The following is a 53768-nucleotide window of genomic DNA, read 5'->3' as shown; positions in this document are numbered from 1 at the left end:
TGCCGGCACTCAGCCTCCAGCTGCTGCCGCTCGGCTTCCAGCGCCTGACGGGACTCAGCGGCCTGCAGTGCCGTCTCGTCGCGGGTAATGGCGGCGTCGAGTTCGTTCAGCCGCGCCTGGATCGCCTCCGGGTCGCTGAGGCCGGCCAGATCCGCCTCGGGCAACGCCTCCAGGTGAACGCTCAGGGCCTCATCCCGGAACACCCCCTGTTCGTCGATGTTGGCCAGCAGGCCATCCAGGCGCTGGTGCAGGGCGGCACGATCGTGGACGGTGATTCCGCTCTCGCCCAGCACCTGCCCGAGCAGCGCCGGATTGACCAGGCGGAACAGCAGCCCCAACTGCTCGTCGCTATACACCTCCCGCAGATCGGCGGCCAGCAACTGGCGGGCGTTCTCCAGCCGGTGGGCCAGCTCAAGGCGGGCGGCACGGTTGTGCTCCAGCCGCCGCTGCACCGCCTCCGGGGCATCGGCGGACTCCGCCGCGTACAGGCGCCGGCGGCACGCTTCCAGGCTGGCCTGCTGGGTGGACAGGGCCTGCCGCTCGAAGGCTTCATCGAAACCGCTGAACTCGCTGGCGCGTTGTTCCAGCGTCTTGAACTGGGACATCACCTCGCCGAGCTGCCGATCCACGGCCTGCTTTTCCTCGCCCAGGGCGCTGATCCGCTCCGCCACTTCGGTCTGCCGCTGCTCCAGCGCCGCCTGCCGGTTGCGGACCCGTGCCTGCTGGTCATCCAGCGCCTGGGACTCCGCCTCGAACAGCGCCTTGTAGCGCTGCCAGGCGGGCAGAAGCTGACCCCGCTGGCGGGAGCGCTCGCCATCCGCGGCGATAGCTTCCTCGATGCTGACGCGGACGTGTTCGAACGCCTTCTGGGTGTTGGTATCGCGGCGGACGGCGTCGAACATGGAGCCGTAACGCTCCGCCAGATTGATCTCCGTGGCGGGGATGTGATCGCGGGCGATCTCGATGAAGAGGTTCTTCAGGTCGTGCTGGCGCACGCGATCCAGATGAATCAGGTTGCGGAACACGCGCAGGAAACGACCGTAGTTCTCCGGCTGGCGGACCGGCACGATGCCCAGCAGCGGCACGCCTGTGCGCCGCCCCTGACCGGTCAGCGCCTGGCGCAACTCGCCCGGCTGCACGCGGCGGGCGCCACACTCCTGCTCCAGCGTGGCGATGATCTCGGCGGCCGGGCGTACGGTGGTGCCGTCGACATAGTGGTCGCGCCGGAACGGGCCGTCATAGATCCAGCGCTGGTAGCCGTGCATCTGCGCCGGGCCCAGCCCCTGGATGAGCACGCACTTCACGCCGTCCGGTGCATTGGCCTCGAAGACGATGAAACTGCGGTCGCTGCCGAAGTAGAACTGTCGGGTGGTTTCCTGATCTTCGGCGAAGTGCATGTCTTTCTGTTCGGAGACGTAGAGAAACTGCAGCACCGCGATCAGACTCGTCTTGCCGACGTTGTTCTCGCCCACCAGGTGGCCGCTGCGATCCAGGGCCACTTCGCCGTAGTCATACGGGCCGGAGTTGATCAGCACCAGGCGCGTCGGTCCGAGCCGCTTCATGCCTGCACCTCCCGGGCCGGCGCCTCGTCGGCGGCCTCGGCGCGGAGCCCGTCGGCGACTTCCCGGGCGATGTCCAGAAACCGTAGCGCCGGTGCGCGGAAGCGGAACCGTTCGTCGTCGTTCCAGGCGGCGAAGCCGAAGCGCACCAGCCGCTTCACCTCGTCGCGCAGCAGGTCTTCGTCCGGTGTGCGGTCGAGCTGTTCCATGATCTCCACATAGCGTTCGCGCCCCAGGTGCGGCAGGTCGGGAATACTCCAGCTGCGCTCCATGACCAGATCCTCCAGCGGCTCGGGGCCGCCCTCGTCCGCCCACAGGGCCTCCACCAGAATGAGGAAGAACACGGCGGAGCGCCGCGTCTGCCCGCTCACGGACTGCGCCTCCTGGGCCTGGAAGTAGTAGAAGCCGCGTTCATCCGCCTGAAGCCGGTAGCCCAGCCGGTCGAACAGCTCCTCGAAGGCCGCTTCGTGTTCCTGCAGCTCGTGGTAAGGCCGGCCGTCCTCGGCGCAGATGTGGCGGCCGCGGGAGAGTTCACCGAAGATCTCGGCAAGACCGGGCAGATCGAAGCGGCCCTCGTCTTCAGTCGCGCTCATGATCGGTTTCCATGGTCTCGTTGGTCAGGCTGCGCGGGTAGGTGCGCAGCGTGTAGTCACCAAACTGATAGTCACGGGGCTCGCTGCCGGGCTGCGTCTCCAGGCGACGCACGGCACGCCCGAAGACGGTCAGCAGATCGCGCACGGAGCCGCCACGGTCCGCCAGGGAGTCCACCAGCCACTCCAGGGCGTCATCCGGCTGCTCCGATTCCAGTTCGCCGAACAGAGTGGTGAGGTCCACCCGGTTGATGGGCTCGCCGCCGTCTTCCAGCGCGGCGTCCAGCTCCACCCGCCCGCGGGGCTGGAAATCGGCGAGACGGTACAGATAGGCCTTGGCGGCAAGATCACCGAACAGGCCCTCGTGACGGCTCACCGGCGCCCCCACGCGCTCCTCCAGCGCCAGGCTGCCGGCGCCGTGGCGCCGGACATGATCCAGCACGTGGCTGACATCCCGCGCCGTCTCGCTCTCGCGCATGGCCCGCTGATACAGGGGTTGCAGCTCGAGCATGGACTCGCGGAAGTCGTCCACGATCTGCCGGCGCATGCGGTAGAGACGCAGCCGGTTCTCGCGCACGCCGCCGGCCAGGTCCGGGCGCTCCGCGGCCAGGGCACCTTCGGCGTCGAGCATGCTGCGATCGAGGCTGTTGAGGTGCTCTTCCATGACCCGCTCGGTGTCGATCAGTTCCTGCACCGGCACCAGATAGCGCTCCCAGAGCCAGATCACCCGCGCATAGCGTGCCTGCAGGGAGAGGGCGTCGGGGTTGGCCTGGAAGCGGATCACGGCGTCGGTGATCGCTTCCTTGTTGCCGGCGATGTCGTGACGGATCTCCTCGATGCGGGCGGCGAGCTCCTCGAGCACGAACGGCAGGTCGGTGGACTGCGGCGCGGCCACGGCGGTGTTGAGTTCCGACTCCAGGCGCGCGATGTCCTCGACGTAACTCTCCAGCTGGGAGGCAGAGGTAAGGTGATGCTCACGGTGCAGGTAGCGCAGGAAGCGCTCCAGCGGCTGCGGAAACTCCAGTACGTCGGATTCCGGCCGGCGCTCCAGGAACCCCATGGCGAGCAGGTTCTCGCGGATGGTGGAGGGTTCCGGGTCCGCCGGGCGCCGGTGCCTGCCAATGCTGGCCATGAGCTCGGGCTCGGTCACGGCACCCGTGTCCAGAAGCTCCCTGAGCAGGGGGTACTGCTCCGCCGCAAACCTGAGAAAGCGTTGGGGGGTGATGAGTGCCATGCGTGATCGGGTCCTTTCTCTCGGTCGCTCCGCTGCCCTGACCGTGGAGGCGTGATGACATCATCCGGCAATGATCGAACATCTTAGCCGCAACCACGCCGCCAACAATGTCGACAGGTTCACTCAAAGGGGAATCAGCACGGCGCCGCGGCCCGTGACCGGGGAACGACGCCCGACACCACCGGCTATGCACCACCGCCGGTTCGGCGGATGAACTCCTTCTCCGTGGACTCCCAGATGATCCACGCCCAGACCACCCCGCCCATGGGGAACATGATCAACGCCAGCAGCAGGTTCGGCAGTGGTTCAAAATCCGGGGCAATCAGCCACATGACCAGCGTCCAGACCACCGCCGTGGACACTCCCCAGCCCAGGGCACCGTTGATCAGGAGAAACCGCCGCCTGCCCTTCTGTCGCGTCTCGCCCCAGTGGGCCAGCCGCTGTCGCCGGGATGTAATCATCCTCTGTCTCCAACGGATTGCAACGCCTCCGCAGGGCAGTCTAAAGGAAACCATACCCAACGCGCACGGGGCTGCCGCCCGGGCTGCTCCCGGCGCTTCGGCCACAGTGCCGGTGCGGGTACACTGCGGGCCGCAGCCACGGAGAGAACCACCATGCACGCCGACAGTTCGCCGCCGGTTCCGACCCTGCCCGACGGGGTCCGCTCCCGCTACGTCACCAATGGCAACGATCTGACCATGCACGTGCTGGAGGCCGGCTGCGCCGGGCAGCCACTGATCGTGCTGCTGCACGGCTTTCCGGAGCTCGCCTACACCTGGCGCCACGTGTTGCCGGCACTGGCGGCGGCGGGCTATTACGTGGTGGCGCCGGACCAGCGCGGCTACGGCCACACGACCGGCTGGGACGGCGACTACGACGGCGACCTGGCCAGCTACCGGTCTCTCAACCTGGTGCGCGACGTGCTGGGCCTGACCGCGGCACTGGGCTACCGCTCCGTTGCGGCGGTGGTGGGTCACGACATGGGCTCGACCGTGGCCGGCTGGTGCGCCATCGCAAGGCCGGACGTGTTCCGCTCCGTGGTGTTCATGAGTGCCCCCTTTGCCGGCGCCCCCGCGTTTCCGTTCAACACCGCCGCCATGGCGCCGCGGGCCGACAGCCCCGCTGCACCGGACCTGGACGCGGAACTGGCGGCCCTGGACCCACCGCGGAAGCACTACCAGCACTACTTCCGCGGCCGCGACGCCGACACGGACATGCGCCACTGCCCCCAGGGCATCCACGCCTTTCTGCGGGCGTACTTCCACATGAAAAGCGGCGACTGGAGCGGCAACGCGCCACAGCCGCTGGCGGCGATGACCGCGGCGGAACTCGCCCGCATGCCCGGCTACTACATCATGGAACGCGACCGCACCATGGCGGAGACGGTGGCACTGGCCATGCCCGCAGAGGACGCCATCGCCCGCTGCGAATGGCTGCCGGACGACGCCCTGGCCGCCTACACCGAGGCGTTCGAGCGCACCGGCTTCCAGGGCGGTCTGCAGTGGTATCGCGCATTTGCGCTGCCCGCGCACCAGGCGGAGCTGTACACGTTCTCGGGCCGGGTGGTGACGCAGCCCGCCTGCTTCATTGCGGGGGATCGTGACTGGGGTGTTTACCAGGCACCGGGTCGGTTCGAGCGGATGCAGTCCCGGGGCTGTGCAGACATGCGGGGCTGCCATCTCCTCCCTGGTGCCGGCCACTGGGTGCAGCAGGAGGCGCCACAGGCCGTCAATTCGCGCCTGCTCGCGTTTCTCGATGACGCCGTGCCGGTGGGGCCATGAGCGGGCGCAGCGGCCCGGACGCTGCTACTGCCGTTCCTGACGCGCCCGGCGACGACGCACCAGGTACTCAAGGGTCGGACCGCCGATCATCCACAGCGGGATACCGAACAGAAAGGCGCCCATGAAGGCGCTGCCGATGCTCTGGTGCCCCCAGAAGAAGCCGATGACGGCGCCGATGAAGAAAGGGTTCACGAACAGCCGCATGCTGTCCTCCGTGGGTCGTTCAGTCCGCCGTCAGCGTGACCCGGCAGGTCTGGGCAAGCGCCTCGCGGTCGGCTGCCGAGAGCGCCGTGCGGCCCGCGTTGTCGGCCCCCAGATGGGGCGCCATGATGGCGTCGGCCTCCGGGACATGCCCGATACCGAGAGCATGGCCCAGTTCGTGGGCGAGCACCAACCGCAGCTCGTCCTGGTCATCCGCCTTGAACACGCGGATCCAGCGCCGGTTGCCGCGCCGCTCGTACTGCCCCATCTCGAAGCCGGTGGCCGCATGGGCCTCGCGGTTGTGGGCATCCACCTGGTGATTGAACGCCTCGATCTCGCGTACCAGAACCTGCTGCTCGCGGTTGAGCGCCTCACCGCGCCGCTCCAACTCACGGCGTTCGTCGTTCAGGGCGTCCTGGGCGACCGTGAGCGCGCGTGACGCCTCTTCCAGCCGCTCGCGGTTCTCGCGCGTGCGCTCCATCCGGCCTTCGTTCCACGCGGTCACTTCACGCTCGTAGGCCTCCACCCGCTCGTTGAGCCGGCGCTGTCTTGTCTCGAAATCGCGGCTTTCCGCGCTCAGCGCCTCGTGCCGCCTCTCCAGCCGCTGCCGGTCCGCCTGCAGCTGCTCCTCCACGCGGATCAGATCCTCCCGGCGCCGCTGGCGGGCCTGGGCGCCGGCCTGCCGCTCGTCAAAGACCAGGCTCACGGCCACGCCTTCACCGTCACGCTTGCGGAACAGGGGGTCTTCGCTGGCGTCCTGCCACATGGCCACGGCGTCGTGCAGGGCGGCGCGGACATCGGCACGATCCAGCTCGAAGCGGTCATCCACCGCGTCCAGGTGGACGGTGACGGGCGCCTCGCAGGTGCGCGCCCAGAGCCGCTGCAGGCCGTCGGACGCAGCAGCAGACGGCGCCGCGATCAACGCCACCACGAGACCGGCCAGGGCGAGCGGACGCAACCGTGCACGCATCCTAGAACCTCACCACCAGAAAGATCGCCACCATCGCCACACCCAGAGCGACCTTGGTCGCCATGCCCAGCAACAGGCCCAGGGTCGCGCTCCAGCCGGCGCGACCAGCCGCCGGGAGACCGCGCCGGGCCCACAGCTCGCCCAGTACGGCACCCACGAACGGCCCCAGGAGCGGGCCCACGGGACCGAAGAACACGCCCACCACGGCACCCAGCGTGGCACCGGCCACGGAGCTGGCGGAGGCGCCACGGCGCCGTGCAAACAGCGCACCGGCGAGAAAGTCGGTCAGCGACGCCACCGCCGCGAGCGCACCGATGAACACCAGCGGCGCCGCGCCCACATGGGCGAACCCTTCCAGCCACGCCGCCATCCACAGCCCCGCGAACAGCAGCAGCGGGCCCGGCAGCACCGGGAGAACGAGCCCGGCCACGCCGACAGCGATCAGCGCCGCAGCTACAATCCAGAGAACAACCGTCATCGTCGCGTCCGCGCCCGGCGGCGCGGTTCGGCAAACCGTTGCAGGGCCTACTCCTCCTGGATCACCTCGAAGCACTCCAGGACCGGGGCCTCCATGTAGATGTGGCGGTGATCGCCGGCGTTACGGTGGGCTTCCTTGAACGCGTCGGAGCGTGTCCACGCGTCGAAGGCGTCACGGGACTCCCAGGTACTGTGGGAGGCGTAGAGCGTATGGTCCTCGTGCGCCGGCCCGCGGAGCAGGTTGAAGGAGATGAAACCCGGCACGGATTTCAGGTGGGAATCGCGCCTGGCCCAGATGCTTTCGAACTCGGCTTCGTACCCCTTGTGGATGCGGAAGCGGTTCATGGCGATGAACATGCAGCGTACCTCGTCCGTTCGGCGTTGGGTGTCGGTTGGGCGCCATGATGACGCAGCCAGCGGCGGAACGCCACGACACCCCGGCAGGGAGACACCCTGATGACACGTGCAACGACGATGCGGTTCCGACTGTCTCTGTTCGCCGGTGCGCTCATGGCGCTGGCACTGACCTGGCCCGCTTCCGCGGTCCCGGAGCCGCGGGCACTGGTGATTCTGGATTTCGGCATCATTGACACGTCACTGGGCGATACCAGCTACCACCCCCAGGACCCCGCGGACGAACGCCGTCTCGCCCTGACCGCCGAGGTCCTGCGAGCGGCTCTGGCGGACCACCCCGACTACCACCTCGTCGACCACGCCGCCCTGGATGACGCCGTTGCCGAGGCCGCCGCCGGGCGCCACCTGCACCGCTGCCCGTCCTGCCAGATCGCGGTGGCCAAAGCGCTGGGGGCGGAGGTCATCCTGGCCGGCAGCGTGCGCAAGATCAGCAACCTCATCCTGCACATGAGCCTGGAACTCCACGACGTCGCCCGCGACCAGCGCATCGCCGGGGGGCACGTGAACATCCGTGGCAACACCGATGTGTCATGGGAGCGCGGGGCGCGGTCACTGCTGAAAAACCAGCTGCACCTGCTGGAGGATTAGCGCGCCCTGCACGAACGCGGAGCGCGGGCCCACGGCGCTCAGGCGTTGTACTGGACGGCGCCGAGCCCGGTGATGTCGTAACCGCCCATGGCGGCCGCCCGCCGGGCCAGGCGCTCCGTGCGGGCGAACGCCATCAGCCGCTGTATCGGTGGCTGGAAGTAGCTGCGCCGCCGCATGGCCAGGTCGAAATCCTCTTCATGCAGGGGTATGAAATCCAGGCCGTGCCGCCGCGCCGCTGCCTCCACCGCCAAGCCGGTCTCCGCCTCGCCCTCCCGCACCGCCAGGGCAAGATCGTCCTCGCTCAGGGATGCGTGGGGCGTGAAGTCCAGCCGCGCCGCGTCGATGGCCGACCGCTCCAGCAGCGAGCGAAACAGGGCATCGGCCCCCGCTTCCCGCTGCCGGTGCGCGACCCGGACGGGCTGCTCCGCCAGATCGGCGAGCGTTCGGATGCCGCGCGGGTTACCCGGCTGAACCAGCAGACCCTGCCGACGCCGCCCCCAGTGAATGATCACCAGATCGCGCATGCCGCCCAGGCCGAGGGTCACCGGATCGTTGTACCGCCCCGTGCCATGATCGATCACGTGCAGCCCGGCGACCATGGCCTCGTCACGCAGCAGGCGCCGGGCGCCGTCGCCGCTGCCGTGGCACAGCAGGGCGAGGTCCGACCCGGCCTCGCGCACGGCCCATTCCAGCAGCGGATCCTGGCTGCCGGCCAGCACCGGCGGGATGTCCCGCGACGGCGCCTGGTCGCCTTCAAGGTGACTCATGACCCACAGGTCGATGCTCTCCCGCGGAAACAGCAGCTTGCCGGTCGCGCGCGAACAGGGGATCACCCCCTGCTTCACGAGATCGTAGACCTTGCGTTCCTTGAGCCGCAGGTAGGCCGCCACCTCCGCCGTGGTGAGGTAACGCTCCGGGGCGTTCTCGCCGTTTCTTGTCATTTGACTGCATATTTTCCGGAAACAGGTGCATTGAGTGTACGCCGTGCAGACAATGCCGGAAAGATAACAACGCGCGGAACACCATGGACAACGCCTTTCAGGCCGCCTTCCGGTTGATCGCCGAACGGGATCCGGTGCTGGTGGAAATCGTCACGCTGTCGCTGCAGGTCTCCCTGACGGCGGTGCTCATTGCCAGTGCCATTGCCCTGCCGCTGGGCGCCGCCATCGCCCTGTGGCAGTTCCCCGGCCGCGGGCTGCTGATCGTCATCCTCAATGCCTTCATGGGGCTGCCGCCGGTGGTTGCGGGGCTGATGGTCTACCTGATGCTCTCGCGGGCCGGCCCGCTCGGGGAACTGGGGTTGCTGTTCACGCCCACGGCCATGGTGATTGCCCAGGTCGTGCTCATACTCCCGATCGTTGCCGCCCTGTCCCGCCAGGTGATCGAGGAGCTCTGGGGCGAGTACCGGGAGCAGCTCCAGTCCCTCGGCGTATCCAGGCTGGGCGCCATTCCAACGCTGCTGTGGGACGCCCGCTTCAGCCTGACCACCGTCGTTCTGGCCGGGTTCGGGCGGGCCAGCGCCGAGGTGGGCGCCGTACTCATCGTCGGCGGCAACATCTCCGGCGTGACCCGCGTCATGACCACCTCCATCGCCCTGGAGACCAACCGTGGCAACCTGCCGCTGGCCCTCGGGCTTGGCATCATTCTGCTGGTGCTGGTGGCCACAGTGAATGCGGTGGCGTACATGGTCGGTGAGTCGGCCAGGAGGCGGTTGGGATGAACCGGGCCGAGCCGTTGTCGCTGCTGCCGCTGGAACTGGAAGGGGTGGCGTTCCGCCATCGCGGACAGACGCTGCTGCACCCCCTGGACCTGCGCCTGGAGCGCAACGGCAAGACGTTGATCATGGGTCCGAACGGAGCCGGCAAGAGCCTGTTGATGCGGATCTGTCACGGCCTCTTGGCGCCAACGGCGGGCACCGTGCGCTGGTGCGGCGGCGCCACACCGGACACCATCCGCCGCCGGCAGGCCATGGTGTTCCAGCGGCCGGTGCTGCTGCGCCGTTCGGCGCTTGCGAACGTGCGCCACGCCCTTGGCGCCCAGGGCGTGCCGCGGCGGGAGCGCGCCCGGCGCGCCGACGAGGCCATCGAGCAGTTCGGCCTGCAGGCGATCGCACACCGACCCGCACGTGTGCTCTCCGGCGGCGAGCAGCAACGTCTGGCTCTGGCCCGGGCCTGGGCGCTGCGCCCGGAGATCCTGTTCATGGATGAGCCCACCGCCGCGCTCGACCCCGCGGCGATCCGGGCGGTGGAAGAGGCAGTGGACACCTTCCACCACAACGGCACCTGCATCGTCATGAGCACGCACGACCTTGGTCAGGCCCGGCGTCTGGCGGACGACGTGATATTTCTGGTGAACGGAACACTGGTGGAGCGCTCACCGGTACAGCAGTTCTTCGAGGCCCCGCGCTCGGCGCAGGCGGCAGCATTCGTGCGGGGCGATCTGGTCTGGTGACGGGAGGCTGGCAATGAGGCGATCGGGACCACGGGCGCTGTTTGCGGCGATCGCCCTCGCCATCACCGGCGCGGTGCAGGCCGGCGATTCCATCACCCTCGCCTCTACCACCTCCACCGAGGCCTCCGGTCTGTTCGACCACATCGTGCCGAAATTCCGGGAGGCGACGGGAATCCATGTCCGGGTGGTCGCGGTCGGTACCGGCCAGGCATTCGAGATCGGTCGCCGCGGCGATGCAGACGTCCTGCTGGTGCATGACACGGCCGCCGAGGAGGCATTCGTCAGCGACGGCTACGCCGCGGAGCGGCGCCATGTCATGTCCAACGACTTCGTGCTCGTCGGCCCGGCCGATGACCCGGCGGACGTCGCCGGCGCCGACAGCGCCCTGGACGCATTCCGCCGCATCGCCGACGGGGAGCATCCGTTCACGTCCCGGGGTGACGACAGCGGCACCCACCGCGCCGAACGCAACCTCTGGCACGATGCCGGCATCCAGCCGCGCGGCCGCTGGTACCGGGAACTGGGCAGCGGCATGGGCGGGACGCTCAATACGGCCGCGGCAATGGACGCCTACACCTATGCCGACCGCGCGACATGGACCGCCTTCGGCAATCGCCAGAATCTGACCCTGCTCTTCGACGGCGACGACGTGATGTTCAACCAGTACGGCAGCCTGCTGCTCGATGGCGACCGCCACCCCCACGTGAAGCACGACAAGGCCCGCCAATGGCACGAGTGGCTGCTCTCCGACCAGGGGCAGGAGGCGATCGCCAGCTTCAGGTTGCGCGGGCAACAGCTGTTCTTCCCGAATGACGCCACGCCTCCGGAGCCTTGACGCCCCGGCCCGCGGCACCTGAGTCTTGCACCAGCCGACACCATCCACCGGACGTACAAGGCCATGGACATGCACCGCTCCGCTGTCACCCTGTTCCGTTGCCTCGCCTTCGCCCTGGCGGGTTTCGCCCCCGCGATCAGTCAGGCGGACCGCCCCATCATCGCCGCCGCGTCCGACCTCCAGTTCGCGCTGGAGGAGGTTGCGGAGCGCTTCCACGACGAGACCGGGCGCTCGGTGCGCCTCAATTTCGGCTCCAGCGGCAACTTCCGGCGCCAGATCGCCCAGGGCGCCCCCTTCGAGCTTTACCTGTCGGCCGACGAAGAGTACGTCTTTGCCCTCGAGCGTGACGGGCATACCGAGGACGAAGGCACGCTCTACGCCATCGGCCGCATCGTGGTGATCGCCCCCGCCGGTGACCCGGCCGATATCGTCGACGGGTCACTGGACAAGCTCCGCCAGCGCCTGGAGGCGGGCGAGATCACGCGATTCGCCATTGCCAACCCCGACCACGCGCCCTACGGGGTCGCCGCCATGGAGGCGCTGCAGTCGAAGGGGCTGTGGCAGACGATCCGCCCGCGTCTGATCCAGGGCGAGAACGTGTCCCAGGCCGCCCGCCTGGCGCTGTCGGGCGAGGCCCAGGGAGGCATTGTCGCCTACTCTCTCGCCCGCGCCCCGAGCATTGCGGCACGCAGCGACCATGCGCTGATCCCCGAGGAGGCGCACACACCGCTCCGGCAACGGATGGCGCTGGTGGACGGTGCCGGCGAGACCGCCCGCATGTTCTACGCCTACCTGCAGGAGGAGCCTGCCCGGAGCATTCTGGAAGACTTCGGTTTCGCCCTGCCGGATGACTAGCGCCGCCGGCTTCGCGAACCGCCTCGGTGACCTGCTCCTCCAGGCGGTGTCCGAAGGCGAAGACCATAGTCAGGAACAACCAGGTTTCCCCGCCCTCGATGCGGATCGATCCTTGCCGACGCCGCACGCTACCCATGACCGGCTTCAGCGTCGTGGATTTGCCGGCAGCGCCGATCAGCGCTTGGTTGGTGCGCGGAAAGGGGTAACAATGCGCAACCTCACTCCGTTTTCGGTAATTTTGGTCTCAACCCTACAGGCGTGGAACGGGCTTTCTAATCGGGATGGAGGCGACCCACGGTATCGACCAGCCGGGCACAGAGCTGATCCAGTCGCTGCCGGGTGCCGTCATCGGTGAAACGGCCGTTCTCGTCGAACGCCTGATGCGCCCGGGGCACCGCCAACTGATCCGGGAGGACCGTCACACCGAGGTTCACCAGTAGCTGCCGCGCCAGGGTAAGGCTGCGCATCCCGCCGAAGCCCCCGGGGGAAGCGGACACCACGCAGGCCACGCGCCCCTGGAAAAGGGCCAGCCCGTTCTCCTCACCGTCCGGCCGGGAGAGCCAGTCCAGAGTGTTCTTCAGCAGCGGCGTAATGAACCCGTTGTACTCGGGCGAGGCCACGATCAGCCCCTGGTGCTCTGCAAGCAGCGCCTTCATGCGCCGTGCGTGCTCGGGCACCCCCGACGCCTGTTCCAGGTCGCCGTCGTAGAACGGCATGGGGTAGTCACGCAGGTCCACGAACGTGGCCTCGCCCCCCTGCTGCTCCACGCTCTCCGCGGCCAGTCGCGCCAGACGTTTGTTGAAGGACTCGGTGCGGGCGCTGCCCGAGAAGACGAGAATGCGGCTCATGGGGGTCTCCGGCTCGTTGAATAGATGGTTAATCGGTGATTGTGGTGGACCTGAAGGACCACCCTACGCCAAGCCTGTGCCTTTTGTACCGAACAGCTTACTCCGGGGCCCGGGTCCGCTTTCGCGGCATCACCCGGCCGGCCCAGGCCGGTGACTCCTCGACCTCCACGTCCTGGGGGCGGAGCTCCTGGCCGCACTCGCTGCAGGTGAGAACCGCGCGGGTATAGCAGCCGCAGTTGCGGTGCCGGTGGCGGACCGGCGGGCCGTTCTCATCCACCATGTGCCGGTCACCCCAGTGCACCAGGGAAAGAATGACCGGGTAAAGATCCCGTCCCTTGGCGGTGAGCCGGTATTCCTCGCGCCGCGGGCGCTCCTGGTAGGGCCGCTTCTCGAGGACGCCCGCATCGTGGAGCTTCTTCAGCCGGTCGGACAGGATGTGACGGGTGATCCCCAGACGCGCCTCGAAATCGTCGAAACGGCGCACGCCGAGAAAACAGTCGCGCAGGATGACGAGCGTCCACCGATCGCCAATCACGGAGAGCGTGCGGGCCAGGGAGCAGGGCTGTTGATCCAGTTCTTCCCAGCGCATGGCGGCTCCTGTTGAGTCACTGGCATACAGATTGACAGGTTCCATAAAAGAACTATACCTTTCAAACTCAAGTTCCAAAAAGGAACCCTAGAGGAGAACCCCGTGAACAAGGCGGCACTGGTGGTTGGGGCGGGCGACGCGACCGGCGGCGCCATCGCAAGGCGATTTGCCCGCGAGGGCTACGTGGCCTGTGTCGCTCGCCGGAACGAGGACAAGCTGGCGCCGTTGGTGGACGCCATTCACTCCGAGGGCGGCCAGGCTCGCGCCTTCGGCTGCGACGCCCGCAACGAGGAGCAGGTCACGGCGATGGTCGACGTCATCGAGGCCCAGGTCGGACCAGTCGAGGTGGCCGTGTTCAACATCGGCGCCAACGTCCACTACCCGATTCTGGAGACCACGGCGCGGGTCTACTGCAAGGTGTGGGAAATGGCGGCGTTCGCCGGCTTTCTAACGGGGCGCGAGGCGGCCCGGGTCATGGTGCCGCGCGAGCGGGGCACCATCATCTTCACCGGCGCGAGCGCCAGTGTCCGCGGCCGGGCCGGGTTCTCGGCATTCTCCGGCGCCAAGCACGCGCTGCGCTCACTGGCCGAGAGCATGGCGCGGGAGCTGGCACCGCAGGGCATTCACGTGGCCCACCCGATCATCGATGGCGCCATCGACACGGCGTTCATCCGCGACAACTTCCCGGAGCGCTACGCGACAAAGGCTCACGACGGCATTCTCGACCCCGAGCATATCGCCGACGCCTACTGGCACCTCCACACACAGCCCCGGGACTGCTGGACATTCGAGCTGGATCTGCGCCCCTGGAGCGAGAGCGTGTTCGGCATTCGGTAACGGAACAAGGAGCAGACAACGATGACCAGACACGTCGATTTCTACTTCGATGTGGGCAGCCCGGCCAGTTACCTGGCCTGGGCACAACTACCGGACATCGCCGCCGCGGCAGGCGCCGAAATCATCTGGAAGCCCATGCTTCTGGGCGGCGTCTTCAAGGCCACGGGCAACCGTTCGCCGGTGGAGGTGCCGGCAAAGGGGGAGTACACCCACAGGGATCTGGCGCGCCACGCCGAGCGTTATCAGGTCGCCTTCCGGCACAACCCGCACTTCCCGATCAATACCCTGCTGCTGATGCGCGGCGCGGAAGCAATGCGCGACACGCCGGATTTTCAGCCCTATCTGCAGGCCGTGTTTCACGCCATGTGGGTGGAGCCGCGCAACCTAAACGAGCCGAATGAAGTCGCCCACGCCCTGGAGGCCGGCGGTTTCGACCCGGCGGCAGTGCTGGAGCGCGCCCAGTTGGCACCAGCGAAGGATGGGCTGAAGACCACCACTCAGGAGGCCGTGGACCGGGGCGTCTTCGGTGCCCCGACCTTCTTTGTCGGCGATACGATGTGGTTCGGGCAGGATCGGCTCGACTGGGTCGCCGACGCACTGAACGGACCGGTTCAACCAGAAAGGGAGCATGCATGATGGCGTCCGCCCCGGAGGCTCACCCATTCGACGAAGCCGTCGCACTCGCGCCCCATGGCGACGGGATTCACACCGGCCACACCACGGCCGCCTACGCCAACATGGTGGGGCCGTTCGGCGGAGTGATCGGGGCAAGCCTGCTGAACGCGGTGATGACGGACCCGCAGCGCCTGGGCGACCCCGTCTCGCTGACCGTCCATTACGCGGCGCCGATCGCGGACGGCGCGTTTTCGGTGACCGCCCGGGCCATGCGTACCAACCGAAGCACCCAGCACTGGCTCGTGGAGATGGCGCAGGACGAGCAGATCGTCGCCTTCGCCACCGCCGTCACGGCGCTGCGGCGGGAGACCTGGGGCGCCACCGACGCACGCTTCCCCGATGTGCCCCCGGCGGAGTCTCTGGAACAGGCGGCACCCGTCGAGCGGGCGCCCTGGACCCGCTGCTACGAGATGCGCTTCGTGGACGGCGCCATCGGCGGCAGGCCCAACGACGACATCCCGTCCCAGAGCCGCCTGTGGCTGCGCGACAATCCGCCCCGCCCGCTGGATTTCGTATCGCTGGCCGCCCTGTGTGACGCGTTCTTCCCGCGCATCTTCGTGCGCCGCGGCGCGTGGACACCCATCGGCACGGTCACCCTGACCACCTACTTCCACGCCGACGCCGAGCAGGTGCGCAACCAGGGCACCGGTTACCTCCTCGGCAGCGCCCGCGGACTCAACTTCGGCAAGGGGTTCTTCGACCAGAGCGCGGAGGTCTGGAGCACCGACGGCAGCCTGCTCGCCTCCAGCCATCAGGTTGTGTACTACAAGGAATAGGGAGACCGCACAACGGCTGGGTCGTCCAATACTCTTTTCACTCCAAAACAACAATCTACAGAGCGAATTGCTAACCTACCCTGGCAAAGGCACGTGTTCGTCCCGGTCCTTGGGCGGGAGATCGAACAGGCCCGCGCCCCATTGCTCGGCCTGCCACTGGCGCTTGGCCTCCTCGATGCGCTCCTTCGAGGAGGCCACGAAATTCCACCAGATGTACCGCGGCCCGCCCAGCGTGGCGCCGCCGAGAATCATCAAGCGGGCACCCTGCTCACCGGCCGCCACGGTAATGCGATCGCCGGGCCGGAAGACCATCATCTGCGCGCGATCGAACCGCTGGCCGGCGATCGTAACGGCGCCGTCGATTACATAGAGGCCACGGTCCTGGTGGTTGTCCGGGAGCGGGAAGAGTGCCCCCGGTGCGAGCTGCACGTCCGCATAGAAGGCGTCGGAGTAGAGCGTGGCCGGCGCCCGCTCGCCGTAGGCATCGCCGAGCAGGAGCTGAACCCTGACACCCTCATCCTCAATGACCGGGAGCCGATCCTGGCCATGGTGCTCGAAGGCCGGGGCGATCTCTTCCTTGTCGTCCGGGAGGGCAACCCAGGTCTGAATCCCGAACAGCCTGCTGGCCTGCTCACGGCTCACGACGGAGGTGCGCTCCGAATGGGTAACACCCCGACCGGCCACCATCCAGTTCAGCGCGCCGGGCCGGATAACCTGGTCCGTGCCCAGGCTGTCACGGTGGTGGAGATCACCGTCGTACAGGTACGTGACCGTGCCAAGGCCGATATGCGGATGCGGACGCACGTCGATGCCATTGCCGGTGAGAAACTCCGCAGGGCCCATCTGATCGAAGAAGATGAACGGGCCGACCATCTGCCGTTTCGGTGCCGGCAGGGCGCGCCGCACCTCGAAGCCGCCGATGTCCCGCGCCCGGGGGACAATCAGCGTCTCGATGGCATCGACGCCAATCTCGTCCGGGCAGCCGGGGGTCAGTGCGGGATTCCAGCTCATGGCACTCTCCTTCCAACGGCACGACAGCGCATGCCTCTGTTGTGTGGCTGAACCACGTCTCGTGAAGTCTAGCCCCCTGCAGCCATCCCGATCGGCGAATGGCCGGCCGGGATGGTCAGGCTAGGACGCTTCCCGGCTCAAAAACCGGTTGTGGCGGAAATCCGCCCGCGTCCGCTCGATCTCGTGCTCGTGATTCATCACGAACGGCCCACGGGCCGCCACCGGATCACCGATCGGCTCGCCGCTGAGCACCAGCAACCGTGCCTCGTTGTTGGCCTCCAGGGCCAAGGCGCTGCCCTCGGTGCCCAGGATCGCAAGATCGGCATCACGGAGCACCGCGTCGTCGTTGACCATCACCGTGCCGTCGATGACGGCCACCGTCGCGGGCCAGCCCTCGGGCACGTGCAGCCTCGCACGGCCCTCCCGCCGCAGGCGCACATCCCAGACCTGCATCGGGGTCTGCGTCTGCGCCGGCCCGGTACGACCCGCCAGGTCGCCCGCGATGACGCGCACGGCACCCGCGCCGTCCGCCAGCGATACCTCCGGGATGTCGCCAGCGCGGATGACCTGGTAGCCCGGCTCCATCCCTTTGGCCCGGGCCGGCAGGTTGACCCACAGCTGCACCATCTGCAGCGCGCCGCCTGCCTCGGTGAAGGCATCGGAGTGAAACTCCTCGTGCAGAATGCCGGCACCGGCGGTCATCCACTGGACGTCTCCCGGGCCGATCACGCCACCGTGACCGGTGGAGTCCCGATGCGCCACCTCGCCCTGGTAGACGATGGTCACGGTCTCGAAGCCCTTGTGCGGATGCTCACTGACACCACGGGGCTTGCTGGCGGGTTGAAACGTCACGGGGCCGGCGTAATCCATCAGCAGGAACGGATCCAGATCCCTCCCGTGATCGTGGTGGGAGAACAGCGACCGCACCGGGAATCCGTTTCCGACCCAGTGGTGGCGGGGTGCCGCGTGCACGCTGCGAATGGCCTTCATGGTGACCTCCTGCGCTTCCGGTTGAACATGGCAACCAGGATATGGGCAGGACAATGGAATCAGTAGCCCCTGAAATCATACCAGAGCGTTCACCAGGAGGAACGATGACGCGGACCATGAACTGAACGTGGGGCTTTCAATCGGCCGGCCCGGACACTCCATCAGGCTGCCAATTGGGCGGGACCATATCGTACCGGCGCATACGTCGGTATACCGTCGGGCGGGACACACCAAACTCTCTGGCCACGGCGCTGACGTTCCAGCGCGTGCGCGTCAGCGCCTCGTGCAGCGCCGCAGCGTCGCCGGTGTAATGATCGGCCTGCTGCAGACGCGCGCCAGACCTCTCGGGCGCCAGCGCGACCGTGGCGTGTTCGTCCGGCAGGTCGCCGGCGGTGATTTCGTCACCCGGTGCGGTGGCAAGGGCGAAAGCCAGGGCATTGATCAGCTGACGAATGTTGCCGGGCCAGGGGTTCGCCAACAGGGCACTGACCGCATCCGCGCGCAAGCGCGGCGCATGCGGCCGGTTGCGGCTGAGATCCGCATACACGCTGTCGATGACGTGCTGCCGGTCGGCCCTCTCCCGTAACGGTGGCAGCCACAGCGTCGCTCCGTTCAGGCGGTAGTAGAGGTCTTCCCGGAACGTCCCCGTGGCGATGAGCCGCCGCAGATCCTGATGGGTGGCGGCCACCACCCGGAGATCCACCGGCACGGGCCGGTCGGTGCCGAGGGGCTGGATCTCCCGCTCGGCAAGCACGCGCAGCAGACGCGTCTGCAGGTGCAGCGGCATGTCGCCGATCTCGTCCAGAAAGAGCGTACCGCCATGGGCCTGCTGCACCAACCCCGAACGCCCCTTCCGGTGGGCACCGGTGAACGTGCCGCCCTGGTAGCCGAACAGTTCGCTCTCGATCAACGACTCCGGGATGGCCGCGCAATTCAGAGCCACGAACGCGCCACCCGCGCGATCACTGGATTCATGCAGGGCCCGGGCGAGCCGCTCCTTGCCAGTCCCCGTCTCGCCCGTGATCAGCACGTTGATGGGTTCGTTGCGCAACCGCTTGGCCGTCGCCAGCGTCTTGCGCATGGCCGGATCGTCCGCCGCCAGCCGGTCGAGGGCGGGCACCTGCTCTTCCGACTCCGTCTGGGCCTCCGCGTGGCTGCGCGGCAGGGAGCGGCTGGGCTGAATCAGGGTTGCGAAGTACACCTCGCTGCCCTCGCGCGTGCGGAAGGCGCGAATCTGGTCCTCACTGCGATAAGGGAGATCCCAGAGATCGCGCAGCTCACAGTCCAGCACCGAGGTAATCGATACCGCGTCCGGGCTGCCCCGACCCCGGGCGGCAATGAGCTCCCGCCCGGCCGTATTGGCGGCCAGTATGGTGCCATCCTCTTCCAGGGCGACCAGGTAACGGCCGCTGACGCGCACGAACTCCCGGGAGGTATCACAACGCAGCAGATAGCTGTTGCGGTAGCGGCGCAGGAAATGGGCGTCCTCGATCATGCGCGCATAGAGCGTCACCAGATGCTGGCCGAAGGTCTGGCTTTCCGGCCCGACAGGCGAGTCCAGCGCGGAGATGTTGAGAACGGCCAGCGGTTGTCCATATGGATCGCGAATGGGGGCGGCCGTACAGGTCAATCCGATATGGGTGGCGTCGAAGTGATCAGTGCGGTGACAGCTCAGGGCGACGTTGCCCTGCAGGCAGGTGCCCACGGCGCAGGTGCCTGCGTAGTCCTCACTCCAGTCGGAGCCCAGATAAAGCCCGGCCTTGCGTAGCCTGGCATCCCGGTGCCGGTCGCCCAGATACTGCACGGCGATGCCGCGATCATCGGTGAGCAGCAGCACGTAATCCAGCTGCGCCGCCTGCTGGTAGAGCTGATCGACGCCCGCACGCGCAACACCGAGCAGTTCGTCGGAACGGTCCTGGTGCTCGCGCAGCACCTGATTGGTGACGATGCGGGCCGGGCGCGGGCGGGTCGGGTCGAGGCCGTACTCGGTGATACAGCGCTGCCACGACTGACCGATCACCGGCGTGTTCGGCGCCTGCGTCACCGGCCTGCCCCTGCCTTCCGCGTACTTGAGAACCGCGTCGATGTGCTCGCGCTGTTCGCGGCGAAGACCCATGTTCTCCTCCCGGCGGCCGTTGCGACCACCGCTGTCATGACCGGCCGGAACGGCCGTGTTATCGGGTCAACTCAGCACACCCGACGGGGGGTGTCAATACAGTGTAACGGCCGGCGGATCAGTGCGTTACACCTGTAACGCCGGCATGTTCCAGATGTAACGGCAGCCGCGCCCCGAATGCGCATCCAGCCGGCGGAAGGCACCGCGCCCGTCAGAAATATCCAACGCCCGGTCAATCACTTGCGGACAAGACCCGGACCGCGTCCGCAACTGGCACGCGATCTGCTCTCCATTTGGCGAAGGCCCGATTCACAGGGCCGTTCAGCTAAACGGAGGAGAAACAATGTCTGCACAAAAGAACACCCCCGGCCAGAAGGTCTCCGACTGGCTCGTGGACTTCGGCGCGGCACTTCAGAACCGTGACTTCGATACCGCCACGACCCTGTTCCACGACGAGTGCTACTGGCGCGACCTGGTCACGTTCACCTGGAACATCAAGACGGCCGAGGGGCATGACGCCATCCGTGCCATGCTGGCGAACACCGCACCGGAGGCGCGCCCCGAGGCGTGGACGCCGACCGGCGAGGCGACCGAGACGGACGGGGTCGTGGAGAGCTGGTTCAGCTTCCGCACCGGTGTCGCCGAAGGGCACGGCATACTGCGTCTCAAGGACGGCAAATGCTGGACCCTGCTCACCGCCATGGCCGGCCTGCGCGACCACCCCGAACCACGCCGGCACCGGCGCCCGAAGGGCGCCGAACACGGCGCGTCAAAGGAGCGCGAGACCTGGCAGGAGGCACGTGGGCGCGAGCAGGAGGAGCTCGGCTACACTCGCCAGCCCTACTGCGTCATCGTTGGAGGCGGCCAGGGCGGTATCGGGCTGGCCGCCCGGCTGCGGCAGATGGACGTGCCCACCATCGTGGTTGAGAAGAACCCGCGCCCGGGGGACTCCTGGCGCAACCGCTACAAATCCCTGTGCCTGCACGACCCGGTCTGGTACGACCATCTTCCGTATCTCCCCTTTCCCGACAACTGGCCGGTGTTTTCGCCCAAGGACAAGATCGGCGACTGGCTGGAAATGTACACCCGGGTAATGGAGCTCAATTACTGGAGCTCCACCGAGTGCGAGAGCGCCAGCTACGACGAGACCACCGGCGAGTGGATGGTGAACGTCAACCGCAACGGCGAACGGGTCACGCTGCGCCCGAAACAGCTGGTCCTCGCCACCGGCATGTCCGGCGTGCCCAACATGCCGCACTACCCGGGCGCCGAAACCTTCCGGGGCGAACAGCAGCACTCCAGCCAGCACCCCGGGCCGGACGCCTACCGCGGCAAGAGAGTGGTCGTGGTGGGTTCCAACAACTCCGCTCACGACATCTGTGCCGCGCTGTGGGAGAACGACGCCGACGTCACCATGCTGCAGCGCTCTTCCACCCACATCGTGAAATCGGACTCGCTCATGGACGTGGTACTGGGGCCGCTGTATTCCGAGGACGCGCTGGAGAACGGGATCACCCACGACATGGCGGACATGATCTTCGCCTCGATCCCTTACCGGGTGCTCCCGCAGATGCAGAAGCCGGCATTCGACACCATCCGTGAGCGGGATGCGGACTTCTACAGGCGGCTGGAGGACGCCGGATTCCTGCTGGACTTCGGAGCCGACGACTCGGGGCTGTTCCTGAAGTATCTGCGCCGGGGCTCCGGCTACTACATCGATGTAGGCGCCTGCGACCTGGTGGCCAACGGCGACGTCAAGCTGCACAGCGGGGTCAGCATCGAGCGGATCAACCCGGAATCGGTCACGCTCACGGACGGCACGGAGCTACCGGCGGACCTGATCGTCTACGCCACCGGCTACGGCTCCATGAACGGCTGGGCAGCCCGCATCATCTCCCAGGACGTGGCCGACAAGGTCGGCAAGTGCTGGGGCATGGGTTCGGATACGCCGAAAGACCCCGGCCCGTGGGAAGGCGAACTGCGCAACATGTGGAAACCCACTCGGCAGGAGGGGCTGTGGTTCCACGGCGGCAACCTGCACCAGTCGCGGCACTACTCCCATTATCTGGCGCTGCAGCTCAAGGCGCGCAAGGAGGAGATTCCCACCCCGGTCTACGGCATGCAGGAGGTCCACCACCTGGCGTAATGGGAACGCACCGGCGGCCCGGCGTCACCCGGTGACGCCGGGCTGTATCAACGCCCGGGTCTGTGCCATCCTGCGCGTCATGCGAATCCTGATACGAACCTTCTTTCGCGGCGTTCGCCTAGTGCTGACGCCGATCATGATCATCGGCAACCGGCTGACCATGCCCGGCGGCATCGAACGCGAACCTGATGAACAGGCTCGGGTGGACGAACGCACCCGCGCGCTGGCGCTCTACCATTTCCCCGCCTGCCCGTTCTGCATCAAGACTCGCCGGGCCATGCAGCGCCTGTCGCTGAACATCGAGCTGCGCAATGCCCAGCACCCGGGGGAGCACCGCGAGGCGCTGGAGCGCGAGGGCGGCAGGGTGAAAGTCCCCTGCCTGCGTATCCGTGAGGCCGACGGCTCCGAGCGCTGGCTCTACGAGTCCGACGCGATCATCGCGTATCTGCAGGAGCAGTTCGCACCCGCCCCCGAACAGTCCCCGCAGTAAGCGAGCACCGGCTCCCGAACGATGCCCGATGGCTGCCTTCCTGCTGGTGGACCAGGTCCTCAGACTCGGGCATCCACCGGAAAGGCTCCGGTGACAGGCCGCTCAGGGCCTGTACATGCGGAAACGCCGGGACGCGTCGACGCCGAAGTAGTCCGCCGGGCCACCGGCACGCAGGATCGGCTCGGCAGCGGCGGTGTCGTAGATGCCGTCCTTGAGCAGATCCTCGCGGATGTGGACCCCGACCACTTCGCCGAACACCATCCAGCTGTCCACCCGGGCACCACCGGCGCTCTGGAGCTGCAGTACCTGGGTCACGACACACTCGAACGACACCGGCGTCTCCGCCACCCGCGGCGCACTGATCACCCGGGACGGCGCCGGGGTCAGCCCGGCCAGCTCGAACTCGTCCACCTCGGGTGCAACCGCCGCACAGCTGGCATTCATGGCCTCGGCCAGGGGCCGAGTGGCCAGATTCCAGCCGAACTCGCCGGTGTCGACGATATTCCGTACCGAGTCCTTGTAGCCGATGCTGGCAAAGCCGACGATGGGCGGCCGGTAGTTGAAGGCATTGAAGAAGCTGTATGGCGCCAGATTGAGCCGGCCTTCCGGGTCGCGGGAGGAGATCCATCCGATCGGGCGCGGCGCCACCATGGCGTTGAACGGATCATGTGGCAGGCCGTGGCCCTGGGCAGGCTCATAGAAGTACATGCTGTCAGCCATGGGACACCCTCTGTTGATCTGCCCGGCGAGCTTACGCAGGTTTACGCGCGGAATGCCAGCACTTCCGGGAAGTTTTTATGTCGAAACAGCCCAATGAACAACGGCTTATCGATCCGAAAATTCTAAAAAGACCGTAGCCAACCCGCCCTCGTGAACCACACTTCGGGTAAGGGACACGCTGATCACCTTTGCACAACGGAGGAGGGGTGGTCATGAAACTGAACCGGTATTTTTTCATCAGCGACGATCTGGACGATCTGGAACGCCTTGAAGAGGACCTGGAGGCGGCCGGCGTGGTCACGCCCCAGATCCATGTGCTGAGCCTCAAGGACAGTGCGGTGGAACGCCACCACCACCTCAACGCCGTCACCGACCTGATGAAGACCGACCTGGTGCACTCGACGCTGATCGGTGCGGCACTGGGTGTGTGCGCCGCCGCCCTCGCACTGCTCGTACCCTGGGCCATGGGCTGGACGGGCACGGAAGCGGGCTGGCTGCCTTTCGTCTTCCTCGCCATCGTGCTGCTCGGGTTCCTGACCTGGGAAGGCGGGCTGCGGGGCATTGAGACCCCGAATGTCCACTTCCGGCGCTTCGAATCCGCGCTGAAAATGGGTCAGCACGTCTTCTTTGTTGATCTGGAACCCGGTCAGGAAGACATCCTCAATCGCGTGCTGCAGCGCCACCCCACCGTGAAGGAGGCGGGCACGCAGACCGGCGCACCCCACTGGCTGATCGCCATGCAGTTCCGCATGAAGCGGTTCTTCACGGAGACGTTTCCGTAATGGACTGCCGGCGGACGGTTACTGGCCGGGCTCTGGCGCCGTTGTTGCCTGCGCGCTGACCCGGCCCGGTTTCAACGGGGCGGCATGACGCCAGCCCGGCATACCAGGGTGAGTGGCCATGGGTGTGGTCATCGTTCTGATCGTGGTGGTCGTGGCCTCGGTCGTGTTCCACCTGGTGAGCCCCTGGGGGCTGACCGAGCTCGCATCCAACTGGTACTCCATGGATGTGATGCTCCACCTGTCGTTCGCCGTCACCGGCGTCGTCTTTGTCGCGGTGATGGCGTTCATGATCTATGCGCTGGTGAAATACCGTCACCGGCAGGGACAGCGGGCGGCCTACACACCCGACAACCGGCGCCTGGAGTGGTGGCTTCTGGGGCTGACCACGGTCGGCATCGTCGCGCTGCTGGCCCCCGGCCTGGCCGTCTACAACAACTTCGTCAACCCGCCCGACGACGCCATGGCCGTGGAAGCCTTCGGCGAGCAGTGGCGCTTCCACTACCGCTACCCGGGAGAGGACGGCGAATTCGGCCGTACCGACACCCGCCTGATCAGCTCCGACAACCCGCTCGGACTGGACCCGGACGACCCGGCCTCCCGGGACGACATCGTCATCGCGGACGGCGCGCTACGCCTGCCCGTCGACCGCCCGGTGCAGATGCACCTGCGCTCCCAGGACGTCATCCACGGCTTCTTCGTGCCGCAGTTCCGGGCAAAGATGGACATGGTGCCCGGCATGGTCACCCACTTCTGGTTTACTCCCACCCGCACGGGCGAGTTCGAGGTGCTGTGCACCCAGCACTGCGGCATCGCCCACTACCGCATGCGCGACGACGTCCTCGTCATGGAGCAGGACGACTTCGACGCCTGGCTGGCCGAACGCCGCACCTTCGGCGACCAGATGGCGGCCCTGGAAGAACGTGAGGAAGACGAGGACGTGCGCTGGGGCCGGGAGCTGGCCGACTCGGAAGGCTGCATGGCCTGCCACACCGCCGACGGCAGCCGCAGCATCGGCCCCACCTGGCTGAACCTCTACGGCAGCGAGGTCACCCTGGACGACGGCTCCACCGTTACCGCCGACGCCGATTACATCCGCCGCTCGATCACCGACCCGCGGGCGCAGATCACCGAGGGGTACCCGCCGGCAATGCCCGCCTACGATTTCGAGGACGACGAGCTGGACGCGCTGTTGGCGTATATTCGCAGCCTCACGGACGACGACACGCCACCCACCGAAAACGGCACCGGAGACTGACCGGGAGACTCGCCATGGCCTATTCCGCTTCCGCCGACAGCCATGCCCATCACGAGCCCCAGAGCTTCGTGCGGAAGTACATCTGGAGCCAGGATCACAAAGTCATCGCCATCCAGTACGCGGTCACCGCCATCGGCGTGGGGCTGGTGGCGCTGGTGCTCTCCGGGCTGATGCGCATCCAACTCGGTTTTCCCGACTCGGGGCTCATCGACGCCGAAGCGTACTACCAGTTCATGACCATGCACGGCATGATCATGGTGGTCTACCTGCTCACCGCCCTGTTCCTGGGCGGGTTCGGCAACTACCTGATCCCGCTGATGGTCGGCGCACGGGACATGGTCTTCCCCTACCTCAACATGTTGAGCTACTGGTTCTACCTGCTGTCGGTGCTCGTACTGATGGCGAGCTTCTTCGTGCCGGACGGCCCCACCGGCGCGGGCTGGACCCTCTACCCGCCCCAGGCCATCACCGGCGGCACGCCGGGTGCGGACTGGGGCATTCTCACCATGCTGGTCTCCCTGGCGATCTTCATCGTCGCCGCCACCATGGGCGGGCTGAACTACGTGGTCACCGTGCTGCAGGCGCGCGCACCGGGCATGACGCTCATGCGCATGCCGCTGACCGTCTGGGGAATCTTCGTCGCCGCCATCATGGCGCTGCTGGCCTTCCCCGCCCTGTTCGTGGCAGCGGTGATGATGATCCTGGACAGCACCCTGGGCACCAGCTTCTTCATGCCGGCGATCATCGCCATGGGTCAGCAGATGGATCACGAAGGCGGCAGCCCGCTGCTGTTCCAGCACCTGTTCTGGTTCTTCGGCCACCCGGAGGTCTACATCGTGGCGCTGCCCGCCTTCGGCCTGGTGTCGGACCTCATCAGCACCCACGCCCGGAAGAACATCTTCGGCTACCACATGATGGTATGGGCCATCGTCATCATCGGCTTTCTCAGCTTCTTCGTCTGGGCCCACCACATGTACGTGAGCGGCATGAACCTGTCGTTCGGCTACTTCTTTGCCATCTCCACGCTCATCATCGCCGTGCCCACGGCCATCAAGGTCTATAACTGGGTGCTGACCCTGTGGAAGGGCGACATCCATTTCACCGTGCCCATGCTGTTCGCCATCGGTTTCATCGTCACCTTCATCGTCGGCGGGCTCACGGGGCTGTTTCTGGGCAACGTGGTGGTGGACATTCCGCTGGCGGACACCTACTTCGTGGTGGCGCACTTCCACATGGTCATGGGTGTGGCGCCGATTCTCGTTGTATTCGGCGCCATCTATCACTGGTATCCCAAGGTCACCGGCCGGATGATGGATGAGCGCCTGGGACACATCCATTTCTGGATCACGTTCCTGGGCACCTACGCCATCTACTTCCCCATGCACTATCTCGGCGTGCTGGGAATGCCGCGGCGGTACTACGACTACGATTACGACTTCATCCCGCAGTCCGCCCACGACCTGAACACGTTCATTACCGTGGTGGCGCTGGCAGTGGGCGTGGCCCAGGTGCTGTTTCTGTGGAACATGGCCTGGAGCGCCGTCCGCGGCAGGTCGTCCGGCGGCAATCCGTGGAATGCCACCAGCCTGGAGTGGCAGACCCCGGAGACCCCGCCGGGGCACGGTAACTGGGGCCCGGAACTGCCCGAAGTCCACCGCTGGGCGTACGACTACAACGTGCCCGGGGCGCCGCAGGACTTTATCCCGCAGACCGAACCGCGGCCGACCAGCGCCCCAGGTCACGGCCACAGGGAGGACGCAACATGAGCTTCTGGGTCCGGCGAGAGCCCGAGCGCGGCAGCCTGGAGCCGAGCTCCGGCATTGGTCACTGGCAGGGACCGGTGAGCCGGGGTCCGGCCCTGCGACGGGGCCTGTACACCTTTCTGCTGCCCCTGGCGTCACTGTTCGGGCTGGTCATCATGGCCTACATCATGCGCCGCCACATGCCGGACTGGCAGCCCGTGGCACTGCCATGGCAGGTGTGGCTGAGCACGTTGCTGCTGCTGGCCAGCAGTCTCGCCTTCGAGCAGGCCCGGAAGGCCGCACGCCTGGCGCATCTGCCCGCGCTCCGGCGGGCGGTGCTGGCGGCCGGCGCGCTGGCGCTGGCCTTCCTCGGCAGCCAGATCTGGGCATGGGCGGACCTCCAACAGCAGGGGGGGTACCTGGCAGCGAACCCCTCCTACAGCTTCTTCTACCTGATGACGGGCCTGCACGCCCTGCACCTGCTGGGCGGCCTGGTCGCCTGGTCGCGGCTGCGCATGGCGTCCCGCCTCGGTGCGGACCGCGCGGCGCTGCAGCTCTCGATTCAGCTGTGTGCCATCTACTGGCATTTCCTGCTGACGGTGTGGCTGGTGCTGCTGGGGGTACTGGTTATCATGGCATGAGGACCGGGTAATGGCGGTGGAATCCGGACAGCGACACGAATCCACACGTCCCGGCCGGGGCGAGTCCGGCTGGCAGAGCCTGGTCAGCGACTGGGCGGCGGACCGGGCGACGTTCCGCAACGTCTCCTGGGGCAAGGCCATGATGTGGATCTTCCTGCTCAGCGACACCTTCGTGTTCACGCTGCTGCTGGTGGGCTACATGGCCGTGCGGCTGACCACGCCACTGGCCTGGCCGGATACCAGCGAGGTCTTCGCCCTGACCGTCCTCGGTCACGAGTTCCCGCTGCTGCTGATCGCCATCATGACGTTCATTCTCATCACCAGCAGCGGCACCATGGCCATGGCGGTGAATTTCGGTTACCGGAAGAATCGGCGCATGGCCGCGCTCTTCCTGCTGCTCACGGCCCTGCTGGGGGCCACCTTCGTCGGCTTGCAGGTCTACGAGTGGACCGATCTCATCGGCAAGGGCGTGCGCCCGTGGGAGAACCCCATGGGCGCCCCGCAGTTCGGCGCCGCGTTCTTCATGATCACCGGGTTCCACGGGCTGCACGTCTCCATCGGCGTGCTCTACCTGCTGATCGTGGCGATCAAGGTGCTCAAGGGGCACTACGACCGCAGCGGCGACTACGAGCCCGTGGAAGTGGCCGGGCTGTACTGGCACTTCGTGGACCTGGTCTGGGTGTTCATCTTCGCGTTCTTCTACCTATTGTGAGGTGCCGCCATGACCACGCATGAGGAACACAAACAGCCCCCCATCGCCCTCTACCTGCAGGTCTGGGGCTGGCTGTTCGTACTGAGCTTTCTGTCCTACCTGGTGGATTACAACGATCTGCAGGGGTTCTGGCGCTGGTTCCTGGTGCTGCTGTTCATGCTGGCGAAGGCAGGGCTGATCGTCGCCATTTTCATGCACGTGCGCTGGGAGCGGCCATCGCTGGTCTATGCGGTGTTGATACCACCGCTGGTGCTGCTGGTGCTGGTGCTGTTCCTCGCCATCGAAGGCGAGTACATCACCCTGCTGCGCAGCCAGTATTTCGGCCAGTAGCCCACTTGATCAGAGTGTCTTCAACCAGCCGAAGGAGGCGCCGAGCACGGCGCCATAGATCAGGTGCGACAGCAGCGTGCCGAAGGGAATCAGGGCGCCGAACCCCATCCCGAACAGCCCCGAACCGGCCATGGGGAACAGCACCACCATGACCAGCAGCCATGCGAGCACGCCGAAGATGAGCCCGCGCGCCAGATAGCCGCCGCCGGGCAGGTAACGCGCCAGCACGCCGAACAGCCCACCCCACAGAAGAATCCCCACCACGAAGTGAATGAACCAGCCAAGCACATCCACCGCCACCACGTTCATGGCCGTCTGCGCCGCCAGGCTCATGACCTCGATGGGGTTGAACCAGGGCATGATGCCGGCCGCCAGCCGGAACACCATGAGAATCGTCATGACCAATGTGGCAACCAGCCCCGCAATAATGCCGCGTCCCAGGTCTGCCATGACACACCTCCATGCCCGTCGCCTTGTGGCTTCTTTTTCCTGGAGTATAGCGGTCCGGTGGCAGGTCTGACGGTATACTGGTTGCCCTGCGCCACCCAATCGGAGTAACGACCGACCATGTGTGAACTGCTGGCCATGAGCGCCAACACGCCAACGGACCTTTGCTTCAGTTTCACGGGTCTGCGCCAGCGCGGAGGCGGTGCCGGACCGCATCGTGATGGCTGGGGCGTCGCCTTCTACGAAGGGCGTGGCGTGCGCGTGTTTCACGACCCGGAGCCCAGCGCCAGCTCACGCATCGCCGAGGTGCTGGAAACCCACCCCATCAAGAGCGAGGCGGCGATCTGCCATATCCGGCAGGCCAACGTGGGGCATGTGGCGCTGGAGAACACCCACCCGTTCATCCGCGAACTCCGGGGACGCTACTGGACGTTTGCCCACAACGGGCAGATCGAGGGGTTCCGGGCACGGCCCGGCATCTATGAGCCCGTGGGCGATACCGACAGCGAGCACATCTTCTGCGACCTGCTGAACGGCATCCGCGCCGAGTTGGCCCCGGACGTCGGCCTGGATGCCCTGCTGGCCGAGCTGGTCAGCCGCGCCGAGGCCTACGCCCAGCGCGGTGTGTGCAATCTGCTGGTGAGCAACGGCGACTGGCTGTTCACGTTCTGCAGCACGCGCATGACCGCCATCACCCGCCGCGCGCCCTTCGGCCCGGCACGGCTGAAGGACGCGGATGTCACCGTGGACTTCGAGGCGGAGACCACGCCGCGGGACATCGTCAGCGTCATCGCCACCGAGGCACTCACCAGCGACGAACACTGGGACGACTACCTGCCGGGCGAGTGGCGCCTGTGGCGTCAGGGGGAAGTATATGCCAGCGGTCGCGTGCCGGTACCGGACCTGGCACACCCCACGGCCGCACCGGAGACCTGAGGGCGGCGGCCTGCCGCCGCGCCCCTGCCCCCTCCATGGCGGAGCCGCCGTGGGGCCGGCGTTCCGTCCACCGTATGGGTAATGCCGTGGATTCCCTCCACGGGGCTGCCCTAACAAGATTGCGGCCTTTTCAACGGTGCAACTTCAGAGATAGGGCATTGCCAGACGCGCGACACCGTCGCGCAACCGCTCGGGCAGGGGCCGTTCGTCCACGTCCTCACAGGTCAGCGGGCGCGCCCGGCGGATGCGCTCGTCCACGCGGGCGCTCAGGTTGTGGGCCAGGGTGCGGTCGAAGCACTCCAGGTTGAACTCGAAGTTCAGGCGCAGACTGCGCGGATCCCAGTTCGACGACCCCACGAACACCCAGGCGTCGTCCACGACCATGAGCTTGGTGTGATCGAACGGCTTCGGCGTCAACCACACACGACAATCGTAGATCAGCACCTGGCGGATCTGCCCCATCATGGCCCAGTGTACGAAGGGGAGATTGGACTGCTCCGGCAGCACGATGTCCACGGTCACGCCGCGAATCGACGCCGTGTTCAGCACCGCGGCCAGGGTGGCCTCCGGCAGGAAATAGGGCGTGACGATGCGCACCGACTCCCGCGCCGTGGTCACCGCCGCCTGCAGCGCCATTTGGTGGGTCAGGAAGTGGTGGTCGGGGCCGTCGGGCACGCCCCGGGCCACGACGGTCCCGGCCGGGGTCAGCTCCGGGAACCAGCCGGGGCCGTCCAGCTCTTCCTCGGTGGCGAACAGCCAGTCTTCGTAGAACGTTTCCTGGAGATGACGCACCACCGGCCCCTCGACGCGAAAGTGCAGGTCCAGCGTCGCCCTCCGGCCGGCGTCGCGGTAGTGGTGGTGGCGGATGTTCATCCCGCCGGTGAAGCCGATGCAGCCGTCCACCACCAGGAGTTTGCGGTGATTGCGCAGGTTGATGCCCACCAGCCGCGCCGGAAACCCGGGGAAGAACCGCGCCACGGGCACCCCGCGCCGTTGCAGATCACCCACCATGGACGGCCATGTATACCGCTCGCCGGCGTTGTCGATCAGCACCCGCACCTCGACGCCACGGGCCACGGCACGCTGCAGCGCGTCCGCAAAAGCATGCCCCACATCGTCGTTGCCGAAGATGTAGGTGGCCAGAGTCACCGTGCGTTCGGCCTGATCGATGGCCGCAATCATGGCGGGATAGGCTTCATCGCCGTCCATCAACGGTTCGACGCTGTTGCCCTGGACCAGCGGCCGGGGCACGATCCGGTTGGTTGCCTGGGCCAGCCCCTCCAGGTACTGCGCGTCCGGCCCCAGGCGGTTGCGCAACATGGTGAGGCCACACTCGTGATCGCGCGCGAACTCGTCCAGCACCTTGCGGCGCAGGGCAGCCGCGCGGCGGTTGATGCGATTGATCCCGAACAGCAGGTAGAGACCGGCACCGAGCACCGGCACCAGCCACAGCAGCGCCACCCAGGTGAGGGCGCTGCGCGAGTCCCGTTTCGCCAGGACCGCGTGTGCCGAGCCGATCAGGGCCAGCACGGGCGCGATCACTGCAATGACGCTGTACCAGAATTCCATGGCCTGCAGCCTGTTCCGGATGGACGAAGGGCCTCACGCTACCGGGGCCGGGTGCGACACGTCGCGCACGGCCGTCAGAGCGCCGCCCAGCCGTAGCTGAGCACAATGCCCACGAAGATGATGCCGCCGTAGATGTTGTTGTTCAGAAACGCCTGGAAGCAGCGCTCGCGGCTACGGTCCCGGATCAGCCACTGCTGATAGGCGAACAGCCCGGTGGCGATCACCAGGGCGACGTAATAGGCCGGCCCGAGCTGCGCCTGCAGGCCGACGAACAGCAGCGTCAGCGTCATCAGGCCCTGCAGCAGACCAATGATCAGCCGATCGTGCTCCCCGAACAGGATGGCGGTGGACTTCACGCCGATGCGCAGATCGTCATCCCGGTCCACCATGGCGTACTGGGTGTCATAGACGGTGGCCCAGACCACCGCCGCGATGAACACCAGCCAGGCGATCTCCGGCACGGTTCCGGTCTGGGCCGCGAAGGCCATGGGCACGGCCCAGCCAAACGCCATGCCCAGGTGGACCTGCGGCAGGTGCGTGTAGCGCTTCGCGAACGGGTAGGTGGCGGCCAGCAGCACCCCGACCACCGACAGCGCAATGGTAAGCGCATTCATCAGCAGCACCAGCCCGAACGCCACCAGGCAGAGGGTCGCGAACACGCCCAACGCCTCCCGTTCGCTCACCAGCCCCTGGGCCATGGGCCGGTGGGTGGTGCGCTTCACATGGCCGTCGACGTTGCGGTCGGCGTAATCGTTGATCACGCAACCGGCTGCGCGCATGACCAGCACACCCAGAACGAAGACGATGAGCACGAGGGGGTCAGGGAAGCCACCGGCGGCGATCCAGAGCGCCCACAGCATGGGCCACAGGAGCAGGAAATTGCCGATGGGCCGGTTCAGGCGCGCCAGACGCGCATACTGAATGAGTCGCTCCGCGAAAGGGGTGATGTTCACGCTCGACACGGCAACAGCTCCGGGAGAAACAGCTCGGCAACCAGCAGGGGCCGGCCGTTGAGATAATGCACCACGCGCCGGGCCCAGCAATCCCGCGCCGATGATAACCCGAGACGCCGCATGCGGTCTGCCAGCCAGTCATCGCGCCGCAGCCGCGCCACCTCCAGCGGGTCGCGCCGGGTCCCCCCACCCTGGAACAACAGCTCGCCGAGGGGACGCGAGCCAAGCCGGCGCAGGCCATCGTTACCGCCGGCCAGGGACGCCGGCGGGATGACCGTACGCGCGGCGATCAATGGCGTGTCACCGCAGCACAGCACCACTTCACGAATCCAGGCCAGCCGCCGGTGATCGAGCTGGAGTCGCCACGCTTCATCCAGTGCGGGGCGGCGCCAGCCCTGCCCAAGCACACGGACGCTGAATGTGCTGCCACAGCGGCGCCGCAGCGCCGCGGTCAGCGACCCCGTCTCCACGACCCAGTCCCGCACCGGTCGCGGCATGGGGCGGCCTGGCCGGCCATCGTGCGTCCGCCACTGGCAAAAACGGTGTCGCATCAGCGGATGATCACTCCCCGGGGCCCAGAACGCGCGGCAGTATCGCATGGGCCCGGTGTGCGTGCATCCGGCATCACCACTCACACGCGACCGTAGCGAGCGGCCGCGCCCACCCAGCGCTCGATCAGCGGATCGGCACTGGCGGGGGCCTCCTGCAGCAGGCGGTCCGCCATCTGCTGGACGTGCGGGATGAGTTCGCCATCGGCCACCAGATCGGCCACGCGCAGGGCCCAGGCCCCGGTCTGCCGGGTACCCAGGAGCTCACCCGGCCCCCGGATCTCCAGGTCGCGCCGGGCGATTTCGAAACCATCACTGGACTCCCGCAGAACCGCCAGCCGCGCCCTGGCCGTCTCGGTCAGCGGCGCGTGGTAGAGCAGCACGCAGCTGCTGGCGGCGGTGCCACGGCCGACCCGCCCGCGCAGCTGGTGGAGCTGGGCCAGCCCCAGGCGCTCCGGGTTCTCGATCACCAGCAGGCTGGCATTGGGGACGTCCACACCCACCTCGATGACCGTGGTCGCCACCAGGAGGTCCACGTCGCCGTCGGCAAAGGCGCGCATGACCCCGTCCTTCTCAGCGGCTTTCAGGCGGCCATGCACCAGCCCGATCCGCAGCTCCGGCAGCGCCTCCTGGAGCAGTTCCACCGTTTCGGCCGCCGCCTGCGCCTGCAGCGTGTCGGACTCCTCAATCAGGGTGCACACCCAGTACGCCTGCCGCCCCTCGGCACACGCCTTGGCGATGCCGGCCACCACTTCGTCGCGGCGGGTGTCCGGCACGGCCACGGTCTTCACCGGGGTGCGCCCCGGTGGCAGCTCGTCGATGACCGAGACGTCCAGGTCCGCGTAGGCGGTCATGGCCAGGGTCCGGGGAATCGGGGTCGCGGTCATGATCAGCTGGTGGGGCTGGGCATGCTCCCGCTGCCCCTTCTCCCGCAGGGCGAGGCGCTGATGCACGCCGAAGCGGTGCTGCTCGTCCACCACTACGAGCCCCAGACGCGAGAACGTCACGTCCTCCTGGAACAGCGCATGGGTGCCGACCACCACCTGGCTCTCGCCGTCGGCCAGCGCGCGCAGCGCTTCCCGCCGGTCCGATGCGGGCATCCGACCCGACAGCCAGGCCACCACAACCCCCAGCGGCTCCAGCCAGTCGCGGAAATTCCGGTAATGCTGCTCGGCGAGCAGCTCCGTCGGCGCCATGATGGCTGTCTGCATGCCGCTCTCGACGCTGCGCAGGGCGGCCAGGGCCGCGATCACCGTCTTGCCGGAGCCCACATCACCCTGGATCAGACGCAGCATGGGCGCACGACTGGCCATGTCCGCGGCGGTCTCCCGGTCGACACGATCCTGCGCTCCGGTGAGAGTGAACGCCAGACGCTCGCGGAAGGCCGCGACCAGCCGCCCGGTGCCGCGGAGCACGGGCGCCGCGGCGCGATCCCGCAGCCGGTGGCGCTGGCGCCGCAGCGTCAGGTGATGGGCCAGCAGCTCCTCCAGCACGAGCCGTCGCCGGGCCGGGTAGTCGCGTGCCTCCAGGGCGGCCAGGGGAGTGTCATCCGGTGGCCGGTGCAGGCACTTCACCGCCTCGGTGAAGGTGGGCAGCCCGGCGTCACCGTGCAGCGCCGGCGGCAGGAGCTCCTCCGGTGCGGCGGCGTCGAGCAGCGCAATGGCGCCGTCCACCAGGCGACGCAACGCGGTCTGGTTGAGGCCCTGGGTGGCGGGGTAGACGGGCAGCAGGCCATCGCCCCCGTCGCCGGTATCGGCACCGATCTCCAGCTCGGGATGGATCATCTGCAGCCCGGACGGGCCGTCACGCACCTCGCCGAAACAGCGCACGCGGGTACCGCGAGCGAGGCGTTTCTGCTGGCCGGGGTGGAAATGGAAGAACACCAGGGTCAGCGCCCCCGTGCCATCGGTGATACGGCACAGCAGCCGGCTCCGCCGGCCTCGGGCGACTTCCGCCAGCTCCACCGTGCCGCTGGCCAGAGCCTGTTCCCCGGGGCGCAGCTCGCCCAGCCGGCGCACGCGACTGCGGTCCTCGTAGCGCAGGGGGAGGTGCAGGAGCAGGTCCTGCACGGAATGAATGCCGAGCTGCGCCAGACGCTCGGCCTGGCGCTCGCCCACACCACGCAGGCTGGTCACCGGCCGGCCCAGCGCGTCCCTGTCAGCTTGGGCCGGCACGGGCTCAGGCCTTGTCGCGCACCAGAATGGCGTCCATCTCGACGCCGGCGCCCTTGGGCAGACTGGCGACGCCCAGAGCGGCCCGGGCCGGGTAAGGGGCGTTGAACCGCTCTTCCATCATCTCGTTGACTAGGCCGAAGTTGCCCAGATCGGTGAGGTAGATGTTGAGCTTGACGATGTCCTCCAGAGTGGCGCCCGCGGCTTCACAGACGGCCTGCAGGTTGTTGAACACCTGCTCCACCTGGGCGCGGATGTCACCGCGGACCAGATCCATGCTTTCCGGGTCCAGGGGAATCTGTCCGGACAAATAAACGGTATTGTCGACCCGGATGGCCTGCGAATACGGCCCGATGGCCGAGGGTGCCCGATCCGTGTGGATCACTTCCCGCGTCATGGCGCTTGTCCTCTCCTCGTTGGAATGCGTTGATATCAACCCTGCCAAAGGTAACAGAAAGGGCTGCATTACGGTCACACGGCCTGATTGCCCAACGCCGCATCGGGGAACGTAGTATCGGCCGTGGCCACGTTGACGCGGTTGCGCCCGGCCAGCTTTGCCGCGTAGAGGGCCGCGTCTGCGCGCCGCAGCCAGTCGCGCTGGGTCTCCCCGTAACGCAGCTCGGCCACGCCCGCGGAGACCGTGAGCTGGTCGGTGCCGGGAAACCGGGTGGAGGCAACACGCGCCCGCAGCTTCTCGGCGATACGGGTGGCGGCACCAGCCCGGGTTGACGGCAGCGAGACCACGAACTCCTCGCCACCGTAGCGAAACACGCGGTCGCTCTGCCGCAGGCGATGACGCAACAGCTCCGTGAGCTGCACCAGGATTTCGTCGCCCATCAGATGGCCACGGGTGTCGTTGATGCGCTTGAAATGGTCGATATCCAGGACAATCAGGGAACAGGGCAGGCCGTAGCGGTCCCGGAGATACACCGCCTCATCCAGCCGGCTTTCCATCTGCCGGCGATTGCCGGCTCCCGAGAGCGGGTCCTCCATGGCCAGGCCTTCCAGTTCCCGGGCGCTGCGCTGGAGATTGTGGGCGAACAGGAACGTGAAGCTGCTGGTGAGCAACAGCGTGGACACGATGCGCAGGACATGTTCGATGGGCATGACCATGAACAGCACCGGGGTCACCACCACCAGGAACCCCAGATTGATCGCTGCGGCGATGCGGAAGCTGTAGAGTAGGTAGAACACCAGCACCAGTGGATAGGCCCAGTAGACACCCACCAGGGTCAGCTCGTGGATGGACACCAGAACAGCGGTAATCGCCGTCGCCACGACCACGGCGTTGAACAGCGGCGCCACATGCCCGCGCCGGTAAATCCAGACCGACAGCATCATGAACGCCACCGCGGCACCACCCACCGCCACACTCATGAGCGGGTCCGCCACCATCACGTGGTAGAGCGAAAAGGGGATCAGCAGTACACCGGCCACCGCATAGACCAGCGCCGTGTAGTTGAAATTCAGGTGTCGATTCTGGAGGCGCAAGCGGACCCCGGCTGCTCTGGTGTCTAGTTCTGATTCTTCGCGCAGAGTCGGCACTTGATGACGCTTCATCACGACAACGCCCGGAAAGTCTACCATAACCGCGGAGTTCGGCACCGTACGTCAGCGCAAGGCATCGATGCCCAGCAGCAGCGGATCGTGGTCCGACGCCCGGTAAGGCCCGTCGGCCGCCGGGGATCCCGCCAGGCGACCGTCGAAACCGAACACCGGCGGCTCATCGGCATTGATGTGCCAGATGGTGGCCCCGGCCACCCGCCCCGCCATGGATTCGGTGGCGAAGGCGTAGTCCAGGGTCCCGGCACCGCCACGGAAGACGTAGCTGTACTGCCCCTCCGGCGGCAGGCGATCCGCCACCAGGTTCAGGTAGGCCGCCTCCCCCAGCCGGCGCACGGGATCCTCGGCGGCGTAGCTGTTGAAATCGCCGAGCAGCAGCACGTCATCGACGCCCGTGCGGGCCACCTTGCGCGCGACAAAATCCAGCAGCGCTTCGGCCTGACGCGTACGCAGACGATTCCAGCAGCCCTGGCCACGATCCACGTCACCGGTGTCCGGACAGCCGACCTTGGCCTTGAAGTGCACCACCACCGCCAGCAGCGGCTCACCGTCCGCGGGGCGGAACACCGCAGCCTGAGGTGGCCGGTTATGCACGGACGCAGTGTCCCGGAACGGCCCTTCAAGCAGCGTCAGACGGTCCGGGCGGTACGCGAATCCCACCTTGATCGCATCGGTGCCCGTCTCCCCGCCGGTGACGGCGCGGTACTCCGGGCCATCCAGGGCCGCGGAGGCCCGCTCAGCAAGGTCGTCCGCGGCCGCCGCATCATTCTCGAGTTCCACCAGTGCCAGCAGGTCGGCGTCGAGCCCCTCCAGCGCCGCCTGCAACCGCGCGCGCTGGCGCTCCAGCTCACGGGCATCGGCAGCACCCCGCTCGCCAAGGGTGAGAAAGTAGTTCTCGACATTGAACGCCGCCGCGCGCACGTCGCCGGCAATGGAGTCCGGTCTCTGTGGCCGAGGGTTCTCCTCTGTGAACCGGGGCGGTTCCACCGGGTGCAGCCGCCAGCGGTCAAAAGCGAACGTCAGCACCCCGGTCGGTGCATGCACGCGATCTCCGGCGCGCCGCGTACCGCTGGCATCGTCCAGATACGGCACCGGGTCGGGCTCGGCCTGGTAGCTACCGTCGTCCAGGAGGAGACGCTTTGCCGGCTGGTCGTCGCTGCGGCGGCGGATCAGCCGTTCCGGGGCCAGATCAAGGGTGCCGTGGCGGCCGAGGTGGTAATTGTCGATCACCGTGAGCGTGCCGGGATAGCGAACCAGACGCCCCTCGAACCGGTCGCGGTCAGCCTCGGCGAGCGGCAGCTCCAGCGGCTCCGGCTCCGGCAGGCCGGGCGCGCCACACTGGTACACGGCATCCACATAACCGATCTGCGGGCGACCGTGAAAGCGGTCGGTGGTGCCCGTCACCCGTAGCAGGTGTCCCGGGCGGACACGCTCCCGCTGCGCGTCGTCGAGCGCAGGCGCATAGACAAACAACGCCCCGGGCGCCTGGCCGTCAGGGGCCGCCATGAAGAACCCGTTCAAGGCGTCCCGCCCCAGGAAGGCGCCGGTAACGACACCGGCCACCGTGATCTGCTTGCCTTCGGAGATCGCGGCATCGCCCTGCCCGGCCGCTGCCGCCAGGGGCACCGGATCGTCACGACAGGGGTCGGCGGTGTCACCGAATGCCAGGTAGGCGACCAGCAAGGCGGCCATCCCGGCGCCCCACAGCACGTCCTTGCGCATGAGCCAGTCCTTCATGATGTAATCCTGTTGCTGCTTCCCGTCCGTGGGAGGTGCGGCAAGCCTCTCAGCCCTTGACGCGGTTGATGCGCAGCACGCTGTTCAGTACACGCAGGCGGCGCATGATACGCGCGAGGTGCCGGCGTCCCTGAACGGCGATACTGAAGTTGATGGTGGCAATCATGCCGTCACGCTCGTCCACCGAGACGTTGAGGATATTGCCTTCGCTGTCGGAGATAGTGGACGCCACCTCGGCGAGCACACCGCGTTCGTTCACCACGTCCACGCGCACCGGCACCTGGAATTCCCGCTGGATGTCCGCTTCCCACTGGACATCCAGCCACTTCTCCGGGTGCTTGCGGTACTCCTGCAGGTTGTTGCAGTCCTGCAGGTGGATCACCATCCCGCGCCCGGAACTGGCAAAGCCGATGATCGGGTCGCCGGGGATGGGATTGCAGCAGCGCGCGAAGGTGACCACCGCGCCTTCGGTGCCGCGGATGGTGAGTCGCTGCAGATCGTCGGTTTCCGACTCCACCAGCTCTTCCGAGAGCCCGGCCAGATGGCGGGCCGCCAGCCAGGGCATGCGCCGCCCGAGGCCGATGTTCTCCAGCAGCCCTTCCAGGGTCTCGAAGCCCTGGGCCTCCAGGCCCTGCTCCACCTGCTCGGCGGGCAGCTGATCCAGGTCCAGGGCCAGGCTCTGCAACGCCTGCTCGAGCAATCTGCGGCCCAGGCTGGTGGCCTCCTCGTGGCGCAGATTCTTGAGCGAGTGCCGGATGGCGGAGCGCGCCTTGGCGGTGACCACGAAGTCCAGCCAGGCGGGATTGGGGCGCGCACCCGGCGCAGTGATGATGTCGATGGTCTGCCCGGTCTCGAGTTGCGTGCGCAGCGGCGCAAGGCGCTTGTCCACCTTGGCGGCGAGGCAGGTGTCACCGATGTCCGAGTGCACGGCGTAGGCGAAGTCCACCAGCGTCGCCCCCCGCGGCATTTCCATGATGTCGCCGCTGGGGGTGAAGACGTAGACTTCGTCCGGGAACAGGTCCACCTTGACGTTCTCGATGAACTCCAGTGGGTTGCCGGCGTTCTTCTGCATCTCCAGCAGATCCTTGACCCACTCCCGCGCCCTGCTCTGGGCCGTGTTCTCCTTGGCCCCGCCAATCTTGTACATCCAGTGTGCCGCCACGCCCATCTCCGCAACCCGGTGCATCTCGCCGGTGCGGATCTGCACCTCGATCTGGATGCCCCTGGGGCCCCAGAGCATGGTGTGCAGAGACTGATATCCGTTGCTCTTGGGGATGGCGATGTAGTCCTTGAAGTGCCCGGGCATCGGCTTGTAGAGACCGTGCATCGCACCCAGTACGCGGTAGCATTCATCCACCGAGTCAACCACCACGCGGAAGCCGTAGACGTCGAAGACGGCGTTGAACCCCTTGCGCTCCCCGTGGCCATGCATCTTCTGGTAGATGCTGTAGAGGTGCTTCTCCCGCCCCTGAACCTGGGCGTCGATACCCATGCCGGCCAGGCGCTCCTGGAGCGCGTCATTGACCTTGGCCACCAGCTTCTTCTGATTGCGCCGCGCCTTGCGGACCTGGGCCTTGATGACCCGGCAGCGCATGGGGTGGATGGCCGCGAAGCACAGATCCTCGAGCTCGATGCGGACGTTGTTGATCCCCAGCCGGTTGGCGATGGGCGCATAGATGTCGAGGGTTTCGCGGGCAATGCGGCGCCGTTTGTACGGCGGCATGACCCAGACCGTGCGCATGTTGTGGAGGCGGTCGGCCAGCTTGATGATGATGACCCGGATATCCCGGGACATGGCCATCATCATCTTGCGGAAATTGGCCGCCTGGGCCTCCGCCTTGCTCTCGAAGTGGATCTGCGTGAGCTTGGAGACCCCGTCGACGATCTCGGCGACTTCCTCGCCGAACTCCGACGCGATCTGCTCCTTGGCGGTGGGGGTGTCTTCGATGACGTCGTGCAGGATGGCGGCGACGATGCTCTGGTAATCCAGCCGCATCTCTGCCAGCACCTTGGCCACTGCCACGGGGTGGGTGATGTACGGCTCGCCGGAGAGCCGCCGCTGGCCCTCGTGCGCGCTGGCCCCGAACCGGTAGGCGCGATAAACCGTCTGCACGTGCTCGGGCTCGAGATAGGTCTCGAGCAACGAACACAGCTCGCTGATCCGGTGATTCGGATCAGCGCCGGTTGGCTCATCGGCCTCCGTCAGCGGGTCTACACGGGCCAAGCATCACCTCAGGTCTCGTCCGGCGTCTCCGGAGTGGGCTGGGTTTCGGCCGCGACCTGATACTCCGTTTCCAGATCCTCCTCCAGGATGGAGGGGCCCACATGGGCGCCCGCGATTTCGCGCAGCGCAAGCACGGTGGGCTTGTCGTTCTCGAGCGGGACGCGCGGTTCCAGCCCGTTCGACAGCTGCCGTGCCCGCTTGGTGGCCACCAGAACCAGTTCGAAACGGTTATCAACGTTTTCGAGGCAGTCCTCGACGGTAACGCGTGCCATTAAAAAACTCCTTGAGACAGATAGCTACTGGTCTAAGTGTACCTGAAACACGGGGCAAGTGTGATGCCCCGCACCATGAATGATCGCACCATGCACCGATGCGGTGCCAAGGCGGTCTCCGACCCGGGGCGGGCGAGCGGGAAACGGCACTCAGGCGAGCAGGTCGGCGAGGGTTCCGGCGAGACGTTCACGCTGCGCAACCAGCCGCAGCCGGCGCGTGCGCACGATGGAGACCAACTCATCCAGTGCGTGCCCGAAGGCGTCATTGACCACCAGGTAGTCGTACTCGTCGTAATGAGACATCTCGTTCACCGCCTCCTGCATCCGGCGGGCGATGACGTCTTCCGGGTCCTTGCCCCGCTCGCGCAGCCGGCGGTCCAGCTCCTGACGAGAGGGCGGCAGCACGAAGATGGAGACACACTCTGGCATGGCCTGGCGCACCTGCTGCGCCCCCTGCCAGTCGATCTCGAGGATCACGTCAGTGCCGGCCTCCAGCTGCCGCTGCACGGCGCTGATCGCGGTGCCATAGGCGTTTCCGAACACCTGCGCATGCTCCAGGAAGTCGTCGGCATCGATCATTGCCTGGAACCGGCCCGCGCTGACGAAGTGGTAGTCGATGCCGTCCCGTTCGCCGTCGCGCCGCGGCCGGGTGGTGTGGGACACCGAGATGCTCAGCCCCGGAACCGTATCCACCAGCGCCTTCACCAGGCTGGTCTTGCCAGCGCCCGACGGCGCCGAGACGATGTAGAGGGTGCCGATCATCGGATAAGGGTCCTCACTCCAGGTTCTGGATCTGCTCGCGCATCTGTTCGATCAACACCTTCATGTCCACGGAGGTGTTGGTGGTCTCCAGCGCGGCCGACTTGGAGCCCAGGGTGTTGGCCTCGCGGTTGAGCTCCTGCATGAGGAAGTCGAGCCGCCGGCCGATGGGTTCCTGCCGCTGGAGCACGTCCTGGATCTCCTGCACGTGCGCCTCCAGGCGGTCCAGCTCCTCGGCGACGTCCATGCGCTGGGCCACGTAGATGAGCTCCTGCTCCAGGCGGTGGGGGTCGGCGGGCTGGTCCAGCTCCGCCAGGCGCTGCTCCAGCTTGCGCCGCACGCGCTGGTTGATCTCGGGCATATGCACGCGGATGTCGCTGGCCAGCGTCTGCAGCTGCGTCGCACGCTCGCCGATCATGGCTGCCAGCCGGTCACCTTCGCGTTCGCGCGTCGCCACGAAGCCGTCCAGGGTCTCGTCGAGCAGATTCAGCGCCGCCTCCCTGACCGGCTCCAGGTCACGGCCCTGCTCCCGAAGCACGCCCGGCAGCCGGAGCACATCCGTCGCCGGTATGGGCGCGGCGCCGTGCAGCCGGACATTGAGCTCGCGGGTCGCTGCCAGGAGCTGATCCACGTACTCCCAGTTCAACTGAACATCTGCCGACGCCGCCGTGGCCTCGAACCGCAGACTGCACTCCACCTTGCCCCGCCCGAGCCGCTTGCCGATACGCTCGCGCACGGCCGTCTCCAGCTGGCGCAGGTCGTCCGGCAGACGCGGATGGACGTCCAGATAACGGTGATTCACGGACCGGAGTTCCCAGGACAGGCGGCCCCACTCGCCCTGGGTTTCCCGGCGCTCGAACGCGGTCATACTGCGCGGCATGGCGCCTTCTCCCTGTGGCCCTGTTGCTGACTGGCAGGATGGAGCGGTGATTCGCCCTCTCGGAAGACTGGTATCTTACGCATTCTCGCGGCCGCGCAAAACCGCCACCCGCGGCGCGGGAGGCGGCATCGCCCCGCACGCGCAACCGGGGGTGTGTTACCCTCTGCGCCCCAGATTCAACACCCCGGAGGTTCCGCCATGCGCCCCAGTGGCCGCCAGCCCGACGAACTGCGCACCATCCGCCTGACACGCCGATTCACCAAGCATGCCGAAGGCTCGGTGCTGGTGGAGTTCGGCGACACGCGCGTGCTGTGCACCGCCTCTGTGGAAGAGAGTGTGCCCGGCTTCCTGCGCGGCAAGGGCCGCGGCTGGGTCACGGCGGAATACGGCATGCTGCCCCGCTCCACCGGCTCGCGCATGGGCCGCGAGGCGGCGCGCGGCAAACAGCAGGGCCGGACAGTGGAGATCCAGCGTCTTATCGGCCGCTCCCTGCGCGCTGCGATCGACATGGAGGCGCTGGGTGAGCGCGCGGTGGTCATCGACTGCGACGTGCTCCAGGCCGACGGCGGCACGCGCACGGCCTCCATCACCGGCGGCTACGTGGCGCTGGCCGATGCCGTTTCCACGCTCATGGAGCGGGGACAGCTCAAGCGCAGCCCGCTGCACGGGCAGGTCGCGTCGGTCTCCGTGGGCATCTACCGGGGCGTCCCCGTGCTGGATCTGGACTACCCTGAGGACTCGGAGGCGGAAACGGACATGAACGTGGTCATGAACGACGCCGGCGCCTTCATCGAGGTCCAGGGAACCGCCGAGGGCCATGCCTTCCGCCGGGATGAGCTGGACGCCATGACCACCCTGGCGGAGAACGGCATCGCCGAACTGATCCGCCGCCAGCGCGAGGCCCTGGAGGCGTCGTAATGCAGCGCACGGTGTTCGCCAGCAACAACGCGGGCAAGGTGGCGGAGGTCGCGGAACTGCTGCGGCCCACCGGTCACACGGTGATCCCGCAGTCGGAGTATCTGGTTCCGGAAGCGGAGGAGACCGGGCTCACGTTCGTGGAGAACGCCCTCATCAAGGCGCGCAACGCCTGCCACCACACCAGCCTGCCGGCAATCGCCGACGACTCCGGCCTGGAAGTGGACGCGCTCCACGGCGAACCGGGCATCTACTCGTCACGCTACGCCGGCGAGCACGGCGACGACGCCGCCAACAACAGCCTGCTGCTGGGTGAGCTCGCCGGTGTGCCGGACGCGGAGCGCACGGCACGATTCCGCTGCGTCATGGTCTATCTACGGCATGCCGAGGATCCGGCGCCGCTGATCTGCCAGGGCGTCTGGGAAGGCCGTATTCTGGACGCCCCACGCGGCGCGGGCGGCTTCGGCTACGACCCGGTGTTCTGGGTTCCGGCGGAGGCCTGCAGCGCCGCGGAGCTGCCACCGGAGACAAAGAACCGCCTGAGCCACCGCGGACAGGCACTGCGGGCGTTACTGGCCGCACTGGACAACGGCTGAGCCGGGGACGACCGTCGCCGGTCGCCGCACCGGAAGCGGGTCATCATGAGCACACTGGCAACACCACCGCTGGGCCTTTACGTGCACCTGCCCTGGTGCGTGCGCAAGTGCCCCTACTGCGACTTCAATTCCCACACCGCCCCCGACCAGCTGCCCGTGGACGACTATCTGGCGGCCCTGCGTGCGGATCTGAACAGTGAGCTGGAGCGCGCGCAGGGCCGGCGCATCGAGACCGTGTTCATCGGTGGCGGCACGCCCAGCCTGTTTCCGGCCGACGCCATCGGCACCGTGCTGGAGTGGCTGGGTGACCACCTCGCCGCCGACGCCGAGATCACCCTTGAAGCCAACCCGGGAACGCTGGAGCAGGGGCGCTTCGCCGGGTTCCGCGCCGCCGGGGTGAACCGGCTGTCCATCGGCGTGCAGAGTTTCGACGATGCCCGCCTGCAGGCACTTGGACGTATCCACGGCCCGGACGACGCCCGCCGTGCGGTGGACGCCGCCCACGAAGCCGGTTTCGAGACCTTCAACGTGGACCTCATGTTCGCCCTGCCCGGGCAGGATCACGCCGGCGCCATGGCGGACATCGATGAAGCCCTGCGGCTCGGCGCCCCGCACATCTCCCACTACCAGCTCACCATCGAACCCAACACCGTGTTCTACTCCCGCCCGCCGGCGCTGCCCGACGAGGAGACGGCCTGGACCATGCAGCAGGCGTGCAGCGCCCATCTGAGCGGACACGGCCTGCAGCGCTACGAGGTCTCGGCCTGGGGACGACCCGGCCACGCCTGCCGGCACAACCTGAACTACTGGCGCTTCGGCGACTACCTTGCCATCGGCGCCGGCGGCCACGGCAAGGTGAGCTGTTCCCACGACGGACGCATCAGCCGCTACCGCAAGGTGCGGGTGCCGGCCTTGTACATGGCGCGCGCGCGCGAGGGACGCGCCGACGCGGAGTGCACCGACGTGCCCGCGGCGGACCGTCCGCTGGAGTTCCTCATGAACGCACTGCGACTGGACGAAGGCTTCAGCCTGTCCCTGTTCACGGCCCGCACCGGGCTGCCCGCCGCGGCCATTGCGGACCGGATCCAGCGCGCCGTGGACGACGGCCTGCTGGAACGGGATGACGACCGCGTGCGGACCACCCATGCGGGCCACATGTATCTGGACTCCCTGCTGCAGCGCTTTCTGCCGGAGACGCCATGATCACCGAGACCACCGTCGACTGCCCCTACTGCGGCGAGCCCTTCACCACGCTGGTGGACTACTCCGAAGGCGAACAGCGTTACATCGAGGACTGCCAGGTCTGCTGTCAGCCCATCGAGTTCGTGGTCGCCGTGGACGCCAGTGGCGAGCTCGCCGATGTTACCGTGCTCCGGGATGACGAGTGACATGGACGGATCCGCGCTCCGGGTTTATATAACTGGATATGAGCGACTACCACCCCATCGGATGCGAGACGTATGCGGCCCTGGAGATTGCCATCGTGCAGGGTGTACGGCTGCGTGTGGGCTGGCAGAGCCCGGACGGGCGCTGGCATGTGGAGCCGCTGTTGCCGGTTGACCTGCGCATCCGCGCCCAGGAGGAGTACCTGATCGCGCAGCGCAGCGCCGGACGGCCCCTGGAGATCCGGCTTGACCGGATCTGCGGTTTCCGGCCGCTGTAGGCAATCGGCGCTATAGCAAGGCCATCTGACGGCCCGCCTCCAGATCCCGTGCCTCCAACCCCGACGCCGTCACGCCCAGCAGGCGCACCGCGCGGCGGTCCACATCGGTTTCCTCCAGCAGCACATCCAGCACCGGCAGCATGTCGGCGGCCTCACGCATGGGCGACCGGCCGGTACGCCGGCGGGTGATCAGCTCGAAATCGGCGTACTTCACCTTGAGCGTCAGCGTGCGCGCCTGCAGCCCCTTCTCTGCGAGGCTTGCGGCAACCTTGGCGGCCAGGGGCTCCAGCGCCGCAAGCATGTCCGCGCGTGCGGCGAGGTCCCGGCGGAAGGTGGTCTCCGACCCCACGGACTTGCGCTCGCGCACCGGCTGCACCGGGCGCTCGTCGATCCCCCTGGCGATGCCGTAGTAGAACGGCGCCCGCTTGCCGAACGCCTGCTGCAGCGCCACCAGATCCCACTGGCGCAGATCGGCCCCGGTGTGAATGCCCAGCCCGTGCATGCGCGCCTCGGTGGCGCGGCCGACACCGTGAAACCGACCCACCGGAAGGTCGGCCACGAACGCGGCACCCTGATCCGGGGTGATGACCGTGAGGCCGTCCGGTTTATCCAGATCCGATGCCTGCTTCGCCAGAAACTTGTTGTAGGAGACACCAGCCGAACAGGTGAGCCCGGTCTCCTCGCGCACTCTGGCGCGAATGGTGTGGGCCACCCGGGTCGCCGAGCCCTCGAAACCGGGGGTGTCGGTGACATCCAGGTACGCCTCGTCCAGCGACAACGGCTCCACCAGCGCCGTGTAGTCGAGAAAGATGGCGCGGATCTGCCGGGAGATGGCGCGGTAGACATCGAACCGCGGACGGATGAACACCGCGTCCGGGCACAGCCGGATCGCCCGTGCCGCGGGCATGGCGGAGTGGATGCCGTAGCGCCGGGCCTCGTAGCTGGCCGCCGCTACGACACCCCGGCCGTCGGGCGAGCCGCCGACCACCACGGCGCGACCGCGCAGGCTGGTGTCGTCACGCTGTTCCACAGACGCATAGAACGCGTCCATGTCCACGTGCAGGATCTTGCGGTGCTCAGCGGTCATGCGGGCGGATTCTACCCGAGTCGGGGCCAACCGTCGGGCCCCGTGGCGGCCAGCGTGGCACAATACCGCCATGGACCTGACACACAGCACACAGGAGGCCCTGGAGCGCATCCGGGCCACCGTTGGCACCGCGGGCTGGATCGATGGCGACGCCCGTGAGCCCTACCTGCGGGAGTGGCGCGGCCTGTACAAGGGGCGTGCCGCCGCCGTGGTGGCGCCCGCCTCCACCCGCGAAGTCTCCGCGGTCATGGCGCTCTGCCACCAGGCAGGCATCGGCGTCGTGCCCCAGAGCGGCAACACCGGGCTCTGCGGCGGTGCCGCCCCGGACGCGAGCGGCACCCAGATCATTCTCAGCCTGCGCCGCATGCGCCATATCCGCGACATGGACGCCGCCAACGACACCCTCACCGCCGAAGCCGGCTGCATTCTCGCGGACCTGCAGCGCATCGCGGCCGACGCCGACCGCCTGTTCCCGCTCAGCCTCGCGGCAGAGGGGAGCTGCATGCTGGGCGGCAACCTCGGCACCAATGCCGGCGGCACCAACGTCCTGCGCTACGGCAACGCCCGCGACCTCTGCCTGGGGCTGGAGGTGGTGCTGGCCGACGGCCGGATCTGGAACGGCCTCTCCGGCCTGCGCAAGGACAACAGCCGTTACGACCTGAAGGACCTGTTCATCGGCAGCGAGGGCACCCTGGGCATCATCACCGCCGCGGTGCTGCGGCTGTATCCGCGGCCCCGCCAGGTGCAGACGGCGCTGCTGGCCCTGCCGTCGTCCGAGGCCGCCGTGGAGCTCCTGCCGGCGCTGCGCGAGGCCGGCGGCGATACCCTGACAGCCTGTGAACTCATGAGTCGGACCAGCCTGGCCATGGCACTCACGCACATGCCCGGCTGCCGCGATCCCTTCGACGCAGCACACCCGTGGTATCTGCTGGTGGAGCTGTCAACGCCGCAATTCGGCGACGCGCTGCGCGACGCCCTGCAGGCATGCCTGGAGCGGGAAATGGAGCAGGGCCGGGTGGTGGACGGTGTGATCGCGGAGTCCCTGGATCAGGCGCACGCGCTCTGGCGACTGCGGGAGAGCATCCCCGAGGGTCAGACGCGGGAAGGCGCCAGCATCAAGCACGACGTCTCGGTCGCGGTCTCGCGGGTCCCCGCGTTCCTCGCGCAGGCGACGGCGCAGATCGAGGCCGCGATCCCGGGCATACGCGTCTGTCCCTTCGGCCATATCGGCGACGGCAACATCCACTTCAACCTGTCACAACCGGAAGGTGCCGACCCGGACGCCTTCCCCGCGCAGTGGAATGACTGCAACCGGATTGTCCACGACGTGGTGGCTGCCATGGGCGGCTCCATCGCAGCCGAACACGGTGTCGGGCAGCTCAAGGTCGCCGAACTGGAACGCCTGAAAGACCCGGTGGAGCTGGACCTGATGCGGCAGATCAAGGCGGCCCTGGACCCCACCGGCATCATGAACCCCGGCAAGGTGGTGCGTTAGCCTGCGGCCGGCACCTGGCTCAGTACGGCGTCCCGCCACGCGCGGATCCGTGGCTCGTCGGCCAGCAGCGCGTCGCCGTCCACCAGCCGCTGCCACTGGAGCATGCCGGCGACGCTGTAGTCGGCGTAGGCCGGTGCGGCACCGCTGATCCAGGGCTGATCCTGCAGCAGCTGTCGCAATGGCGTCAGCTCCCGGAGCACGGCGGCCACGGCATCCTCACGCTGCGCCCGGATCGCCACCACCGACATTCCGAACCGCCGCTCCCGGGTGGTCACGAAATAGTCGTAATCGGCAGGGTCCAGGTGGTGCTCGACGATGGAGGGCAGCACCACGCGCAGCAGCGCGGGCGCCAGGCGGGTATCGGCCCAGGTGTTCACGAAGCGGGTGGTGGCTCGGGCCGCCTCGCCGCCGAACAGGGCCGGAGCGTCCGGGTAGACGTCCTCCAGATAGCAGGCGATAGCCCAGGAGTCGCTGATGGTCTGCTCTCCGTCCACCAGCACCGGCACCTTCTCCTGTCCGCTGAACGCGATTCGCTCCTTGTCAGTGAAACGGCAGGGGATGCGCTCCGCCTCCAGCCCCTTGTGCGCCAGCGCCATGCGTGTGCGCCAGCAGAAGGGGCTGAAGCGCAGATCCGCCGCCCCGGTGAGTTCGTAAAGCTGGCGCGCCATGTTGCTCCCCCGTGAGTCCTGCCGGCCCGGGCGCCCCGTGCGATCAGAACGGCAGATACACCTGCACGTTCCCTCCGCCGAACGCCGCCCTATGAAGCCGTGCCGTTGGATTCAGCGCAACGTAACCGCCGGTGGACTGGTTGACGGTCACCTGCAGCGGCAGGGTCAGTTTGGCATAGAAACCCCGCTCGTCGTCCCGGTCACCATCCTCGCGTTCACGCACGTCGGCGTGATTGACGAAGACGCCGGGCGCCAGCTGCAGGCGCTCGCTCAGACGCCGGGTGATGCCCAGATAGGCCATGCGTTCCAGACGGTCCTGCCGGTCGACCCGGCCAGGGTCATCCGGCCGGCGCTCTCGCGCCACCAGGCGGAAGTAGCGCACACCGCCCCAGACCGCCGTATCGGGGCTGTAGGCATGCCGCAGCTCCGCCGTGACCTGGGTGTGGCGGCGCCGCAGGCGCTGTTCCGGAAGATCACTGTCGCCCCTGTCCTCCAGCGCGCGGGTAGTGTAGAGGCCTTCCACCTCCAGACCGGCCTCCCAGGCGTCGGCAAACGGGACCTCGACGCCAAGACCCGCACGGCCCTGCTGGTAGCGGTATGTAAAGTTCTCCACGTGATTGTGCAGGCGCGTGTTGTCGTTGTAGTTGGCAAAACCGTAGACAAGCGCCTCGCCAAGTCGGTGACCACCGGCCAGGTAGTAGGTGAACGGATAGCGTCCGTACTCGGCATCGCCCTGCTTGTCGTTGAAGATGAAATCCGGCGCCACGACGGTGGCGCGCAGGTGATTGCCATCACCACCATCCCAGGCAAGCTCACCGTGGAGGTCCACGTTCTCCTTGGCCCCTTCCACATCGCCGTAGAGCGTTGCGGTCACACCCGATCCCTGACCGAGCCCGGAACCAATGCCGATGAGGTTACTGTCGTAGCGACCGTCGAAGTCCTCGAACCGCCGGTAGCGGTAACGGAAGTAGGCCGGACCATCGAACTCCCCGGTCAGCTGAATCTCCTGGCGGGTATACAGCTCATCACTGCGGGCACTCCCGGCGGTGCCGAAGACACCGTCGCGCGGCGGGCGCGCTCCCTCATTCAGCCCCGGTGCCGGCTCGAAGGTAAACCGGTGGAGAAAGCTCTCCGTGTTGTAATCAAACTGACGTCCGTCAACCACATCCCGCCTGAACGGCTGGGGTTCGCGCCAGTCGGCCGCCGCATGATGCGCCACCGCAACGGCACCAAGCCCGACCACCACGCCCCATCGAAACAGTCTGATCACCATACGCTCCCCGAAAACTGGCATCGCTCCACTGATCCAGCCGGCTATGGTACTCACCTTCCGAGAACGATTGACAGGCCCTTGCGGCGGCAGCCGCCGCCGTGGACTAAGCTTGAGGGTACCGATGGCCGACCCCGGGGAGGGGCCCGGAATGACAGCAACCCAGCCGACCCAGCCCGATTTCGAGGAATGGCGCGACCTGGCCGCGCGGGACCCGGAAGCATTCGAAAGCCGCCGCCGCGCATTGATCGACGCGGCCATCGAGGATGCACCACCCGATCGGCGGGCACGCCTGCGGCGTCTCCAGTGGCGCATCGACACGGTGCGCTCCCGTCACGGCGACCCGCTGGCGGCCTGCGCCGCCCTGTCGCGCATGATGTGGGAGAGCGTGCGCGGCGACCAGGGGCTTCTCAATCAGGTGGCCTATCTCCACGCCCGCTGGACGGGCAATGCGATGCGCGAGCCGCCACGGGCGCGCGTGCTTCCGTTCGCCCGCCCCGATAAGCCGGCGTCCGCCGGCAACGACTGACGGCGCTCTCGGTTCTTGTCATGACGGCGTCCGGAAGGTATGATCCGCCCCCTTATTGAATACCCCGCACCCGCGGTCGGCCCGCGTGTGCCAAACCGAACAGGTATCCGGTCATGAAGAAGGACATCCATCCGAACTACCGCGAAGTCGTGTTCCAGGACATCGCCTCGGATTTCGCCATCCTGACGCGCTCGACGATCCGCACCGACGAGACCATTACCTGGGAAGACGGCAACGAGTACCCGCTGGTCAAGGTGGAGGTCTCCAGCAAGAGCCACCCGTTCTACACCGGCAAGCAGCGTGTGCTGAGCAGCGGTGGCCGCGTGGACCGCTTCAAGCAGAAGTACGGAAACGTCCGCAAGTCCCGCTGAACCATCTTCCCGCACCGTTGCAGTGCAGCGGTTGCCGGCAGGAAATGCGAACGACCTCGAAGAACCCGCGCCCCGGCGCGGGTTTTTTGCGTTGCACCACCCGAAAGCTGCCGCCACTCCCAGCGCCTCCCGATTTTAGCCGCTTTTTCCAATCATTTTTTTGGAATTTTAACGAAGTTACACCGAATTTCGCGCTTCTTTGCACATTCTTCCCCGCCCGCTCCTTTGCTGTTACTATCACCGCCGTTCGGTCAACCGGTGGCGCCTTCGCCGCGGTAAGTTGCTGCCAACCACGCCCCACGGTCCGGCAGGCAATGACCGGGGTCCAGACCCGCAGCGCTCCGCCCGCATGAGTTCCTCGCGGGCTTCCGCCTGCGGGGTGCGCTGATACCCTGCGGCCGGCACCTGAAGGCACGGCCCCGGCCGTCGACGCAGGCGTGGCTACGGCCCGTAGAGAATTAGGAGTAACTGGAATGTCCAAACATACTGTGACGCTCACGGACAACGCCACCGGCAAGAGCCTGGAGCTCCCGGTGCGTGAAGGTACGCACGGCCCGACCGCCATCGACATCAAGTCCCTCTACGGCGAATTCGATTCGTTCACCTACGACCCGGGTTTCACGTCCACCGCCAGCTGTCGGAGCGACATCACGTTCATCGACGGTGACCAGGGCACCCTGCTTTACCGCGGCTACCCCATTGAGCAACTGGCCGAGCACAGCAACTTCCTCGAAGTCTCCTACCTGCTGCTCTACGGCGACCTGCCGCAGAAAGCCGAACTCGAGAACTTTACCGACTCCATTACCCGCCACACCATGGTCAACGAAAGCCTGAAGAACTTCTTCAACGGCTTTCATTACAACGCGCACCCGATGGCCATGCTGACCGCCGTGGTGGGCTCGCTGTCCGCCTTCTACCACGACAGCATCGACATCAACGACCCGGAGAGCCGGGACCTGTGCGCGCAGCGCATCATCGCCAAGATGCCGACCATCGCCGGCGCCGCCTTCAAGCATTTCGTCGGCGAACCGTTCGTCTACCCCAAGAACCACCTGAGCTACAGCGCCAACCTGCTCAACATGCTGTTCTCGCGGCCGAGCGAGGAATACGAGATCAGCCCGGTGGCGGAAAAGGCGCTGGACCAGCTCCTGATTCTCCACGCCGACCACGAGCAGAACGCCAGCACGTCCACGGTGCGCCTCGCCGGCAGCACCGGCACCAACCCGTTCGCCGCCATGTCCGCCGGTTGCGCCGCCCTCTGGGGTCCTGCGCACGGCGGCGCCAACGAGGCGGTGCTGCGGATGCTCGAGGAGATCGGTGACGTGCGCAACGTCGCCAAGTTCATCGAGAAGGCGAAGGACAAGGACGACCCGTTCCGGCTCATGGGCTTCGGCCACCGCGTCTACAAGAACTACGACCCGCGCGCCACCATTATCCGGGACACCTGCCACGAGGTGCTCCAGGAGATGGGCATGGAGAACGATCCGCAGCTGGAACTTGCGGTGAAGCTGGAAGAGATTGCGCTGAAGGACGACTACTTCGTCGAGCGCAAGCTGTACCCGAACGTGGACTTCTACTCGGGGCTGATCTATCGGGCCCTGGGCATTCCCATGTCGTTCTTCACGGTGCTGTTCGCCCTCGGGCGGACGCCGGGCTGGGTCGCCCAGTGGATGGAGATGGTCGCCGACCCGGAACAGCGCATTGGCCGCCCGCGGCAGATCTACACCGGTGCCGCCAAGCGAGACTACGTCCCGGTGGACAAGCGCTGAGCCGCCCCTGCCGTCCGCCCGTCCCGGCTACAATCGCCGGGGCGGGCGCCGGATTCACTGCCCCGGAACGGGTATCGCGCCCGACCACTCCGCATCCGGCTCTGCGAGCAGGGCTTCCACAGCCTCCACGCCGGCCCGCTCCATGGGTTGGCCATCGACCTGGCTGAGCGGCGGCTGTCGCAGACCGGCCTCCGTGAACACCGTTAGGTCCACCGTATGGTTGCCGGCCAGAAACCGGTAGCTGGGCAGCGTCATCCACTCGTCCCGTTTGTATCGCACACGGCGCTCGGCCGGCTCGTACGGGATGCCGTTCTCCATGAGAAAGACGTCCAGCTCTTCCGGCGTCGCGGCGAAGACGTGCAGATTCACGTCCGACCACTCGCCCGCGGTACCATCCAGCACCGAGCCGACCAGGCGCGGCCGGAAGCGGGCGAAGAACTGCATGGCCTGACGCGCCGTTTCCCGAAGCTCACGCAGATGCGCCGTCTGCGACTCGCCCTGGAACAGCCGCTGATAATCGGCCACCGCCTCCTGGATCTCGCGGTTGCGGGGCATGTTCTGGGTGCCGGGTGCGCCCAGGCGCTCCGCCGCCTTGCGCTTGGCCTGGTAGTAGTCGCGGACACCCTCATCAACCATGATCCGCGCCGCCTCCAGCGCCAGGCGCTGACGCATGCGCTGATCCCGGGGAGTTCCCTGCTGTCTGGCCATCGTCACCCCTCCCTATCGCACCG

The 53768-nt window shown here is 67.2% G+C and carries 58 protein-coding genes (1 of these 58 cut by a window edge); 27 read left to right on the top strand and 31 right to left on the bottom strand.

Features of this window, described 5'->3' with window-relative positions; genetic code table 11:
- The 4 genes from ACNSTU_RS05695 to ACNSTU_RS05680 form a co-directional block, all read right to left on the bottom strand.
- On the bottom strand, nucleotides 1-1562 hold the 5' portion of the coding sequence (locus tag ACNSTU_RS05695; protein WP_290630174.1) for a hypothetical protein. 1198 nt of this gene lie to the left of the window's left edge; the window shows 1562 of its 2760 coding nt (coding positions 1-1562); its start codon is at nucleotides 1560-1562; its stop codon lies beyond the left edge, outside the window.
- A complete protein-coding gene (locus tag ACNSTU_RS05690) occupies nucleotides 1559-2152 on the bottom strand; it encodes a condensin complex protein MksE (RefSeq protein ID WP_290630172.1) in 594 nt (197 codons plus the stop codon). Before ACNSTU_RS05690 ends, ACNSTU_RS05695 begins: the two co-directional genes overlap by 4 nt.
- Nucleotides 2139-3383 carry a hypothetical protein gene (locus ACNSTU_RS05685; protein ID WP_290630170.1) on the bottom strand — a complete coding sequence of 415 codons (1245 nt, stop codon included), beginning with the start codon at nucleotides 3381-3383 and terminating at the stop codon, nucleotides 2139-2141. Before ACNSTU_RS05685 ends, ACNSTU_RS05690 begins: the two co-directional genes overlap by 14 nt.
- A 185-nt stretch (nucleotides 3384-3568) precedes the next feature.
- Nucleotides 3569-3844 carry a hypothetical protein gene (locus tag ACNSTU_RS05680; protein ID WP_290630168.1) on the bottom strand — a complete coding sequence of 92 codons (276 nt, stop codon included), beginning with the start codon at nucleotides 3842-3844 and terminating at the stop codon, nucleotides 3569-3571.
- Nucleotides 3845-3997: 153 nt separating this feature from the next.
- Here ACNSTU_RS05680 and ACNSTU_RS05675 point away from each other — a divergent pair, with 153 nt between their 5' ends.
- Nucleotides 3998-5164, top strand: coding sequence for an alpha/beta fold hydrolase (locus ACNSTU_RS05675; protein WP_290630166.1), 1167 nt, complete (start codon nucleotides 3998-4000; stop codon nucleotides 5162-5164).
- 24 nt (nucleotides 5165-5188) lie between these two features.
- On the opposite strand, the gene ACNSTU_RS05670 is transcribed toward ACNSTU_RS05675, so the two are convergent.
- Genes ACNSTU_RS05670 through ACNSTU_RS05655 form a run of 4 tightly spaced genes read right to left on the bottom strand, consistent with a single transcriptional unit; the run spans nucleotide 5189 to nucleotide 7169 of the window.
- Nucleotides 5189-5368: a hypothetical protein gene (locus ACNSTU_RS05670; RefSeq protein ID WP_290630164.1), complete on the bottom strand. Its 180-nt coding sequence runs from the start codon at nucleotides 5366-5368 to the stop codon at nucleotides 5189-5191.
- Between the two features lie 19 nt (nucleotides 5369-5387).
- Nucleotides 5388-6335, bottom strand: coding sequence for a matrixin family metalloprotease (locus ACNSTU_RS05665; protein WP_290636766.1), 948 nt, complete (start codon nucleotides 6333-6335; stop codon nucleotides 5388-5390).
- 1 nt (nucleotide 6336) lies between these two features.
- Complete coding sequence (locus ACNSTU_RS05660) at nucleotides 6337-6813, bottom strand: DUF456 domain-containing protein (RefSeq protein WP_290630159.1); 477 nt, start codon at nucleotides 6811-6813, stop codon at nucleotides 6337-6339.
- Between the two features lie 47 nt (nucleotides 6814-6860).
- Nucleotides 6861-7169, bottom strand: a complete 309-nt coding sequence (locus ACNSTU_RS05655) for an antibiotic biosynthesis monooxygenase family protein (RefSeq protein WP_290636765.1) — start codon at nucleotides 7167-7169, stop codon at nucleotides 6861-6863.
- A gap of 99 nt (nucleotides 7170-7268) precedes the next feature.
- Here ACNSTU_RS05655 and ACNSTU_RS05650 point away from each other — a divergent pair, with 99 nt between their 5' ends.
- On the top strand, nucleotides 7269-7814 hold the full coding sequence (locus tag ACNSTU_RS05650; RefSeq protein ID WP_290635864.1) for a DUF3280 domain-containing protein: 546 nt from the start codon (nucleotides 7269-7271) through the stop codon (nucleotides 7812-7814).
- Nucleotides 7815-7852: 38 nt separating this feature from the next.
- Here ACNSTU_RS05650 and ACNSTU_RS05645 read toward each other — a convergent pair whose 3' ends face one another.
- A complete protein-coding gene (locus ACNSTU_RS05645) occupies nucleotides 7853-8755 on the bottom strand; it encodes a helix-turn-helix transcriptional regulator (protein ID WP_290635862.1) in 903 nt (300 codons plus the stop codon).
- A gap of 83 nt (nucleotides 8756-8838) precedes the next feature.
- On the opposite strand from ACNSTU_RS05645, the gene ACNSTU_RS05640 reads away from it, so the two are divergent.
- The 4 genes from ACNSTU_RS05640 to modA all read left to right on the top strand — a co-directional run bounded on the left by ACNSTU_RS05640 (nucleotide 8839) and on the right by modA (nucleotide 11955).
- On the top strand, nucleotides 8839-9534 hold the full coding sequence (locus ACNSTU_RS05640) for an ABC transporter permease (protein WP_290635860.1): 696 nt from the start codon (nucleotides 8839-8841) through the stop codon (nucleotides 9532-9534).
- Nucleotides 9531-10265: an ATP-binding cassette domain-containing protein gene (locus ACNSTU_RS05635; protein ID WP_290635858.1), complete on the top strand. Its 735-nt coding sequence runs from the start codon at nucleotides 9531-9533 to the stop codon at nucleotides 10263-10265. Before ACNSTU_RS05640 ends, ACNSTU_RS05635 begins: the two co-directional genes overlap by 4 nt.
- 13 nt (nucleotides 10266-10278) lie before the next feature.
- Complete coding sequence (locus ACNSTU_RS05630) at nucleotides 10279-11100, top strand: substrate-binding domain-containing protein (protein WP_290635856.1); 822 nt, start codon at nucleotides 10279-10281, stop codon at nucleotides 11098-11100.
- Nucleotides 11101-11163: 63 nt separating this feature from the next.
- Nucleotides 11164-11955, top strand: a complete 792-nt coding sequence (gene modA, locus ACNSTU_RS05625; protein WP_290635854.1) for a molybdate ABC transporter substrate-binding protein — start codon at nucleotides 11164-11166, stop codon at nucleotides 11953-11955.
- Nucleotides 11956-12227: 272 nt separating this feature from the next.
- Here the strand turns inward: modA and ACNSTU_RS05620 are convergent, their stop codons facing one another.
- Nucleotides 12228-12803 (bottom strand): NADPH-dependent FMN reductase, encoded by a 576-nt coding sequence (locus ACNSTU_RS05620; RefSeq protein ID WP_290635852.1) that lies wholly within the window; start codon nucleotides 12801-12803, stop codon nucleotides 12228-12230.
- Between the two features lie 97 nt (nucleotides 12804-12900).
- Nucleotides 12901-13392 carry a winged helix-turn-helix transcriptional regulator gene (locus ACNSTU_RS05615; protein WP_091643516.1) on the bottom strand — a complete coding sequence of 164 codons (492 nt, stop codon included), beginning with the start codon at nucleotides 13390-13392 and terminating at the stop codon, nucleotides 12901-12903.
- Between the two features lie 102 nt (nucleotides 13393-13494).
- On the opposite strand from ACNSTU_RS05615, the gene ACNSTU_RS05610 reads away from it, so the two are divergent.
- From ACNSTU_RS05610 to ACNSTU_RS05600, 3 genes are read left to right on the top strand one after another with little or no spacing between them, the layout of a single operon-like run.
- On the top strand, nucleotides 13495-14229 hold the full coding sequence (locus ACNSTU_RS05610; RefSeq protein WP_418212169.1) for an SDR family oxidoreductase: 735 nt from the start codon (nucleotides 13495-13497) through the stop codon (nucleotides 14227-14229).
- Between the two features lie 21 nt (nucleotides 14230-14250).
- On the top strand, nucleotides 14251-14865 hold the full coding sequence (locus tag ACNSTU_RS05605) for a 2-hydroxychromene-2-carboxylate isomerase (protein ID WP_290636763.1): 615 nt from the start codon (nucleotides 14251-14253) through the stop codon (nucleotides 14863-14865).
- The gene (locus ACNSTU_RS05600; RefSeq protein ID WP_290635845.1) at nucleotides 14862-15680 is read left to right on the top strand and encodes an acyl-CoA thioesterase; all 819 of its coding nucleotides are present in this window, start codon (nucleotides 14862-14864) and stop codon (nucleotides 15678-15680) included. Before ACNSTU_RS05605 ends, ACNSTU_RS05600 begins: the two co-directional genes overlap by 4 nt.
- 75 nt (nucleotides 15681-15755) lie before the next feature.
- Here ACNSTU_RS05600 and ACNSTU_RS05595 read toward each other — a convergent pair whose 3' ends face one another.
- From ACNSTU_RS05595 to ACNSTU_RS05585, 3 genes are all read right to left on the bottom strand, one after another.
- On the bottom strand, nucleotides 15756-16691 hold the full coding sequence (locus tag ACNSTU_RS05595) for a pirin family protein (RefSeq protein ID WP_418212168.1): 936 nt from the start codon (nucleotides 16689-16691) through the stop codon (nucleotides 15756-15758).
- 120 nt (nucleotides 16692-16811) lie between these two features.
- Nucleotides 16812-17681, bottom strand: coding sequence for a pirin family protein (locus ACNSTU_RS05590; protein WP_418212167.1), 870 nt, complete (start codon nucleotides 17679-17681; stop codon nucleotides 16812-16814).
- Nucleotides 17682-17817: 136 nt separating this feature from the next.
- On the bottom strand, nucleotides 17818-19797 hold the full coding sequence (locus ACNSTU_RS05585) for a sigma-54-dependent Fis family transcriptional regulator (protein WP_290632759.1): 1980 nt from the start codon (nucleotides 19795-19797) through the stop codon (nucleotides 17818-17820).
- A 343-nt stretch (nucleotides 19798-20140) separates the two neighbouring features.
- On the opposite strand from ACNSTU_RS05585, the gene ACNSTU_RS05580 reads away from it, so the two are divergent.
- Together ACNSTU_RS05580 and ACNSTU_RS05575 are read left to right on the top strand one after the other, a co-directional pair.
- Entirely contained in the window at nucleotides 20141-21943 is a 1803-nt protein-coding gene (locus ACNSTU_RS05580) for an NAD(P)/FAD-dependent oxidoreductase (RefSeq protein WP_290632761.1), read from the top strand.
- Nucleotides 21944-22022: 79 nt separating this feature from the next.
- Complete coding sequence (locus tag ACNSTU_RS05575; protein ID WP_290632874.1) at nucleotides 22023-22433, top strand: glutaredoxin family protein; 411 nt, start codon at nucleotides 22023-22025, stop codon at nucleotides 22431-22433.
- A gap of 102 nt (nucleotides 22434-22535) precedes the next feature.
- Here the strand turns inward: ACNSTU_RS05575 and ACNSTU_RS05570 are convergent, their stop codons facing one another.
- On the bottom strand, nucleotides 22536-23153 hold the full coding sequence (locus ACNSTU_RS05570; protein ID WP_290632763.1) for a flavin reductase family protein: 618 nt from the start codon (nucleotides 23151-23153) through the stop codon (nucleotides 22536-22538).
- Nucleotides 23154-23365: 212 nt separating this feature from the next.
- Between ACNSTU_RS05570 and ACNSTU_RS05565 the strand changes: the two genes are divergently transcribed.
- From ACNSTU_RS05565 to ACNSTU_RS05540, 6 genes are all read left to right on the top strand, one after another.
- Nucleotides 23366-23935: an NAD/FAD-utilizing enzyme gene (locus ACNSTU_RS05565; RefSeq protein ID WP_290632765.1), complete on the top strand. Its 570-nt coding sequence runs from the start codon at nucleotides 23366-23368 to the stop codon at nucleotides 23933-23935.
- A 118-nt stretch (nucleotides 23936-24053) separates the two neighbouring features.
- Nucleotides 24054-25190, top strand: coding sequence for a cytochrome c oxidase subunit II (coxB, locus tag ACNSTU_RS05560; RefSeq protein ID WP_290632767.1), 1137 nt, complete (start codon nucleotides 24054-24056; stop codon nucleotides 25188-25190).
- A gap of 14 nt (nucleotides 25191-25204) precedes the next feature.
- Nucleotides 25205-26956 (top strand): cytochrome c oxidase subunit I, encoded by a 1752-nt coding sequence (gene ctaD / locus ACNSTU_RS05555; protein WP_290632769.1) that lies wholly within the window; start codon nucleotides 25205-25207, stop codon nucleotides 26954-26956.
- Nucleotides 26953-27573, top strand: coding sequence for a cytochrome c oxidase subunit 3 (locus ACNSTU_RS05550; protein ID WP_418212166.1), 621 nt, complete (start codon nucleotides 26953-26955; stop codon nucleotides 27571-27573). Before ctaD ends, ACNSTU_RS05550 begins: the two co-directional genes overlap by 4 nt.
- 10 nt (nucleotides 27574-27583) lie before the next feature.
- Nucleotides 27584-28285 (top strand): cytochrome c oxidase subunit 3, encoded by a 702-nt coding sequence (locus ACNSTU_RS05545; RefSeq protein WP_290632773.1) that lies wholly within the window; start codon nucleotides 27584-27586, stop codon nucleotides 28283-28285.
- 9 nt (nucleotides 28286-28294) lie between these two features.
- Nucleotides 28295-28615, top strand: coding sequence for a cytochrome C oxidase subunit IV family protein (locus tag ACNSTU_RS05540; protein ID WP_290632775.1), 321 nt, complete (start codon nucleotides 28295-28297; stop codon nucleotides 28613-28615).
- A 9-nt stretch (nucleotides 28616-28624) separates the two neighbouring features.
- Here the strand turns inward: ACNSTU_RS05540 and ACNSTU_RS05535 are convergent, their stop codons facing one another.
- The gene (locus ACNSTU_RS05535; protein ID WP_290632777.1) at nucleotides 28625-29065 is read right to left on the bottom strand and encodes a DUF6789 family protein; all 441 of its coding nucleotides are present in this window, start codon (nucleotides 29063-29065) and stop codon (nucleotides 28625-28627) included.
- Between the two features lie 117 nt (nucleotides 29066-29182).
- On the opposite strand from ACNSTU_RS05535, the gene ACNSTU_RS05530 reads away from it, so the two are divergent.
- A complete protein-coding gene (locus ACNSTU_RS05530; RefSeq protein WP_290632779.1) occupies nucleotides 29183-29998 on the top strand; it encodes a class II glutamine amidotransferase in 816 nt (271 codons plus the stop codon).
- A gap of 144 nt (nucleotides 29999-30142) precedes the next feature.
- Here ACNSTU_RS05530 and ACNSTU_RS05525 read toward each other — a convergent pair whose 3' ends face one another.
- From ACNSTU_RS05525 to ACNSTU_RS05475, 11 genes are all read right to left on the bottom strand, one after another.
- Nucleotides 30143-31567, bottom strand: a complete 1425-nt coding sequence (locus ACNSTU_RS05525; protein ID WP_418212165.1) for a phospholipase D-like domain-containing protein — start codon at nucleotides 31565-31567, stop codon at nucleotides 30143-30145.
- 74 nt (nucleotides 31568-31641) lie between these two features.
- The gene (gene ubiA, locus ACNSTU_RS05520; protein ID WP_290632876.1) at nucleotides 31642-32520 is read right to left on the bottom strand and encodes a 4-hydroxybenzoate octaprenyltransferase; all 879 of its coding nucleotides are present in this window, start codon (nucleotides 32518-32520) and stop codon (nucleotides 31642-31644) included.
- Nucleotides 32517-33017 (bottom strand): chorismate--pyruvate lyase family protein, encoded by a 501-nt coding sequence (locus tag ACNSTU_RS05515; RefSeq protein ID WP_290632783.1) that lies wholly within the window; start codon nucleotides 33015-33017, stop codon nucleotides 32517-32519. Before ACNSTU_RS05515 ends, ubiA begins: the two co-directional genes overlap by 4 nt.
- A 134-nt stretch (nucleotides 33018-33151) precedes the next feature.
- A complete protein-coding gene (recG, locus tag ACNSTU_RS05510; protein ID WP_290632785.1) occupies nucleotides 33152-35242 on the bottom strand; it encodes an ATP-dependent DNA helicase RecG in 2091 nt (696 codons plus the stop codon).
- A 4-nt stretch (nucleotides 35243-35246) separates the two neighbouring features.
- Nucleotides 35247-35636 (bottom strand): RidA family protein, encoded by a 390-nt coding sequence (locus ACNSTU_RS05505; protein ID WP_290632787.1) that lies wholly within the window; start codon nucleotides 35634-35636, stop codon nucleotides 35247-35249.
- A gap of 74 nt (nucleotides 35637-35710) precedes the next feature.
- A complete protein-coding gene (locus ACNSTU_RS05500; RefSeq protein WP_290632790.1) occupies nucleotides 35711-36730 on the bottom strand; it encodes a GGDEF domain-containing protein in 1020 nt (339 codons plus the stop codon).
- Nucleotides 36731-36850: 120 nt separating this feature from the next.
- A complete protein-coding gene (locus ACNSTU_RS05495; RefSeq protein ID WP_290636759.1) occupies nucleotides 36851-38539 on the bottom strand; it encodes an ExeM/NucH family extracellular endonuclease in 1689 nt (562 codons plus the stop codon).
- A 49-nt stretch (nucleotides 38540-38588) separates the two neighbouring features.
- Complete coding sequence (gene spoT / locus ACNSTU_RS05490; RefSeq protein ID WP_290632794.1) at nucleotides 38589-40763, bottom strand: bifunctional GTP diphosphokinase/guanosine-3',5'-bis pyrophosphate 3'-pyrophosphohydrolase; 2175 nt, start codon at nucleotides 40761-40763, stop codon at nucleotides 38589-38591.
- 8 nt (nucleotides 40764-40771) lie between these two features.
- Nucleotides 40772-41035 carry a DNA-directed RNA polymerase subunit omega gene (rpoZ, locus tag ACNSTU_RS05485; protein WP_290632796.1) on the bottom strand — a complete coding sequence of 88 codons (264 nt, stop codon included), beginning with the start codon at nucleotides 41033-41035 and terminating at the stop codon, nucleotides 40772-40774.
- Nucleotides 41036-41185: 150 nt separating this feature from the next.
- Nucleotides 41186-41797, bottom strand: coding sequence for a guanylate kinase (gene gmk, locus ACNSTU_RS05480; protein ID WP_290632798.1), 612 nt, complete (start codon nucleotides 41795-41797; stop codon nucleotides 41186-41188).
- 13 nt (nucleotides 41798-41810) lie between these two features.
- Nucleotides 41811-42674 carry a YicC/YloC family endoribonuclease gene (locus ACNSTU_RS05475; RefSeq protein ID WP_290632800.1) on the bottom strand — a complete coding sequence of 288 codons (864 nt, stop codon included), beginning with the start codon at nucleotides 42672-42674 and terminating at the stop codon, nucleotides 41811-41813.
- 198 nt (nucleotides 42675-42872) lie between these two features.
- On the opposite strand from ACNSTU_RS05475, the gene rph reads away from it, so the two are divergent.
- Genes rph through ACNSTU_RS05450 form a run of 5 tightly spaced genes read left to right on the top strand, consistent with a single transcriptional unit; the run spans nucleotide 42873 to nucleotide 45848 of the window.
- Complete coding sequence (gene rph / locus ACNSTU_RS05470) at nucleotides 42873-43592, top strand: ribonuclease PH (protein ID WP_290632802.1); 720 nt, start codon at nucleotides 42873-42875, stop codon at nucleotides 43590-43592.
- Complete coding sequence (gene rdgB, locus ACNSTU_RS05465) at nucleotides 43592-44185, top strand: RdgB/HAM1 family non-canonical purine NTP pyrophosphatase (protein ID WP_290632804.1); 594 nt, start codon at nucleotides 43592-43594, stop codon at nucleotides 44183-44185. Before rph ends, rdgB begins: the two co-directional genes overlap by 1 nt.
- Nucleotides 44186-44230: 45 nt before the next feature.
- Entirely contained in the window at nucleotides 44231-45388 is a 1158-nt protein-coding gene (gene hemW, locus ACNSTU_RS05460) for a radical SAM family heme chaperone HemW (RefSeq protein ID WP_290632806.1), read from the top strand.
- Nucleotides 45385-45573, top strand: coding sequence for a CPXCG motif-containing cysteine-rich protein (locus ACNSTU_RS05455; protein ID WP_290632808.1), 189 nt, complete (start codon nucleotides 45385-45387; stop codon nucleotides 45571-45573). Before hemW ends, ACNSTU_RS05455 begins: the two co-directional genes overlap by 4 nt.
- Nucleotides 45574-45611: 38 nt before the next feature.
- Nucleotides 45612-45848: a transcriptional antiterminator, Rof gene (locus ACNSTU_RS05450; protein ID WP_290632810.1), complete on the top strand. Its 237-nt coding sequence runs from the start codon at nucleotides 45612-45614 to the stop codon at nucleotides 45846-45848.
- Nucleotides 45849-45858: 10 nt separating this feature from the next.
- On the opposite strand, the gene dinB is transcribed toward ACNSTU_RS05450, so the two are convergent.
- Nucleotides 45859-46935 (bottom strand): DNA polymerase IV, encoded by a 1077-nt coding sequence (dinB, locus tag ACNSTU_RS05445; RefSeq protein WP_290632812.1) that lies wholly within the window; start codon nucleotides 46933-46935, stop codon nucleotides 45859-45861.
- Between the two features lie 70 nt (nucleotides 46936-47005).
- Between dinB and ACNSTU_RS05440 the strand changes: the two genes are divergently transcribed.
- A complete protein-coding gene (locus ACNSTU_RS05440; protein WP_290632814.1) occupies nucleotides 47006-48430 on the top strand; it encodes an FAD-binding oxidoreductase in 1425 nt (474 codons plus the stop codon).
- Here the strand turns inward: ACNSTU_RS05440 and ACNSTU_RS05435 are convergent.
- Together ACNSTU_RS05435 and ACNSTU_RS05430 are read right to left on the bottom strand one after the other, a co-directional pair.
- Nucleotides 48427-49098 (bottom strand): glutathione S-transferase N-terminal domain-containing protein, encoded by a 672-nt coding sequence (locus ACNSTU_RS05435; RefSeq protein WP_290632816.1) that lies wholly within the window; start codon nucleotides 49096-49098, stop codon nucleotides 48427-48429. The two genes, ACNSTU_RS05440 and ACNSTU_RS05435, sit on opposite strands and share 4 nt — an antisense overlap.
- 43 nt (nucleotides 49099-49141) lie before the next feature.
- On the bottom strand, nucleotides 49142-50371 hold the full coding sequence (locus ACNSTU_RS05430; RefSeq protein ID WP_290632818.1) for a hypothetical protein: 1230 nt from the start codon (nucleotides 50369-50371) through the stop codon (nucleotides 49142-49144).
- Nucleotides 50372-50519: 148 nt separating this feature from the next.
- Between ACNSTU_RS05430 and ACNSTU_RS05425 the strand changes: the two genes are divergently transcribed.
- The 3 genes from ACNSTU_RS05425 to ACNSTU_RS05415 all read left to right on the top strand — a co-directional run bounded on the left by ACNSTU_RS05425 (nucleotide 50520) and on the right by ACNSTU_RS05415 (nucleotide 53037).
- Nucleotides 50520-50897: a DUF3135 domain-containing protein gene (locus tag ACNSTU_RS05425; RefSeq protein WP_290632821.1), complete on the top strand. Its 378-nt coding sequence runs from the start codon at nucleotides 50520-50522 to the stop codon at nucleotides 50895-50897.
- Between the two features lie 113 nt (nucleotides 50898-51010).
- Nucleotides 51011-51268: a type B 50S ribosomal protein L31 gene (locus ACNSTU_RS05420; RefSeq protein WP_290632823.1), complete on the top strand. Its 258-nt coding sequence runs from the start codon at nucleotides 51011-51013 to the stop codon at nucleotides 51266-51268.
- 473 nt (nucleotides 51269-51741) lie between these two features.
- A complete protein-coding gene (locus ACNSTU_RS05415; protein ID WP_290632825.1) occupies nucleotides 51742-53037 on the top strand; it encodes a citrate synthase in 1296 nt (431 codons plus the stop codon).
- 54 nt (nucleotides 53038-53091) lie between these two features.
- Here the strand turns inward: ACNSTU_RS05415 and ACNSTU_RS05410 are convergent, their stop codons facing one another.
- On the bottom strand, nucleotides 53092-53745 hold the full coding sequence (locus tag ACNSTU_RS05410; RefSeq protein WP_290632827.1) for a hypothetical protein: 654 nt from the start codon (nucleotides 53743-53745) through the stop codon (nucleotides 53092-53094).
- Between the last annotated feature and the right edge of the window lie 23 nt (nucleotides 53746-53768).

Origin of the sequence: Aquisalimonas sp. APHAB1-3 (assembly GCF_048323695.1) — a bacterium.
Taxonomy (GTDB): Bacteria; Pseudomonadota; Gammaproteobacteria; order Nitrococcales; family Aquisalimonadaceae; genus Aquisalimonas.
The sequence above is the reverse complement of the archived record's forward strand: the minus strand, read 5'-3'. Positions and strand labels throughout refer to the sequence as shown.

Excerpts from the sequence above, each read along its gene's own strand:
- rph (WP_290632802.1), top strand. The coding sequence starts at position 42,873 with ATGCGCCCCAGTGGCCGCCAGCCCGACGAACTGCGCACCATCCGCCTG.
- ACNSTU_RS05605 (WP_290636763.1), top strand. The coding sequence starts at position 14,251 with ATGACCAGACACGTCGATTTCTACTTCGATGTGGGCAGCCCGGCCAGT.
- ACNSTU_RS05505 (WP_290632787.1), bottom strand. The coding sequence starts at position 35,636 with ATGACGCGGGAAGTGATCCACACGGATCGGGCACCCTCGGCCATCGGG.
- ACNSTU_RS05670 (WP_290630164.1), bottom strand. The coding sequence starts at position 5,368 with ATGCGGCTGTTCGTGAACCCTTTCTTCATCGGCGCCGTCATCGGCTTC.
- ACNSTU_RS05530 (WP_290632779.1), top strand. The coding sequence starts at position 29,183 with ATGTGTGAACTGCTGGCCATGAGCGCCAACACGCCAACGGACCTTTGC.
- ACNSTU_RS05580 (WP_290632761.1), top strand. The coding sequence starts at position 20,141 with ATGTCTGCACAAAAGAACACCCCCGGCCAGAAGGTCTCCGACTGGCTC.
- ACNSTU_RS05525 (WP_418212165.1), bottom strand. The coding sequence starts at position 31,567 with ATGGAATTCTGGTACAGCGTCATTGCAGTGATCGCGCCCGTGCTGGCC.
- coxB (WP_290632767.1), top strand. The coding sequence starts at position 24,054 with ATGGGTGTGGTCATCGTTCTGATCGTGGTGGTCGTGGCCTCGGTCGTG.
- ACNSTU_RS05535 (WP_290632777.1), bottom strand. The coding sequence starts at position 29,065 with ATGGCAGACCTGGGACGCGGCATTATTGCGGGGCTGGTTGCCACATTG.
- ACNSTU_RS05550 (WP_418212166.1), top strand. The coding sequence starts at position 26,953 with ATGAGCTTCTGGGTCCGGCGAGAGCCCGAGCGCGGCAGCCTGGAGCCG.
- ACNSTU_RS05570 (WP_290632763.1), bottom strand. The coding sequence starts at position 23,153 with ATGGCTGACAGCATGTACTTCTATGAGCCTGCCCAGGGCCACGGCCTG.
- rpoZ (WP_290632796.1), bottom strand. The coding sequence starts at position 41,035 with ATGGCACGCGTTACCGTCGAGGACTGCCTCGAAAACGTTGATAACCGT.
- ACNSTU_RS05635 (WP_290635858.1), top strand. The coding sequence starts at position 9,531 with ATGAACCGGGCCGAGCCGTTGTCGCTGCTGCCGCTGGAACTGGAAGGG.
- ACNSTU_RS05545 (WP_290632773.1), top strand. The coding sequence starts at position 27,584 with ATGGCGGTGGAATCCGGACAGCGACACGAATCCACACGTCCCGGCCGG.
- dinB (WP_290632812.1), bottom strand. The coding sequence starts at position 46,935 with ATGACCGCTGAGCACCGCAAGATCCTGCACGTGGACATGGACGCGTTC.
- gmk (WP_290632798.1), bottom strand. The coding sequence starts at position 41,797 with ATGATCGGCACCCTCTACATCGTCTCGGCGCCGTCGGGCGCTGGCAAG.
- ACNSTU_RS05650 (WP_290635864.1), top strand. The coding sequence starts at position 7,269 with ATGACACGTGCAACGACGATGCGGTTCCGACTGTCTCTGTTCGCCGGT.
- rdgB (WP_290632804.1), top strand. The coding sequence starts at position 43,592 with ATGCAGCGCACGGTGTTCGCCAGCAACAACGCGGGCAAGGTGGCGGAG.
- ACNSTU_RS05585 (WP_290632759.1), bottom strand. The coding sequence starts at position 19,797 with ATGGGTCTTCGCCGCGAACAGCGCGAGCACATCGACGCGGTTCTCAAG.
- ACNSTU_RS05420 (WP_290632823.1), top strand. The coding sequence starts at position 51,011 with ATGAAGAAGGACATCCATCCGAACTACCGCGAAGTCGTGTTCCAGGAC.
- ACNSTU_RS05440 (WP_290632814.1), top strand. The coding sequence starts at position 47,006 with ATGGACCTGACACACAGCACACAGGAGGCCCTGGAGCGCATCCGGGCC.
- ACNSTU_RS05655 (WP_290636765.1), bottom strand. The coding sequence starts at position 7,169 with ATGTTCATCGCCATGAACCGCTTCCGCATCCACAAGGGGTACGAAGCC.
- ACNSTU_RS05415 (WP_290632825.1), top strand. The coding sequence starts at position 51,742 with ATGTCCAAACATACTGTGACGCTCACGGACAACGCCACCGGCAAGAGC.
- ACNSTU_RS05640 (WP_290635860.1), top strand. The coding sequence starts at position 8,839 with ATGGACAACGCCTTTCAGGCCGCCTTCCGGTTGATCGCCGAACGGGAT.
- ACNSTU_RS05425 (WP_290632821.1), top strand. The coding sequence starts at position 50,520 with ATGACAGCAACCCAGCCGACCCAGCCCGATTTCGAGGAATGGCGCGAC.
- ACNSTU_RS05665 (WP_290636766.1), bottom strand. The coding sequence starts at position 6,335 with ATGCGTGCACGGTTGCGTCCGCTCGCCCTGGCCGGTCTCGTGGTGGCG.
- ACNSTU_RS05515 (WP_290632783.1), bottom strand. The coding sequence starts at position 33,017 with ATGCCGCGACCGGTGCGGGACTGGGTCGTGGAGACGGGGTCGCTGACC.
- ACNSTU_RS05565 (WP_290632765.1), top strand. The coding sequence starts at position 23,366 with ATGAAACTGAACCGGTATTTTTTCATCAGCGACGATCTGGACGATCTG.
- ACNSTU_RS05680 (WP_290630168.1), bottom strand. The coding sequence starts at position 3,844 with ATGATTACATCCCGGCGACAGCGGCTGGCCCACTGGGGCGAGACGCGA.
- ACNSTU_RS05430 (WP_290632818.1), bottom strand. The coding sequence starts at position 50,371 with ATGGTGATCAGACTGTTTCGATGGGGCGTGGTGGTCGGGCTTGGTGCC.
- ACNSTU_RS05410 (WP_290632827.1), bottom strand. The coding sequence starts at position 53,745 with ATGGCCAGACAGCAGGGAACTCCCCGGGATCAGCGCATGCGTCAGCGC.
- ACNSTU_RS05630 (WP_290635856.1), top strand. The coding sequence starts at position 10,279 with ATGAGGCGATCGGGACCACGGGCGCTGTTTGCGGCGATCGCCCTCGCC.
- ACNSTU_RS05495 (WP_290636759.1), bottom strand. The coding sequence starts at position 38,539 with ATGAAGGACTGGCTCATGCGCAAGGACGTGCTGTGGGGCGCCGGGATG.
- ACNSTU_RS05690 (WP_290630172.1), bottom strand. The coding sequence starts at position 2,152 with ATGAGCGCGACTGAAGACGAGGGCCGCTTCGATCTGCCCGGTCTTGCC.
- ACNSTU_RS05620 (WP_290635852.1), bottom strand. The coding sequence starts at position 12,803 with ATGAGCCGCATTCTCGTCTTCTCGGGCAGCGCCCGCACCGAGTCCTTC.
- ACNSTU_RS05450 (WP_290632810.1), top strand. The coding sequence starts at position 45,612 with ATGAGCGACTACCACCCCATCGGATGCGAGACGTATGCGGCCCTGGAG.
- ACNSTU_RS05675 (WP_290630166.1), top strand. The coding sequence starts at position 3,998 with ATGCACGCCGACAGTTCGCCGCCGGTTCCGACCCTGCCCGACGGGGTC.
- ACNSTU_RS05600 (WP_290635845.1), top strand. The coding sequence starts at position 14,862 with ATGATGGCGTCCGCCCCGGAGGCTCACCCATTCGACGAAGCCGTCGCA.
- ACNSTU_RS05685 (WP_290630170.1), bottom strand. The coding sequence starts at position 3,383 with ATGGCACTCATCACCCCCCAACGCTTTCTCAGGTTTGCGGCGGAGCAG.
- ctaD (WP_290632769.1), top strand. The coding sequence starts at position 25,205 with ATGGCCTATTCCGCTTCCGCCGACAGCCATGCCCATCACGAGCCCCAG.
- ACNSTU_RS05660 (WP_290630159.1), bottom strand. The coding sequence starts at position 6,813 with ATGACGGTTGTTCTCTGGATTGTAGCTGCGGCGCTGATCGCTGTCGGC.
- ACNSTU_RS05575 (WP_290632874.1), top strand. The coding sequence starts at position 22,023 with ATGCGAATCCTGATACGAACCTTCTTTCGCGGCGTTCGCCTAGTGCTG.
- ACNSTU_RS05615 (WP_091643516.1), bottom strand. The coding sequence starts at position 13,392 with ATGCGCTGGGAAGAACTGGATCAACAGCCCTGCTCCCTGGCCCGCACG.
- ACNSTU_RS05595 (WP_418212168.1), bottom strand. The coding sequence starts at position 16,691 with ATGAGCTGGAATCCCGCACTGACCCCCGGCTGCCCGGACGAGATTGGC.
- ACNSTU_RS05540 (WP_290632775.1), top strand. The coding sequence starts at position 28,295 with ATGACCACGCATGAGGAACACAAACAGCCCCCCATCGCCCTCTACCTG.
- ACNSTU_RS05435 (WP_290632816.1), bottom strand. The coding sequence starts at position 49,098 with ATGGCGCGCCAGCTTTACGAACTCACCGGGGCGGCGGATCTGCGCTTC.
- ACNSTU_RS05590 (WP_418212167.1), bottom strand. The coding sequence starts at position 17,681 with ATGAAGGCCATTCGCAGCGTGCACGCGGCACCCCGCCACCACTGGGTC.
- ACNSTU_RS05475 (WP_290632800.1), bottom strand. The coding sequence starts at position 42,674 with ATGCCGCGCAGTATGACCGCGTTCGAGCGCCGGGAAACCCAGGGCGAG.
- hemW (WP_290632806.1), top strand. The coding sequence starts at position 44,231 with ATGAGCACACTGGCAACACCACCGCTGGGCCTTTACGTGCACCTGCCC.
- ACNSTU_RS05455 (WP_290632808.1), top strand. The coding sequence starts at position 45,385 with ATGATCACCGAGACCACCGTCGACTGCCCCTACTGCGGCGAGCCCTTC.
- ACNSTU_RS05645 (WP_290635862.1), bottom strand. The coding sequence starts at position 8,755 with ATGACAAGAAACGGCGAGAACGCCCCGGAGCGTTACCTCACCACGGCG.
- modA (WP_290635854.1), top strand. The coding sequence starts at position 11,164 with ATGGACATGCACCGCTCCGCTGTCACCCTGTTCCGTTGCCTCGCCTTC.